Origin of the sequence: Actinokineospora sp. (genome assembly GCF_052390155.1) — a bacterium.
Classification (GTDB): Bacteria; Actinomycetota; Actinomycetes; order Mycobacteriales; family Pseudonocardiaceae; genus Actinokineospora.
Genome location: NZ_JBQTHF010000024.1, coordinates 1 through 55,917, shown reverse-complemented (window position 1 = coordinate 55,917; position 55,917 = coordinate 1). Strand labels below are relative to the sequence as shown.

Annotated in this window: 57 protein-coding genes and 1 pseudogene (1 of these 58 only partly in view); 24 read left to right on the top strand and 34 right to left on the bottom strand. The window is 72.9% G+C overall.

The window, feature by feature from the left end; all coding sequences use genetic code 11:
• A protein-coding gene (locus ACT4N7_RS08880; RefSeq protein WP_444828135.1) for an ATP-dependent helicase crosses the window boundary here: on the top strand, positions 1–4,208 show its 3' portion. The gene continues 364 nt to the left of window position 1, outside the view; the window shows 4,208 of its 4,572 coding nt (coding positions 365–4,572); the start codon falls outside the window, past its left edge; its stop codon occupies positions 4,206–4,208.
• Positions 4,209–4,262: 54 nt separating this feature from the next.
• Here ACT4N7_RS08880 and ACT4N7_RS08875 read toward each other — a convergent pair whose 3' ends face one another.
• The 4 genes from ACT4N7_RS08875 to ACT4N7_RS08860 form a co-directional block, all read right to left on the bottom strand.
• Entirely contained in the window at positions 4,263–4,991 is a 729-nt protein-coding gene (locus tag ACT4N7_RS08875; protein WP_444828134.1) for a VOC family protein, read from the bottom strand.
• A gap of 24 nt (positions 4,992–5,015) precedes the next feature.
• On the bottom strand, positions 5,016–5,747 hold the full coding sequence (locus ACT4N7_RS08870) for a VOC family protein (RefSeq protein ID WP_444828133.1): 732 nt from the start codon (positions 5,745–5,747) through the stop codon (positions 5,016–5,018).
• A 66-nt stretch (positions 5,748–5,813) separates the two neighbouring features.
• The gene (locus ACT4N7_RS08865) at positions 5,814–6,578 is read right to left on the bottom strand and encodes a maleylpyruvate isomerase N-terminal domain-containing protein (protein WP_444828132.1); all 765 of its coding nucleotides are present in this window, start codon (positions 6,576–6,578) and stop codon (positions 5,814–5,816) included.
• The gene (locus tag ACT4N7_RS08860) at positions 6,575–6,985 is read right to left on the bottom strand and encodes an SAV_6107 family HEPN domain-containing protein (RefSeq protein WP_444828131.1); all 411 of its coding nucleotides are present in this window, start codon (positions 6,983–6,985) and stop codon (positions 6,575–6,577) included. Before ACT4N7_RS08860 ends, ACT4N7_RS08865 begins: the two co-directional genes overlap by 4 nt.
• A gap of 289 nt (positions 6,986–7,274) precedes the next feature.
• Here ACT4N7_RS08860 and ACT4N7_RS08855 point away from each other — a divergent pair, with 289 nt between their 5' ends.
• Positions 7,275–7,796, top strand: coding sequence for a YbaK/EbsC family protein (locus tag ACT4N7_RS08855; RefSeq protein ID WP_444828130.1), 522 nt, complete (start codon positions 7,275–7,277; stop codon positions 7,794–7,796).
• Positions 7,793–8,374 (top strand): GNAT family N-acetyltransferase, encoded by a 582-nt coding sequence (locus ACT4N7_RS08850; protein WP_444828129.1) that lies wholly within the window; start codon positions 7,793–7,795, stop codon positions 8,372–8,374. The genes ACT4N7_RS08855 and ACT4N7_RS08850 overlap by 4 nt, the downstream gene beginning before the upstream one ends.
• Here the strand turns inward: ACT4N7_RS08850 and ACT4N7_RS08845 are convergent.
• Positions 8,360–10,045 (bottom strand): DUF885 domain-containing protein, encoded by a 1,686-nt coding sequence (locus tag ACT4N7_RS08845; RefSeq protein WP_444828128.1) that lies wholly within the window; start codon positions 10,043–10,045, stop codon positions 8,360–8,362. The genes ACT4N7_RS08850 and ACT4N7_RS08845 overlap by 15 nt on opposite strands.
• A 91-nt stretch (positions 10,046–10,136) precedes the next feature.
• On the opposite strand from ACT4N7_RS08845, the gene ACT4N7_RS08840 reads away from it, so the two are divergent.
• Positions 10,137–10,829, top strand: coding sequence for an LppM family (lipo)protein (locus ACT4N7_RS08840; protein WP_444828127.1), 693 nt, complete (start codon positions 10,137–10,139; stop codon positions 10,827–10,829).
• 17 nt (positions 10,830–10,846) lie between these two features.
• On the opposite strand, the gene metF is transcribed toward ACT4N7_RS08840, so the two are convergent.
• Entirely contained in the window at positions 10,847–11,731 is an 885-nt protein-coding gene (metF, locus tag ACT4N7_RS08835) for a methylenetetrahydrofolate reductase [NAD(P)H] (RefSeq protein WP_444828126.1), read from the bottom strand.
• A 104-nt stretch (positions 11,732–11,835) separates the two neighbouring features.
• Here metF and ACT4N7_RS08830 point away from each other — a divergent pair, with 104 nt between their 5' ends.
• The 4 genes from ACT4N7_RS08830 (at position 11,836) to ACT4N7_RS08815 (ending at position 16,972) form a co-directional block, all read left to right on the top strand.
• Positions 11,836–12,936: a polyprenyl synthetase family protein gene (locus ACT4N7_RS08830; RefSeq protein WP_444828125.1), complete on the top strand. Its 1,101-nt coding sequence runs from the start codon at positions 11,836–11,838 to the stop codon at positions 12,934–12,936.
• A 2-nt stretch (positions 12,937–12,938) separates the two neighbouring features.
• Positions 12,939–14,465, top strand: coding sequence for a phytoene desaturase family protein (crtI, locus tag ACT4N7_RS08825; RefSeq protein ID WP_444828124.1), 1,527 nt, complete (start codon positions 12,939–12,941; stop codon positions 14,463–14,465).
• A gap of 115 nt (positions 14,466–14,580) precedes the next feature.
• Positions 14,581–16,017: a hypothetical protein gene (locus ACT4N7_RS08820; RefSeq protein ID WP_444828123.1), complete on the top strand. Its 1,437-nt coding sequence runs from the start codon at positions 14,581–14,583 to the stop codon at positions 16,015–16,017.
• 31 nt (positions 16,018–16,048) lie between these two features.
• A complete protein-coding gene (locus tag ACT4N7_RS08815) occupies positions 16,049–16,972 on the top strand; it encodes a phytoene/squalene synthase family protein (protein ID WP_444828122.1) in 924 nt (307 codons plus the stop codon).
• Here the strand turns inward: ACT4N7_RS08815 and ACT4N7_RS08810 are convergent.
• A complete protein-coding gene (locus ACT4N7_RS08810; RefSeq protein ID WP_444828121.1) occupies positions 16,941–17,312 on the bottom strand; it encodes an Rv2175c family DNA-binding protein in 372 nt (123 codons plus the stop codon). The genes ACT4N7_RS08815 and ACT4N7_RS08810 overlap by 32 nt on opposite strands.
• 122 nt (positions 17,313–17,434) lie before the next feature.
• Here ACT4N7_RS08810 and ACT4N7_RS08805 point away from each other — a divergent pair, with 122 nt between their 5' ends.
• Complete coding sequence (locus tag ACT4N7_RS08805; RefSeq protein WP_444828120.1) at positions 17,435–19,594, top strand: protein kinase domain-containing protein; 2,160 nt, start codon at positions 17,435–17,437, stop codon at positions 19,592–19,594.
• Positions 19,595–19,730: 136 nt separating this feature from the next.
• The gene (locus ACT4N7_RS08800) at positions 19,731–20,993 is read left to right on the top strand and encodes a wax ester/triacylglycerol synthase domain-containing protein (protein ID WP_444828119.1); all 1,263 of its coding nucleotides are present in this window, start codon (positions 19,731–19,733) and stop codon (positions 20,991–20,993) included.
• Positions 20,994–21,014: 21 nt separating this feature from the next.
• Here the strand turns inward: ACT4N7_RS08800 and ACT4N7_RS08795 are convergent, their stop codons facing one another.
• Positions 21,015–22,403, bottom strand: coding sequence for a class II 3-deoxy-7-phosphoheptulonate synthase (locus ACT4N7_RS08795; RefSeq protein WP_444828118.1), 1,389 nt, complete (start codon positions 22,401–22,403; stop codon positions 21,015–21,017).
• A 118-nt stretch (positions 22,404–22,521) separates the two neighbouring features.
• On the opposite strand from ACT4N7_RS08795, the gene ACT4N7_RS08790 reads away from it, so the two are divergent.
• Complete coding sequence (locus ACT4N7_RS08790) at positions 22,522–23,538, top strand: DUF2891 domain-containing protein (protein WP_444828117.1); 1,017 nt, start codon at positions 22,522–22,524, stop codon at positions 23,536–23,538.
• Between the two features lies 1 nt (position 23,539).
• Here ACT4N7_RS08790 and ACT4N7_RS08785 read toward each other — a convergent pair whose 3' ends face one another.
• The 5 genes from ACT4N7_RS08785 to ACT4N7_RS08765 all read right to left on the bottom strand — a co-directional run bounded on the left by ACT4N7_RS08785 (position 23,540) and on the right by ACT4N7_RS08765 (position 27,380).
• Positions 23,540–24,913, bottom strand: coding sequence for an amidase (locus tag ACT4N7_RS08785; protein WP_444828116.1), 1,374 nt, complete (start codon positions 24,911–24,913; stop codon positions 23,540–23,542).
• Between the two features lie 147 nt (positions 24,914–25,060).
• Entirely contained in the window at positions 25,061–25,675 is a 615-nt protein-coding gene (locus ACT4N7_RS08780) for a DUF3558 domain-containing protein (RefSeq protein WP_444828216.1), read from the bottom strand.
• Between the two features lie 35 nt (positions 25,676–25,710).
• Positions 25,711–26,127, bottom strand: a complete 417-nt coding sequence (locus ACT4N7_RS08775) for a PE domain-containing protein (RefSeq protein ID WP_444828115.1) — start codon at positions 26,125–26,127, stop codon at positions 25,711–25,713.
• Between the two features lie 134 nt (positions 26,128–26,261).
• Entirely contained in the window at positions 26,262–26,522 is a 261-nt protein-coding gene (locus tag ACT4N7_RS08770; protein ID WP_444828114.1) for a DUF397 domain-containing protein, read from the bottom strand.
• A 12-nt stretch (positions 26,523–26,534) separates the two neighbouring features.
• Positions 26,535–27,380: a helix-turn-helix domain-containing protein gene (locus ACT4N7_RS08765; protein ID WP_444828113.1), complete on the bottom strand. Its 846-nt coding sequence runs from the start codon at positions 27,378–27,380 to the stop codon at positions 26,535–26,537.
• 112 nt (positions 27,381–27,492) lie between these two features.
• Between ACT4N7_RS08765 and ACT4N7_RS08760 the strand changes: the two genes are divergently transcribed.
• Positions 27,493–27,810 carry a hypothetical protein gene (locus ACT4N7_RS08760; protein WP_444828112.1) on the top strand — a complete coding sequence of 106 codons (318 nt, stop codon included), beginning with the start codon at positions 27,493–27,495 and terminating at the stop codon, positions 27,808–27,810.
• A 39-nt stretch (positions 27,811–27,849) separates the two neighbouring features.
• On the opposite strand, the gene ACT4N7_RS08755 is transcribed toward ACT4N7_RS08760, so the two are convergent.
• The 7 genes from ACT4N7_RS08755 to ACT4N7_RS08725 all read right to left on the bottom strand — a co-directional run bounded on the left by ACT4N7_RS08755 (position 27,850) and on the right by ACT4N7_RS08725 (position 33,419).
• Complete coding sequence (locus ACT4N7_RS08755) at positions 27,850–28,611, bottom strand: ESX secretion-associated protein EspG (RefSeq protein ID WP_444828111.1); 762 nt, start codon at positions 28,609–28,611, stop codon at positions 27,850–27,852.
• 3 nt (positions 28,612–28,614) lie between these two features.
• Positions 28,615–29,802 (bottom strand): hypothetical protein, encoded by a 1,188-nt coding sequence (locus ACT4N7_RS08750; RefSeq protein WP_444828110.1) that lies wholly within the window; start codon positions 29,800–29,802, stop codon positions 28,615–28,617.
• Positions 29,802–30,356 (bottom strand): DUF3558 domain-containing protein, encoded by a 555-nt coding sequence (locus ACT4N7_RS08745; RefSeq protein ID WP_444828215.1) that lies wholly within the window; start codon positions 30,354–30,356, stop codon positions 29,802–29,804. The genes ACT4N7_RS08750 and ACT4N7_RS08745 overlap by 1 nt, the downstream gene beginning before the upstream one ends.
• Positions 30,357–30,439: 83 nt before the next feature.
• The gene (locus ACT4N7_RS08740; RefSeq protein ID WP_444828109.1) at positions 30,440–30,862 is read right to left on the bottom strand and encodes a PE domain-containing protein; all 423 of its coding nucleotides are present in this window, start codon (positions 30,860–30,862) and stop codon (positions 30,440–30,442) included.
• Positions 30,863–30,980: 118 nt separating this feature from the next.
• Entirely contained in the window at positions 30,981–32,006 is a 1,026-nt protein-coding gene (locus ACT4N7_RS08735; RefSeq protein ID WP_444828108.1) for a 6-phosphofructokinase, read from the bottom strand.
• A gap of 122 nt (positions 32,007–32,128) precedes the next feature.
• The gene (locus ACT4N7_RS08730) at positions 32,129–32,638 is read right to left on the bottom strand and encodes a polyadenylate-specific 3'-exoribonuclease AS (RefSeq protein WP_444828107.1); all 510 of its coding nucleotides are present in this window, start codon (positions 32,636–32,638) and stop codon (positions 32,129–32,131) included.
• 13 nt (positions 32,639–32,651) lie between these two features.
• Positions 32,652–33,419 carry a lysophospholipid acyltransferase family protein gene (locus ACT4N7_RS08725; protein ID WP_444828106.1) on the bottom strand — a complete coding sequence of 256 codons (768 nt, stop codon included), beginning with the start codon at positions 33,417–33,419 and terminating at the stop codon, positions 32,652–32,654.
• A gap of 229 nt (positions 33,420–33,648) precedes the next feature.
• Here ACT4N7_RS08725 and ACT4N7_RS08720 point away from each other — a divergent pair, with 229 nt between their 5' ends.
• Entirely contained in the window at positions 33,649–34,419 is a 771-nt protein-coding gene (locus ACT4N7_RS08720; RefSeq protein WP_444828105.1) for an alpha/beta hydrolase, read from the top strand.
• Positions 34,416–34,883 carry a hypothetical protein gene (locus tag ACT4N7_RS08715; protein WP_444828104.1) on the top strand — a complete coding sequence of 156 codons (468 nt, stop codon included), beginning with the start codon at positions 34,416–34,418 and terminating at the stop codon, positions 34,881–34,883. The genes ACT4N7_RS08720 and ACT4N7_RS08715 overlap by 4 nt, the downstream gene beginning before the upstream one ends.
• 16 nt (positions 34,884–34,899) lie before the next feature.
• On the opposite strand, the gene ACT4N7_RS08710 is transcribed toward ACT4N7_RS08715, so the two are convergent.
• From ACT4N7_RS08710 to ACT4N7_RS08690, 5 genes and pseudogenes are all read right to left on the bottom strand, one after another.
• Positions 34,900–35,322, bottom strand: coding sequence for a hypothetical protein (locus tag ACT4N7_RS08710; RefSeq protein ID WP_444828103.1), 423 nt, complete (start codon positions 35,320–35,322; stop codon positions 34,900–34,902).
• Positions 35,319–35,621, bottom strand: a complete 303-nt coding sequence (locus tag ACT4N7_RS08705; RefSeq protein WP_444828102.1) for a YbaB/EbfC family nucleoid-associated protein — start codon at positions 35,619–35,621, stop codon at positions 35,319–35,321. The genes ACT4N7_RS08710 and ACT4N7_RS08705 overlap by 4 nt, the downstream gene beginning before the upstream one ends.
• A gap of 49 nt (positions 35,622–35,670) precedes the next feature.
• On the bottom strand, positions 35,671–36,744 hold the full coding sequence (locus ACT4N7_RS08700) for a CHAP domain-containing protein (RefSeq protein WP_444828101.1): 1,074 nt from the start codon (positions 36,742–36,744) through the stop codon (positions 35,671–35,673).
• A gap of 11 nt (positions 36,745–36,755) precedes the next feature.
• Positions 36,756–37,166: a type VII secretion target gene (locus tag ACT4N7_RS08695; RefSeq protein WP_444828100.1), complete on the bottom strand. Its 411-nt coding sequence runs from the start codon at positions 37,164–37,166 to the stop codon at positions 36,756–36,758.
• Positions 37,167–37,291: 125 nt separating this feature from the next.
• A pseudogene (locus ACT4N7_RS08690) lies at positions 37,292–38,626 on the bottom strand (AMP-dependent synthetase/ligase); the annotation flags it as partial.
• A 104-nt stretch (positions 38,627–38,730) separates the two neighbouring features.
• On the opposite strand from ACT4N7_RS08690, the gene ACT4N7_RS08685 reads away from it, so the two are divergent.
• From ACT4N7_RS08685 to ACT4N7_RS08655, 7 genes are read left to right on the top strand one after another with little or no spacing between them, the layout of a single operon-like run.
• On the top strand, positions 38,731–39,111 hold the full coding sequence (locus ACT4N7_RS08685) for a polyketide cyclase / dehydrase and lipid transport (RefSeq protein WP_444828099.1): 381 nt from the start codon (positions 38,731–38,733) through the stop codon (positions 39,109–39,111).
• A gap of 10 nt (positions 39,112–39,121) precedes the next feature.
• Complete coding sequence (locus tag ACT4N7_RS08680) at positions 39,122–39,910, top strand: metallophosphoesterase family protein (RefSeq protein WP_444828098.1); 789 nt, start codon at positions 39,122–39,124, stop codon at positions 39,908–39,910.
• An 18-nt stretch (positions 39,911–39,928) separates the two neighbouring features.
• On the top strand, positions 39,929–40,366 hold the full coding sequence (locus ACT4N7_RS08675) for an SRPBCC family protein (protein WP_444828097.1): 438 nt from the start codon (positions 39,929–39,931) through the stop codon (positions 40,364–40,366).
• Between the two features lie 7 nt (positions 40,367–40,373).
• A complete protein-coding gene (locus tag ACT4N7_RS08670) occupies positions 40,374–41,549 on the top strand; it encodes an ArsA family ATPase (protein ID WP_444828096.1) in 1,176 nt (391 codons plus the stop codon).
• Positions 41,546–41,935, top strand: a complete 390-nt coding sequence (locus tag ACT4N7_RS08665; RefSeq protein ID WP_444828095.1) for a hypothetical protein — start codon at positions 41,546–41,548, stop codon at positions 41,933–41,935. Before ACT4N7_RS08670 ends, ACT4N7_RS08665 begins: the two co-directional genes overlap by 4 nt.
• On the top strand, positions 41,932–42,879 hold the full coding sequence (locus tag ACT4N7_RS08660) for an ROK family protein (protein ID WP_444828094.1): 948 nt from the start codon (positions 41,932–41,934) through the stop codon (positions 42,877–42,879). The genes ACT4N7_RS08665 and ACT4N7_RS08660 overlap by 4 nt, the downstream gene beginning before the upstream one ends.
• Before the next feature lies 1 nt (position 42,880).
• Positions 42,881–43,021 carry a hypothetical protein gene (locus ACT4N7_RS08655; protein ID WP_444828093.1) on the top strand — a complete coding sequence of 47 codons (141 nt, stop codon included), beginning with the start codon at positions 42,881–42,883 and terminating at the stop codon, positions 43,019–43,021.
• Here the strand turns inward: ACT4N7_RS08655 and ACT4N7_RS08650 are convergent.
• From ACT4N7_RS08650 to ACT4N7_RS08625, 6 genes are all read right to left on the bottom strand, one after another.
• Positions 43,011–44,159 carry a glycosyltransferase family 4 protein gene (locus tag ACT4N7_RS08650; RefSeq protein WP_444828092.1) on the bottom strand — a complete coding sequence of 383 codons (1,149 nt, stop codon included), beginning with the start codon at positions 44,157–44,159 and terminating at the stop codon, positions 43,011–43,013. The genes ACT4N7_RS08655 and ACT4N7_RS08650 overlap by 11 nt on opposite strands.
• A gap of 19 nt (positions 44,160–44,178) precedes the next feature.
• Positions 44,179–45,537, bottom strand: a complete 1,359-nt coding sequence (locus ACT4N7_RS08645) for a basic secretory protein-like protein (RefSeq protein ID WP_444828091.1) — start codon at positions 45,535–45,537, stop codon at positions 44,179–44,181.
• Between the two features lie 86 nt (positions 45,538–45,623).
• Positions 45,624–46,622 carry an NlpC/P60 family protein gene (locus ACT4N7_RS08640; protein WP_444828090.1) on the bottom strand — a complete coding sequence of 333 codons (999 nt, stop codon included), beginning with the start codon at positions 46,620–46,622 and terminating at the stop codon, positions 45,624–45,626.
• Positions 46,623–47,118: 496 nt separating this feature from the next.
• Positions 47,119–47,304 (bottom strand): hypothetical protein, encoded by a 186-nt coding sequence (locus ACT4N7_RS08635; RefSeq protein ID WP_444828089.1) that lies wholly within the window; start codon positions 47,302–47,304, stop codon positions 47,119–47,121.
• Positions 47,305–47,407: 103 nt separating this feature from the next.
• Entirely contained in the window at positions 47,408–49,186 is a 1,779-nt protein-coding gene (locus ACT4N7_RS08630) for a D-alanyl-D-alanine carboxypeptidase family protein (RefSeq protein WP_444828088.1), read from the bottom strand.
• Between the two features lie 81 nt (positions 49,187–49,267).
• On the bottom strand, positions 49,268–50,671 hold the full coding sequence (locus tag ACT4N7_RS08625; protein ID WP_444828087.1) for an NYN domain-containing protein: 1,404 nt from the start codon (positions 50,669–50,671) through the stop codon (positions 49,268–49,270).
• A gap of 66 nt (positions 50,672–50,737) precedes the next feature.
• Here ACT4N7_RS08625 and ACT4N7_RS08620 point away from each other — a divergent pair, with 66 nt between their 5' ends.
• Positions 50,738–52,456, top strand: a complete 1,719-nt coding sequence (locus ACT4N7_RS08620) for a DEDD exonuclease domain-containing protein (protein WP_444828086.1) — start codon at positions 50,738–50,740, stop codon at positions 52,454–52,456.
• Positions 52,457–52,561: 105 nt separating this feature from the next.
• Here ACT4N7_RS08620 and ACT4N7_RS08615 read toward each other — a convergent pair whose 3' ends face one another.
• Positions 52,562–53,002: a YbaB/EbfC family nucleoid-associated protein gene (locus tag ACT4N7_RS08615; RefSeq protein WP_444828085.1), complete on the bottom strand. Its 441-nt coding sequence runs from the start codon at positions 53,000–53,002 to the stop codon at positions 52,562–52,564.
• Between the two features lie 92 nt (positions 53,003–53,094).
• On the opposite strand from ACT4N7_RS08615, the gene ACT4N7_RS08610 reads away from it, so the two are divergent.
• Entirely contained in the window at positions 53,095–53,379 is a 285-nt protein-coding gene (locus tag ACT4N7_RS08610; RefSeq protein WP_444828084.1) for an Lrp/AsnC family transcriptional regulator, read from the top strand.
• A gap of 7 nt (positions 53,380–53,386) precedes the next feature.
• Here ACT4N7_RS08610 and ACT4N7_RS08605 read toward each other — a convergent pair whose 3' ends face one another.
• Both ACT4N7_RS08605 and ACT4N7_RS08600 read right to left on the bottom strand, forming a co-directional pair.
• A complete protein-coding gene (locus ACT4N7_RS08605) occupies positions 53,387–54,289 on the bottom strand; it encodes an SMP-30/gluconolactonase/LRE family protein (RefSeq protein WP_444828083.1) in 903 nt (300 codons plus the stop codon).
• 58 nt (positions 54,290–54,347) lie between these two features.
• Positions 54,348–55,211, bottom strand: coding sequence for a tat pathway signal sequence (locus ACT4N7_RS08600; protein WP_444828082.1), 864 nt, complete (start codon positions 55,209–55,211; stop codon positions 54,348–54,350).
• A 219-nt stretch (positions 55,212–55,430) separates the two neighbouring features.
• Between ACT4N7_RS08600 and ACT4N7_RS08595 the strand changes: the two genes are divergently transcribed.
• A partial coding sequence (locus ACT4N7_RS08595; RefSeq protein ID WP_444828081.1) for a hypothetical protein occupies positions 55,431–55,917 on the top strand: 487 nt, incomplete at its 3' end.

Sequence of the window (55,917 nt, the reverse complement as noted above, 5' to 3'; positions counted from 1 at the left end):
CCGGCGACACCCCGGCCGACGAGCGCCGCTCGTTCGCCCGGACGCCGCCGGACGTGCTGGTCACCACGCCCGAGTCGCTGTTCCTGCTGCTCACCTCGGCGGCCCGGGAGTCGCTGCGCGGGGTGGCGACGGTGATCGTGGACGAGGTGCACGCGGTCGCGGGTGCCAAGCGCGGGTCGCACCTCGCGCTGTCGCTGGAGCGGTTGGACGCGCTGCTCGACCGGCCCGCCCAGCGCATCGGGCTGTCGGCGACCGTGCGACCGGTGGACGAGGTCAGCGGGTTCCTCGGCGGCGGACGGCCGGTCACGCTGGTGCAGCCCAAGATCGGCAAAACGGTGGAGATCCGGGTCGAGGTGCCGGTCGAGGACATGGCGAGCCTGGTGGAGCAGCCCGCGCACGGCGACGGCGGCGGCGAGCCGGTGCAGGCGTCGATCTGGCCGAAGGTGGAGCGCCGGGTGCTCGACCTGGTGCGTGCACACCGCTCGACGATCGTGTTCGCCAACTCGCGGCGGCTGGCCGAGCGGATGACGGCCCGGCTCAACGAGCTGGCCGACGAGGAGACCCAGCCGCTCGACCGGTTCCCGGCCGAGGCGATCGGCCAGTCCGGGCTGACCACGGGGGCGGCGCCGGTGGTCGCGCGGGCCCACCACGGGTCCATGTCGCGCGAGCAGCGCACGCTGGTGGAGGAGGACCTCAAGTCCGGCAGGCTGGCGTGCGTGGTGGCCACGTCGTCCCTGGAGCTGGGCATCGACATGGGCGCGGTCGACCTGGTGGTGCAGGTCGAGGCGCCGCCGACGGTGGCCTCCGGGCTACAGCGCGTCGGCCGCGCCGGGCACCAGGTGGGCGCGGTGTCGCGCGGGGTGATGTTCCCGAAGTTCCGGGGCGACCTGGTGTCCTGCGCGGTTGTCGCCGAGCGGATGGCGCTGGGCGCGATCGAGGCCGTTCGCTATCCGCGCAACCCGCTCGACGTGCTGGCCCAGCACATCGTGGCGATGGTGGCGTTGGAGCCGTGGACGGTCGAGGAACTGTCGACGCTGGTGCGGCGGGCCGCGCCGTTCGCGTCGCTGCCCGACTCGGCGCTGTACTCGGTGCTCGACATGCTGGCCGGGCGCTATCCGAGCGAGGAGTTCGGTGAGCTGCGGCCGCGCGTCACCTGGGACCGGGTGTCGGGCGAGCTGCGCGGGCGCCCGGGCGCCCAGCGGCTCGCGGTCACCTCCGGCGGCACGATCCCCGACCGGGGGCTGTTCACCGTGATGACCCCGCCGGACGAGCGCGGCGCCGGGTCGCGGGTGGGCGAGCTGGACGAGGAGATGGTCTACGAGTCGCGGGTCGGCGATACTTTCCTGCTCGGCACGTCGTCCTGGCGGGTGCAGGACATCACCAACGATCGGGTGATCGTCACGCCCGCTCCCGGCCAGCCCGCGCGGATGCCGTTCTGGAAGGGCGACGCGCCGGGGCGCCCGCTCGAACTCGGTCGGGCGCTGGGCGCGTTCCTGCGCGAACTGTCCGCTATGGACGGTCCGGCGGCGCGCGAGCGGGCGGGCCGCGCGGGCCTCAACGAGTGGGCGATAGACAACCTGTTGGCCTACCTGGCCGAGCAGCGCGAGGCGACCCGCCACGTGCCCGACGACCGGACGATCCTGGTCGAGCGGTTCCGCGACGAACTGGGCGACTGGCGGCTGGTCGTGCACTCCCCGTTCGGCGCGCAGGTCAACGCCCCGTGGGCGCTGGCCATCGGGGCCCGGCTGCGCGAGCGGCGCGGGGTGGAGGCGCAGATCGCGCACTCCGACGACGGCATCGTCGTGCGGCTGCCCGACGCGGTGGACGACTCGGGGCAGGAGGTCGTGGCGGGCGCCGAGGACGTGGTGCTCGACCCGGACGAGGTCGAGCAGATCGTGGTGGCGGAGGTGGGCGGCTCGGCGCTGTTCGCGGCCAGGTTCCGCGAGTGCGCGGCGCGGTCGCTGCTGCTGCCCCGGCGCGATCCCCGGCGGCGGACACCGCTGTGGCAGCAGCGGCAGCGGTCGGCGCAGTTGCTGTCGGTCGCGGCGAAGTACGAGCGGTTCCCGGTCGTGCTGGAGGCGATGCGGGAGTGCCTGCAGGACGTCTACGACGTGGCCGGGCTGCGCGAGCTGATGTCCGACGTGCGCGGTCGGCGGGTGCGGGTGGTCGAGGTCGAGACCCGGTCGGCGTCGCCGTTCGCGCGGAGCCTGCTGTTCGGCTATGTCGGCATGTTCCTCTACGGCGTCGACGTGCCGCTGGCCGAGCGGCGCGCGGCGGCGCTGTCGCTGGACAGCGCGCTGCTCGCCGAACTGCTGGGCTCGGAGGCCATCCGCGAGCTGCTCGATGTCGACGTGCTCGCCGAGGTCGAGCGGTCGCTGCAACGGCTCGCCCCGGACCGGCACGCCCGCCACCTCGAGGACGCCGCCGACCTGCTGCGCTTCCTGGGCGACCTGTCCGTCGAGGAGGCCGGGGCGCGCGGAGTGCGGCCGGAGTGGTTGGCCGAGCTGGAGTCGACCCGGCGGGCGATCCGGGTGCGCATCGCGGGCGACGAGCGCTACCTCGCGATCGAGGACGCGGGCCGGGTCCGCGACGCGCTGGGCACGGCGCTGCCGGTGGGCGTCCCGGAGGCGTTCACCGAGCCGGTGTCCGATCCGCTGGGAGACCTGCTCTCCCGGTTCGCCCGGACCCACGGACCGTTCCCGGCCGCCGAGGCCGCCGCGCGGTTCGGCCTGGGCACCTCGGTGGTCACCGGCGTGCTGGAACGGTTGGCGGGCACCGGAAGGCTGGTGCGCGGCGAGCTGCGGCCGGGCGGTACGCACACCGAGTACTGCGACGCCGAGGTGCTGCGCCGGTTGCGGCGCACGTCGCTGGCGCGGCTGAGGGCCGAGGTGGAGCCCGTCGAGCCTGCCGCGCTCGGGCGCTTTCTGCCGAGCTGGCACGGCATCGGCCGCAGACTGCGGTCGGCGCCCACCGCCGACGACGTGTTGTCTGTCGTGGAGCAGTTGGCCGGTGCCCCGCTGCCCGCGAGTGCCCTGGAATCGCTGATCCTGCCGTCGCGGCTGCCGGGCTACTCCCCCGCCCTGCTCGACGAGCTGACCACGGCCGGTGAGGTCACTTGGTGCGGCAGCGGTGCCCTGGCCGGTGGCGACGGCTGGATCGCGCTGGCCCCGACCGACGTGGCCGACCTGCTGCTGCCCGAGGTCGAGGAAGCGGTGCCGGACACACCGCTGCACGCGGCCGTACTGTCCGCTTTGGACGGTGGGGCGCTGTTCTTCCGGCAGGTGGCCGACCGCGCGGCCGCCGTCCTGCTCGACGGCGGCGCGGAGGCCCCGGGCGACCCGGACGTGATCGCCGCGCTGTGGGACCTGGTGTGGGGCGGGCTGGTCACCAACGACACCATCGCCCCGCTGCGCGCCCTGGTGTCCGGCAAGGGAGCCGCGCACAAACCGCGCCGGAGCGCGCCCCGCGGCCGGTACGCGCGGCTGCGGACGGCCCGCCCCGCGATGCCGAGCCGCACCGGGCCACCGACAGTCGGCGGCCGGTGGTCGCTGGCGCAGCCGCGCGAGCCGGACGCCACCCGCCGCGCGCACGCCCGCGCGGAGGCGTTCCTCGAACGGCACGGCGTGCTGACCCGCGGCGCACTCGACACGGAGCGGGTGACCGGCGGATTCAGCGGTGTCTACAAGGTGTTGCGGGCCATGGAGGAGTCCGGCCAGATCATCCGCGGCTATGTGGTGGAGGGCCTCGGCGCGTCCCAGTTCGCGGCCCGCGGCGCGGTCGACCGGTTGCGCGCACTGTCCCGTTCGGACGCGGGCGAACGAGCGTCCCCTGGCGAGGCTCCCCCCGCCATCGTGCTGGCCGCCGCCGACCCGGCCCAGCCCTACGGCGCCGCCCTCGACTGGCCGAACCCGATCGGCGACGGCAAACACCGCCCCGCGCGCAAGGCGGGCGCCCTGGCCGTCCTGGTCGACGGCGTCCCCGCGCTCTACGTCGAACGCGGCGGCCGGTCCCTGCTGTCCTTCACCGAGGAGGAGCCCGCACTCCGCGCCGCCGCCGAGGCCCTGTCCCGCGCCGTCCGCGAAGGCTGGCTGGGTCAGCTCTCCCTACAGAAGGCGGACGGCGAGACGGCCCTCACCTCCGCCCTGGCCACCCCCCTGCGCGACGCGGGCTTCCGCGCCACCCCGAAAGGACTCCGCCTACGCGCCTGACTCCACTATGGACAAATCAACACGTGGACGAGCAACGCCACAACGCCGAGGCAGTCAGCGGGACGTGAGGACGCAGAACTCGTTGCCCTCGGGGTCCGCGAGCACCACCCACTGGACGCCGACCTGGCCGATGTCGTTGGGACGCGCGCCGAGGGCACACAGGCGATCCACCTCGGCCTGCTGGTCTTCACCCGGGTAGGCGGCGACGTCGAGGTGAACGCGGTGCTTGACGACCTTCGGCTCGTCGAGGCGGAGAAACTCCAGCCAGGGCCCACGACCACCGGCGGCGCGCAGCGAGGCGAAGTCCGGCGTGTCGCGCACCACGCGCCACCCGGTCGCGGCCGCCCAGAACGTGGCAAGCGCACCGGGGGCCCGCGAGTCGACCACGATCGCGGCGATCGCACCGGAGTCGGCGTACTCCGGGCGGGGTTCGAGGACGCAGAACTCGTTGCCCTCCGGGTCGGCCAACACCACCCACGGCACCGCACCCTGCCCGATGTCCAGCCGCGTCGCGCCCAGCGACAGCGCGCGGGCCACAGTGGCGTCCTGAGCAGCCGCCGACCTGCTGGACAGATCGAGGTGCAGCCGGTTCTTCACCGTCTTCGGCACGGACACCGGCACGAACACCAGGTCCATGTCCCACCCGTCCACCTCAGGCGCCTGAACGTCGACCTCTTCGTCGTTCTCCAGACTGATCCGCCAGCCGAGCAGGTCTGCCCAGAACCGGGCGAGTGCGGCCGGTTCGGCGGCGTCCACGACGACATTGACCATGCGGGTGGGCATGGTCCGACGCTAAACCACCCTCGGTCAGGTGCGGACGTGGGCCGGGAGGACGCGGAACTCGTTGCCTTCCGGGTCGGTGAGGAGAGCGGCCGGGCCAGGACCGTCCGGTCGGCGGCGAGCCCCCATGGCGAGCAGCCAGTTCACCGCGTCGTCGCCGTCGCTGTCGATGGGGGCGATGTCGAAGCGGATCCGGTTCGTGCCGCGCTTGGGGTCGTCGACGCGCAGGAACTCGATCCACGGGCCGCTGGTCTCGGCGGTGCGCAGGGCGGCCGAGTGCTCGTCCACGTGCTGCTGCGGCCATCCGGTGGCGGCGCCCCAGAACGCCGCCATCCCCGCCGGATCGGCCGAGTCGACCACCAGCGCGGCGAGCGGGCCGGTGCGGTCGTAGAGATCGCGGGGTTCGAGGACGCAGAACTCGTTGCCCTCGGGGTCCTTGAACACCGTCCACGGCACGCCCGGCCCCTGGCCGACGTTGACCGGCCGCGCGCCCAGGTCGGCGGCGAGGGTGGTGAGCACCTGGTACTCGTGCGCGCTCTCGGTCGCCAGGTCGACGTGGATGCGGTTCTTGACGATCTTGGTGCCCTGCGCGGGCACGAAGACCAGATCGATGCCGCACCCACCGACCTCCGGCGCCACCAGCCGGTGCCCGCCGTCGCGCTCCGGGGCCGCGGTCCCGCCGAGCATGATGTACCAGAACCGGGCGGTGACAGCCGGGTCCGCTGCTTCGATCACGACGCTCGCCAGGCGGGTGGACATAGCGGACACGGTAGTCCCGTTCGAAACAAGGCTGCCGCAAACCTCCCCCACCTGCGGTTCTTCCGGTCAGCGGGTGGCGAGGCGGAGCAGGGCCCAGAGTTGGGCCACCGCGTCGTAGTCGCCGTCGCTGGTCACCGTCGAGTCGAAGACGGCTCGACGGCCCCAGAGCCAGAGGTAGAGGTCCGCGGGTTCGGCGGTGACCACGGCGTCGGCGGCGGCGACGTCGGACTCGGTGGCGTCGGCGGCGGAGGTGCGGTCGGTGCTGACGGTGGCGAGCCAGGTGCGGTCGGCGGTGCGGACGGCGACCGTGGCGTGCCGGGTGCCGGAGACGCCGAGGGCGGCCAGGCGGTGGGTGAACCACAGGTGCAGCGCCTCGTCCACGCCGTCCACGGCGACATCGGTCGGCACGGCGTCGACGATCGGGCCCGTCGCGCTCTGCACGTCGACACGGTGGACGGTGGTCTCGTGGGCCATGCGCCTGCGCCAGAAGCCGTACTCCCGCAGGTGCGGGTGCCAGGTGGGGCACGGCTCGGCCGGGTGGTGGGCGGCCAGCTCGCCGAGCAGCGACCGCAGGCCGTCGCGGAGGTAGTCCTCCACCGATTCGCCGTCGACGGGTTGGCGCTGCCAGCGGGTCGGGCGCTCGCCCGCGCGGATCCACGACAGCACCATCCGGTAGACGCTGCCGAGGTGGCGGACCGTCTCCCCCAGGGTGAGGCCGGGGCAGCCGGGGACCGGCCGGTCGTGGTCGCCCTCCTCGGCCGACGCCGCGAGCCGGGTGCCCTCGACCTCCAGGACGTCGAGCAGGCGGTCGGGATCGAGGGTGGCGGTCATCGGCGGACGCCGTGGACGGCTCGGTGGACCAGGTCGATGAACTCGGCGGTCTGGCGGACCAGGTCGTCGGCCTGGCGCGGGCCGACCCGGCCGGTGATGCCCGCGACGACGGCGGCCCGAGTGGCCGAGCACGACGCGAAGAACGCCGCCCACTCGCGCATCTCCGGCGCGACGGACGACAGCAGCGTCCACACGCTGGTCGGCTTGGCCCGGCCGCGGTGCGGGCGGCCACGGGTGGCCAACAGCGCCGCCGCCGCGCGCAGGGCACACAGGTACGCGTCGGCGAAGCGGTGGGCGGGATCGGGTTCGTGACAGGCGGCCGAGAGCCCGTGTTCGGCCTGAGCGAGCAGGCCCAACGCGGACGCCGGGACAGCCGGGGTGACTGGGAAGTCCAGGGTGCTGGTCATCGTGGCCTCCTCGCTGGGGTGGGCCGCCACGGATGGTGGCGGCTACGCCGAGGGGAAGCCGGCGGCGCCCGGTGGTGAGGCGCTTCCCCCGCCCCACCACCGGACATGCTCGAACATGTGTTCGAACAAGGTCAGCGTAACCCGCGAGCAGGCGAGCTTCAAGCGGCCTTGGGGGTGAGCTGTGGAGCGCAGGTCAGGGGTGGTGTGATGGAGCAGTGAGCGAGCTTGCGAGCGAACCATCGACACAGGGCGTCCGCGAGCGGCGCCCCGGAGCCTGCGAGGGGGCGTCGTGAGCACACTCGACCATCCAGCGGTGAGCAAGCTGGCCGTGATGCTGCGGGAAGCCGGGATGCACCAGTCCGCCGACGGGATCCGCATCCTGGCCGACGACGTGCGCACCGCCGCCCTGGCCGCGGCCGCGCTCGGCGTCGACGTCGGCGCGATAGCCAACAGCCTGGTGTTCAAGGCCCGCCACGGCACCGAGGACCGCCCGCTGCTCGCGCTGACCTCGGGCGCGCACCGGGCCGACACCGGGGTGCTGGCCGCGCTGGTCGGCGCCGACGAGGTGGGCCGCGCCGATCCGGCGTTCGTGCGCGCGCACACCGGGCAGTCCATCGGCGGCGTCGCCCCGGTCGGTCACCCGGCGCCCCTGCGCACCCTGGTCGACCGGCACCTCGCGCGCTATGACGTGGTGTGGGCGGCGGCGGGTCACCCGAAGTCGGTGTTCCCGATCGCCTACGCCGATCTGGTGACCCTGACCGGGGGCATGGCTGCGAATGTGTCCGGTGAAGAGGATGATCCCTCCTCGTGACCGCCGCTCCCTCCCCCCGTGTGCACCGGTTCGCCGACCTCACCGCCGACGAACTGCGGCCCCGGCTGCGCGAGGCGCTGGAGCTCTACGTCACGGCGATGCGCTACCCGAAGGGCACCGCCGAGCAGCGCGCCCCGATGTGGCTCGCGCACATGCTGCGTTCGGGCTGGCGCTGTGTGGCCGCGACGGACGACGACAACCGCATGGTCGGCGTCGCCTACGGCTATCACGGCGCGCCGGGCCAGTGGTGGCACGAACAGGTCCGTCGCGGCGTCACCGAGCTCAACGGCCCCGCGTCGGCCGAGGCGTGGCTGGGCGACTACTTCGAGCTGACCGAGCTGCATGTGCACCCGGACAGCCAGGGCCGCGGCACCGGCGAGGAGCTGGTGCGCAGGCTCGTCTCGGGCACCGACAGCCCGCGTGTGCTGCTGTCGACCCCGGAGGGGCCGTCGCGGGCGTGGCGGCTCTACCGCAGGCTCGAATTCGCCGACGTGCTGCGGCACTACCAGTTCGCGGGCGACCCGCGGCCCTTCGGAGTGTTGGGCCGCGAGCTGCCGCTGGCCTCAGAACGCGGCTAGCCGCTCCCGCAGGGTGTCCAGGCCCATGCAGCCCATCTCCAGCGCCCGCTGGTGGAACGTCTTGAGTTCGAACGCGTCGCCCTGGCGGGCGCGGGTCTCGTCGCGGGCCTGCAGCCACAGTCGCTCACCGAGCTTGTACGTGGGCGCCTGGCCGGGCCAGCCCAGGTAGCGGTCGACCTCGTCCCGCACGAGCGCGGGGTCGGTGATGGTGCGGGTGAACAGGAACTCCAGCGCCAGCTCCGGGGTCCAGCGCTCGCCCTCGTGGAAACCGGTGCCCTTGGGGATCTCCAGCTTCAGGTGCATGCCGATGTCGATGATCACCCGCGCGGCCCGGAAGATGTGCGCGTCGAGCATGCCGAGCAGGTCGCCGTCGTCGTCGAGGTAGCCGAACTCGCGCATCAGCCGCTCGGCGTAGAGGGCCCAGCCCTCGCCGTAGGCGGGCACCCAGGCGAGCAGGCGCTGGAACTTGTTCAGGCTCGCCGCCTGGTACACGGCGGTCGCGATCTGCAGGTGGTGGCCGGGTACACCCTCGTGGTAGACGGTGGAGACCTCGCGCCAGGTGGAGAAGTCCTCGCGGTCGGCGGGCACCGACCACCACATGCGCCCCGGCCTGGTCCAGTCCTCGTTGGGGCCGGTGTAGTAGGCGCCGACGCTGCCGCCGGGCGGGGCGATCCGGCACTCCAGCCGCATCAGCTCGTCGGGGATGTCGAAGTGCTTGCCACGCAGGTCGGACAGGGCGCGGTCGGACAGGCCCTGCATCCACTCTTCCAGGGCGCGCTGACCCTGCAGGCGGTAGCGCGGGTCGTTGTCGAGGGCGGCGGCGGCCTCGGCGGGGGTGGCCCCGGGCGAGATCCGACCCGCGACCCGCACCAGCTCCGCGTCCAGGCGGGCGAACTCCGCCCAGCCCCACTCGTAGGCCTCGTGCAGGTCGAGTCGGGCGCCGGTGAACTCGCGCGACCAGAGCCGGTAGCGCTCCTCGCCTACCGCGTCCTCGACAGGCGCGTGGGCGGCCAACTCGCCGGTGAGGAAGTCGGCGAGGCCCGCGTACGCCTCGGCGGCGGCGGTGGCGCCCGCGTCGAGGTCGGCGCGCAGGGCGCCCTCGACCTTGGCGAACTCGGTGAAGGTGGCGAAGAACGACGGCCCGCCCTGGCGACCCGACCAGGTCTCGCACTGCTCGGCGACCCGGGTGACCTGGCGCAGCGCCGCCACGTGACCGCGTCCGGCGGCCGCGCGCAGCGACTCCTGGTAGCCCGCGAGCGCGGCAGGCACAGCGGCAAGCCGGGCCGCGACGACCGACCAGTCGTCAACCGTGTCGGTGGGCATGAGGTCGAACACCTGGCGGACGTCCTGCGGCGCGCTCGCGATCACGTTGAGCGGGCAGTCCTGCTCACCGGCCGCGTACAGCTCGGTCTGCAGGCCGATGCGCTCGATGAAGACGGCCTTGGCGTTGGCCTCGGACCGGTCGGCGGGTTCGGCGGTGCTCATCGCGGCCAGCGCGGCGGACGCGAGCGCGCCGCGCTGCGCCACGCCTGCCGGGGAGAGGTCCGGGAGCCGGTGGTCGTGGCCCGCGATCCCGACGTAGGTGGCGATGATCGGGTCCGCTGTCGCGAGGTCGTCGACGTAGGAGTCGCTGATCTTGTGCACGCCGCGGTGCTGCTGTGGGGCCGCCATGGGCCAGCACGTTACCGTTCGATCACCGTGGGTCGGCAAGTGATTTGCCGCCGCCGCCGGGCGGCGTGGACACGGCTGGCAGGATGACCCGGTGCACCAGGGCTTACGTGATGGACGTCACCGTTTCCGCAGGTGGACGGCGCTCGCCGGGTTGGCGCTGCTCACCGCGCTCAGCCTGGCCGGGTGCGTGCGGGTCCAGGCGGCGCTGGCGGTGTCGGAGAACGACCTGGTCTCCGGCCAGCTCGTCATCGCCTCGGTCGCCATCAAGCAGGAGGACACCGGGCCCGCGCTGAAGGTGCCGCCGGAACTCGCGGGCAAGGTGAAGACCGAGATCTACACGGCCGACGGCTACGTCGGGCAGACCGTGCGGTTCCAGGATCTGACCTTCCCCGAGGTCACCCTCCTTGGCGACGCGATCACCGTGGCCAAGCAGTACCGGCTCAGCTTCCGGCGCGCGGGCGACCTGGTGACGATGTCCGGCTCGGTCGACCTGAGCGAGCTGCCAGCCGACCGCGCGGACGTGCAGATCAAGATCGCCTTCCCGGGCACGGTGACCCGCACCAACGGCATCGATGACAACGGCACGGTGAGCTGGAAGCCCAAGCCGGGCGCCGTCACGGAGTTCAACGCGACCGTGCAGTACACGGACTCGTCGGGGGTGTCGTGGACGAAGTGGGTGACGATCGTGGGCGCGTCGGCGGTGGGCGTGGCGCTGATCGTGGTCATGCTCGCCCTGATCGCCCACCGCAGAAACCTCCGCCCGACCAACCCCGGCGGTTACTGACCACCCGACTGCCGAGATCAGGCGCGGGAGGGGACCAGGCCGAGGCGGCTCACCACCTCGCGGGTGGCCTTGGAGCGGTTGAACGTATAGAAGTGCAGGCCGGTCACGCCTTCGGCCATCAGCCGCTCACAGGTCTCCGTGACCAGGTCGATCCCCTCCGCGCGGAAGGCGGCGGGGTCGGCGGCGAGGTGGTCGAGGCGGGCGGCGATGCGGGCGGGTACGGGGGCGCCGGACAGCTCGACCGTCTTGCTCAGCACCCGGGGCGTGGTGAGCGGCATGACGCCGGGCAGCAGGACGGCGTCGCAGCCGCGGGCGGCCACGCGGTCGCGCAGGCGGAGGAAGTCGTCCGGTTCGAAGAAGAGCTGGGCGATGGCGAAGTCGGCGCCCGCGCGGAGTTTGCGCACCAGGTTGTCGGTGTCGAAGTCCAGGTCGGGCGAGCGCGGGTGACCGTAGGGGAACGCGGCGACGCCGACGCAGAAGTCGCCGAGTTCGCGGACGAGGCGGACCAGTTCGTCGGCGTAGTTGAGGCCCTGGGGGTGCGGCACCCAGTCGCCCATCGGGTCGCCGGGGGGGTCGCCGCGCAGGGCGAGGATGTTGCGGATGCCGAGCGCGGCGTACCAGCCGATGACGTTGCGCAGTTCGGCGACGGAGTGGTCGACGGCCGTCAGGTGGGCCATCGAGACGAGCGTCGTCTCGCGGGCTACGCGGCCGGTGGTGCGGATGGTGCGGTCGCGGCTGGACCCGCCCGCGCCGTAGGTGACCGACACGAAAGCCGGGTCGAGGCCCTCCAGCTCACGGATGGCGTTCCACAACCGCTGCTCGTCCTCGTGGTCCCGGGGCGGCATGAACTCGACCGAGAACACGGGCCTGCCGGTACGGATGCGCTGCACAACCGTCGTCATTGACCCAGGCTAGCGGGACGTCCGCGCGCTGAGAATGTGGTCCCAGCCTGCGGACGACGGCCCCGGCGCGGCGCGGGCGCGCCGGACAGCGCACGATAGGCGACGTGCAGCAGGTGATCGACCCGTCCATCGACAGCGCGCTGCCCGCGCACGTCGAACGAGTTCTCGCGGGCTACCTCGACGAACGCCACGCGGGCATGGCCGACATGGCGCCGTCGTTCGGCTCCGCGGTCGAGTCGCTGGCGCGGTTCGTGCTCGACGGCGGCAAGCGGCTGCGGCCGACGTTCGCCTGGTGGGCCTGGCGCGGCGCGGGTGGTGCGGCCGAAGGTCACCAGGCCGGTGCTGTCCTGCGCGCGGTGAGCGCGTTGGAGCTGATCCAGGCGTGCGCGCTGGTCCACGACGACCTGATGGACGCCTCCGCGATGCGCCGCGGCAAGCCGACGGTGCACGTCTCGTTCGCCGCGCGGCACCGCGAGCGGGGCTGGCTGGGCGAGCCGGAGCGGTTCGGCGCGGCGGCGGCGATCCTGCTCGGCGACCTGGCGCTGGCCTGGGCGGACGACATGTTCGTCAGCTCCGGGCTGGACCCGCACCGGCAGGCGGCGGCGCTGGTGCCGTGGCGGGCGATGCGGGCGGAGATGCTGGCCGGGCAGTACCTGGACGTCCTCACGCAGGCGACCGGCGACGAGTCCGCCGAGGCCGCGCTGAGCGTGGCGCGGATGAAGACCGCCGCGTACACCGTCGAGCGGCCGCTGCACATGGGTGCGGCGCTGGCGGGCGCGCCCGAGGCGACCGTGCGCGCGCTGCGCGCGTTCGGTGCCGACATCGGGGTGGCCTTCCAGCTCCGCGACGACCTGCTCGGCATGTTCGGCGACACCGACGTGACCGGCAAGCCCGCGGGTGACGACCTGCGGGAGGGCAAGCGGACGCTGCTGATGTCGGTCGGCCTGGCCCGGGCGGACGCGGCGGGCCGGACGGCGGACGCGGCCGTGCTGCGCGGCGCGCTGGGTGCCGACGACCTCGACGCCGCGACCGTCGAGCGGGCGCGGGAGCTGCTGACCGACCTGGGCGCGGTGGTCGACGTGGAGCGGCGCATCGGCGAGCTGACCACGACGGCGCTCGACGCGCTGGGCTCGGCCGAGCTGACCGACCCGGCCGTCCGAGTGCTGGTCGAGCTGGCGGACGCGGCGACCAGGAGGACCAGCTAACCATGCGCACGCTGCCTGGTCGGACCGACCACGTGGTGGTCGTCGGCGCTGGGCTGTCCGGCTTGTCGGCCGCGCTGCACCTGGCGGGAGCGGGCCGCGAGGTCACCGTGCTGGAGGCGGCGGCGCGACCCGGCGGTAGGGCGGGCCGCGACATGATGGCGGGTTACGGCATCGACACCGGGGCGAGCGTGCTCACCATGCCGGAGCTGATCGATGAGGCGCTGGCCGCGGTCGGCACGTCGCTGGCGCGTGAGGTGGAGCTCGTCGACCTGCACCCGGCCTACCGGGCGCACTTCGCCGACGGCAGCAGCATCTCCGTGCACACCGACGCGGGCGCGATGGAGGCCGAGGTGCGCCGGGTCGCGGGTCCGCGCGAGGCCGACGGCTACCGCAGGCTGCGGGCCTGGCTGACCGACCTCTACCAGGTGCAGCGCGACCGGTTCATCGGCGCCAACTTCGACTCCCCGCTCGACCTGGTCGGCCCGCGGCTCGCCCGGCTGGCGGCGCTCGGCGGGTTCGGCAGGCTCGGGCCCGGCGTGGCCCGGTTCCTCACTGACGACCGGCTGCGCAGGCTGTTCTCCTTCCAGTCCCTCTACGCGGGGGTGTCGCCGAGTCGCGCGCTCGGGGCCTACGCGGTGATCGCCTACATGGACACCGTGGCCGGGGTGTACTTCCCGCGCGGCGGCGTCGGCGCGGTGGCCGAGGCGATGGCCGCGGCGGGCACCCGGGCCGGGGTGCGCCTGCGGTACTCGACGGGCGCGGCGTGGCTGGAGCGGGTCGGCTCGCGGGTTCGGGCGGTGCGCACCTCGACCGGGGAGCGGATCGCGTGCGACGCGGTGGTGCTGACCGCCGACCTGGCCGCGAGCTACCGGCTGCTCGGCGTGGCCCCGCGCAGGCTGTTGCCGCTGCGCTACTCCCCCTCGGCTGTCGTGCTGCACACAGGCGTGACCAGGACGTGGCCGGAGTTGGGCCACCACACGATCTTCTTCGGCGCCGCCTGGGAGCGGACCTTCGACGAGATCATCCGCCAGGGCACGCTGATGCGGGACCCGTCGCTGCTGGTCACCCGGCCGACGGCGACCGATCCCGGGTTGGCGCCGCCCGACCGGCACCAGGTGTCGGTGCTGGCGCCGTGCCCGAACCTGCGCACCGGCCCGATCGACTGGCGGCGGGTCGGCCCGGCGTACCGGGACGAGCTGGTCGGTGTGCTCGAAGCGCGCGGCCTGACCGGGTTCGGCTCGTCGATCGAGGTGCAGCGGCTGGTCACGCCTGCCGACTGGGCGGCGGCCGGGCTCGCCGAGGGCACACCGTTCTCGCTGGCACACACCTTCGCCCAGACCGGCCCGTTCCGCCCGCGCAACCTGGTCGACGGCGTCGACAACGTGGCGTTGGCGGGCAGCGGCACGACCCCCGGGGTGGGCATCCCGCCGGTGGTGATCTCCGGGCGGCTGGCGGCGCAGCGCGTCGTCGGGCGGCTCTCGACCGACGGGCGAGCCCGCGGGTCGGGCGAATCCGTGAGCGGACTGTGAACAAACGCTCGGTACCTTCCGGTTCCCAGCCGGGATAATCTGCCCCGGTGGGGTCAGGGGCCATCTCGCCGTGCCCTGGCACCGAATTCTCAGTGGGCGACGGCAGGGAGCGGCAATGCGAGGGGCTCGACGGCGGGGACAGTGGTGTGGCCGGACACTGCCCGTGCTCGCGCTGCTGCTGACCGCCGCGTGCAGCACCGCCGCGTGCAGCAACGAGGTCGTCGGCAGCGCGGTGGGCGCCGACATCGCGCCGCCGACGGCGACCGAGACCGTCGCCCAGTCGCTGGTCGACTTCGGCGAGACGGGCGTGGTCCGCTACCAGGGCACGATGGTCTCGGCCGCGGACGACAAGGTCGTGTTCGACGTCGCCGCCGCGGCCACCGGCGAGGTCTTCGGCTCGCTCAGCCTCGACGGCAAGGCCGCCACGGTGCTGGTGGTCGACAAGACGATCTACCTCAAGGCCGCCGCCGACTTCTGGGCCGCGCTGTCGGGCGTCTCCGCGGGTGGGGGCCGGGGCACGGCGGTCGCCGACCGCTGGGTGAAGGTGCCCGGCGGGCTGATCGGAATCGAGGTCGGCGACGTGTTCGCGCCGGACGTCCTCAGCCGCGACCTCGCGCGCGGGCTGGAGAAGGCGGGCACGCGGCCACTGGCCGACGGTAAGCGGATGATGGTCGGGCAGACCTCGACAGTGCAGGTCAGCACCGAGGGCGGCACGGTGTTCCTCAACGAGCAGGCGCCCTACGGGGTGGTGCGGGTCGACCTCGACCGGGTCGGCTCGTCCGACGCGACCAGCGTCAGCCAGTTCGTCGCGCAGGTCAGCGACGGCTCGACCGAGATCGCGAAGTTCTACCAGGACGTGGCCGCGCAGGCGGGCCAGCTCACCGCGCCGGTCGACGTGCTCACCACGGTGCAGGAGGGCGGGCATGACTTCGCCGACTGCGGCGCCGCGAGCTGCGCGATCGTCGTGCAGTTCACCAACACCAGCAAGGTCGCGGTCACCGTGTCGGTGCGCGGCAACTGGCTGGGCGACAGCGCGCCGCTGGGCGCGTGCGAGGCGAAGGCCGGGCCGGTCGCGCCGGGACAGCCGGGCAGCGCCACCTGCGTGTTGGCCACCCCGCAGTGGGTCGAGTTCTTCCGGCGGGCCAACTCGGTGCCCGGCAACCACCCGTACAGCGTCGAGTGGTCCACCGTGGTGCTCGCCGACGCGCCCGACCTGACCAGGCTCACCGCGCGCGCCGCCGCCGCGCCCGCGGACCCGAAGGACCGCAAGACCGAGGGCAGCCACTACCTCTACGCGCTGGGCTACACCGACAACGACCGCAAGCAGCGGGTGTGGAAGTACGGCGTGGTCGCGGGCAAGTTCTGGCAGGACCACGCCGGGCAGCAGCTCCGCACCTGCCTGGCCACCACCGGGTCGGTGTGCCGGGTCGAGCTGGTGACCGCGACCGGCGACGCCGCCCCCGCGCACGGCCTGCTGCGCGCCATGGTGGAGACCTACCGCGGCGGCTCCGGGCAGTGTCCGTCCGGGCAGTGGGTGAGCTGTAAGCGCTGACACATCCCGCGAGGCCGGGGTGCGTGCGACGATGGCGCGCGCCATGCACGAGAACCCCGAGCTGCGCGCCGCCTACGCGGCGTGCCTGCGGATCAATGCCCGCCACGGGCGCACCTACTTCCTGGCGACCCGGCTGCTGCCGCCCGCGCGCAGGCCCGCCGTGCACGCGCTGTACGGCTTCGCGCGGCTGGCCGACGAGATCGTGGACAACCCCGGGCCGGACCCGGAGAGCGCGCTGGACGAGCTGGAGTTGGCGCTCAAGGACGCGCTCCGCGGCGGACCGGCCGCGCACCCCGTGCTCGCCGCGCTGGCCGACACGGTCGACCGGTACGCCATCGGGGCGGAGCTGTTCGACGCGTTCCTGCGGTCGATGCGGATGGACCTCACCGTCGCCGACTACGCCACCTTCGCCGACCTGGGCGAGTACACGCACGGCTCGGCCGGGGTGATCGGGCTGATGATGCTGCCGGTGCTCGGCACCGTCGGCCCGCGGGCGGGCGCCGAACCGTACGCGCGGGCGCTGGGCGAGGCGTTCCAGTTGACGAACTTCCTGCGCGACGTGGGCGAGGACCTCGACCGGGGCCGGGTGTACCTGCCCGTCGACCAGCTCGCCGCGTTCGGCGTCGATCGCGCGCGGCTCACCCACGCCCGCGCGACGGGCGCGCCGGATCCGGCCGTGCGGCGGGCCGTGGCGCACCTGGTCGCGCACGCGCGGTCGGTCTACCGCGCGGCCGAGCCCGGCATCGCGCTGCTCGACCCGGTGGCGCGGCCGTGCGTGGCCGCGGCGGCCACCCTCTACGGCGGCATCCTGGACGAGATCGCCGCCGCGGACTATTCCGTGCTGACCCGCCGGGCGGTGGTGTCCGGCGGGCGCAGGCTCGCGGTGGCCGTGCCGGGTGCGGCGCGGTGCCTGGTGGCGCGGCTCAGAGCGCGAGGGCCTGCGCGCGCCGCTTGACCTCGCGGCCCCGGTTGCCGCGCAGCGCGTCGATCGGCGTGCCGGGCAGCGAGTCGTCGGCGGTGAACAGCCAGCGGATCATCTCCTCCGGGCTGAAGCCGGAGTCGTTGAGCACGGTGATCGTGCCGGGCAGGCCCTTGACCACGGCGCCGGTCTCCTCGTCGAGGAAGTCGGCCGGGACCATGAGCACGCCCTTGCGGCGGACCGCGAGCAGGTGGTGGTCCCGCAGGGCCTGGTGGACGCGGGTGATGGGCTGGTGGAGGCGCTCCGCGACGTCGGGCAGCGGGAGCACCCGCACCGAGGGGTCGAGAACGTCGGCAGCGGCTGGGATGGAACTCACGGGGCACAACGATGCCACACGCGCACGACAACGGCAGCCGACTTCGCCGCGGCTCGGGCCTTTGGTCACAGAATCGCGGGCCCGGCCACAAGCAGGCGTGACGCTCCGTACGATCGACCATTGTGGAGGACAAGGGCCCGAGCCTGGTCGGTGCGCTGCTGGAACAGCGCTACCGCGTCGAAGCGCTGCTCGCGCGCGGCGGCATGTCGGCGGTGTACCGCGGGCTCGACACCCGGCTCGACCGCCCGGTCGCGATCAAGGTGATGGATTCCCGGTTCGCCGACGACCGCAGCTTCGTGGAGCGCTTCGAGCGCGAGGCCCGGTCCGCGGCGAAGATCCACCACCCGAACGTCGTCGCCGTGCACGACCAGGGCCTCGACGGCGAGCACGTGTACCTGGTCATGGAACTGGTCGCCGGCGGCACGCTGCGCGACCTGCTGACCCAGCGCGGCGCGCTGCCCGCGCCGCTGGCGCTGTCGATCATGGAGCCGGTGCTCGCGGCGCTGGCGGCCGCGCACGAGGCCGGGCTGATCCACCGCGACGTGAAGCCGGAGAACGTGCTGATCGGCCCGGGTGGCGTGGTCAAGGTGGCCGATTTCGGCCTGGTGCGGGCGTTGTCGAGCGTGGGCACGACCAAGAGCAGCATCATCCTGGGCACCGTCTCCTACCTCTCCCCCGAGCAGGTCACCACGGGCGCGGCCTCTACCCGCGGCGACGTCTACTCGGCGGGCATCGTGTTCTACGAGGCGCTGACCGGCGCCCCGCCATACCGCGGCGACAACGCGCTGTCGGTGGCGTATCGGCACGTCAACGACGATGTCCCGCCGCCGAGCGCGGCCGTGCCGGGCATCGCGCCGCTGCTGGACGACCTCGTCGTGCGCGCCACCCGGCGCGACCCGGCCGGCCGGCCGGTGGACGGCGCGGCGCTGCTGGCGGAGCTGCGCCAGGTGCGCACCGCGCTGTCGCTGCCCCGGATGCGGGTGCCGGTGCCCGAGGCCGCTGTGCTCGAAGCCGTGCCCGATGAGACGGTGCCCGACGAGACCGTGCCGGAGGACAGCGCGGACGAGCCGACCGAGACCTCGGTCGAGCCGGTGTCCGCCGAGGACGACCCGGAGGCGACCGTCAAGGTCCGCGTGGCCGACCTGCCCGCCCCGGCGCTCACCGCGGCGCCGCACTCGGCGACCATCGTGCGCCACGTGCCCGCCGGGTTCAGCGCGGTCGGTCCGCAGGGCACCCGGGCGATGCTGCGCTCCGACCTGGACCGGGTCGCCGACTCGGCCGCCATGCGGCAGCCGCCCACCGGGCCGCACCCGATCCAGCGGTACCCGTCGGGGCCGGTTCCGCCCCGCTACCCGCAGACCGGCCCGCAGCCCGAGCTGCCGCAGCGGCCGCCGCCGAACCGCAACCGCCGGATCGTGCTGTGGAGCCTGGTCGGGGTGCTGGTGGCGGCCCTGATCGGCACCACGACGTGGTGGTTCACCAGCGGGCGCTACACCGAGGTGCCCGGCGTGCAGGGCAAGGACGCGGCGAGCGCCGAGCAGGCGCTGCGGGCGGCGAACCTGAACCCCCGGGTCACCACGGTCCGGGACAACGACATCTCCGCGGGCGTGGTCATCCGCACCGAGCCCGCGCCGGGTGCCGAGGCGCTGCGCGGCGACGAGGTGCGGCTGATCGTGTCGGCGGGCAGGCCGGTGGTGCCGGACGTGCGCGCCGGGTCCACCGTCGCGCAGGCCGAGCAGGCGATCCGGGCTGCCGAGCTGCAACCGCAGCGCGACGACGGCAAGAACGTGTTCGACGAGAAGGTGGCCAAGGACCAGGTGGTCCGGCTGGAGCCCGCCGCGGGCACCGAGCTCGACATCGGCCAGCGGGTGATCGTCGTGCTGAGCAAGGGCCCCGCGCCCAAACCGATCCCCGACGTGCGCGGCAAGACCCGCGACGAGGCGTTCCAGACGCTGCAGCAGGCCGGGTTCGAGCCGTTCGACGGGCAGCCCGAGTTCGCGGGCGACATCGACGGCGGCAAGGTGATCCGCACCGACCCCGGCGCCAACACCAAGATCGACGCGGGCGGGCGCAAGCGCGTCTCGGTCGTGGTGTCCACCGCGGTCACCGTGCCGGACCTCAGCCGCAAGACGGTCCCGGAGGCGCAGGCGGAGCTGGCCCAGCTCGGCCTGCAGTTGGAGCTGCAGCCGTTCTCCAACCCGGGCGGGCGGATCTTCACCCAGGGGCCTGGGCCGGGCAGCCGGGTGGAGAAGAACTCCAAGGTGATCGTGTTCTCGTTCTGACCGTGTTCTCGTTCTGACCGTGTTCTCGTGCTGACTGTGTTCTCGTGCTGACTGTGACGAACTCGATCGGGTGATGTGGACCGCGCCGACCCAGTCGGGTAACTCCGCTGTCACGTCGGCGTGGTGTCGTAGAGCGATGTCCCACCGCACCCGTCTGAGCGGGCTCGACGTCGCCTTCCTCTGCCTGGACCGGGCCGCAACGCCGATGCACCTCGGCGCGGTCGCCCTGTTCCGACCGACCACGCCGGTCGACCCGGACGCCGTGGCCGCGCTGCTGGCCGAGCGGATCGCCGCCCAACCCCGGCTGCGCGCCCGGGCCCGGGCGACGCTGCTGCCGCCCGGCGGCGCCGAGTGGGTCGACACCCCCGATTTCGACCCGGCCGACCACATCCGCACCTACCGCCTGCCCGACGACGCCCTGCTGACGACCTACGCGTCGTCGTGGCTCGCACAGCCGCTCGACCTCGACCGGCCGCTGTGGGGCCTGCACGTGGTGGCGCTGCCGAGCGGCGACTTCGCGCTGCTGTTCAAACTGCACCACGCGCTCGCCGACGGCACCGGCGCGGTGGCGCTGGCGGCGGGCCTGTTCGACGGACTCGGCGCGCCCGCCGCGCCCCGGCCGGTGGCCCGGCCCGGCCTGCTCGACCAGCTCAGGCAGGGTGTCGAGGTGGCGGGCGCGGTGCTGCGGTCGGTCCGGCCGCCGTGGGCGGTGCCGCTGCCCACGACAACGTCCGCGCGCAGGCGGTTCGGCATGGTCCGGCTCGACGCGGACGACATCCGGCAGATCCGGCGCCGCCACGGCGGCACGATCAACGACGTGGTGCTGGCCGTGCTCGCGGGCGGCCTGCGCGACTGGATGACCTCAGTCGGACAGCAGCCCGACGACGGTGTGGCGATGCGGGCGCTGATCCCGGTGAGCGTGCGCGGCAGGCAGGCGGTCGGCGGCGGCAACCAGCTCTCCGGCTACCTCTGCGACCTGCCCGTCGGCGAGGTCGACCCGGTCGCCCGGCTGCGCCGGGTGCGGGCCGCAATGGACGCGAACAAGGAGGCGGGGCCGACCAGCGGGGCGGGCGCGCTGCCGCTGCTGGCCGACCGGGTGCCGCACCTGGCGCACCGGCTGGGCCTGCCGCTGCTGGCGTCGGGCGCGCCGCTGCTGTTCGACACCGTAGTCACCACCGTGCCGTTCCCGCGGGTGCCGCTGACCCTGGGCGGGGCGGCGCTGCGCGAGGTGTACCCGATCGTGCCGCTGGCGCCCGGGCACTGCGTCGCGGTGGCCGTCTCGCCCTACCTCGACAGTGTCCACATCGGACTCAACGCGGACGCCGACGCGCTGGATGTGCGGCGGCTGGCCGACGCGATGGTGAAGTCGGCCGCCACCCTGCACGAACTCTGCGCCTGACCCGTTCGGTCAGGAGCCCGGTCAGGAGCGGAGCATCTCCGCGACCAGGAACGCCAGCTCCAGCGACTGCTGGGTGTTCAGCCGCGGGTCGCACGCGGTCTCGTAGCGGCCGACGAGGTCGGCGTCGGAGATCTCCTGCGCGCCGCCGAGGCACTCGGTGACGTCCTCGCCGGTCAGCTCGACGTGGATGCCGCCCGGGTACGTGCCGAGCCTGCGGTGCACCTCGAAGAAGCCCTGCACCTCGTCCACGATGCGGTCGAAGTGCCGGGTCTTGTAGCCGTTGGACGACTCGTGGGTGTTGCCGTGCATCGGGTCGCACTGCCAGATGACCTGGTGGCCCGACGCGGTGACCTTCTCCACGATGGCGGGCAGCACGTCGCGCACCTTGCCGTTGCCCATCCGGCTGATCAGCGTCAGCCTGCCCGCCTCGCGCCGCGGGTCGAGCCGCTCGACGTACTCGACGGCCTGCTCGGGCGTGGTCGTCGGGCCGATCTTGAGCCCGATCGGGTTCGACAGCAGCTCGGCGAAGGCGATGTGCGCGCCGTCGAGCTGGCGGGTGCGCTCGCCGATCCACAGGAAGTGCGCGGACAGGTCGTAGAGCTTGGGCTCTTCGCCGGTCACGTCCATCCGCAGCATGGCGCGCTCGTAGTCGAGCAGCAGCGCCTCGTGGCTCGCGAACACCTCGACGGTGTGCAGCGAGCTGTCCTCGACGCCGCACGCCTGCATGAACCGCAGGCCCCGGTCGATCTCGGTGGCCAGCGCCTCGTAGCGCTCGCCCGCCCGCGAGGTCTTGACGAAGTCGCGGTTCCAGTCGTGGACCTTGGTCAGGTCGGCCATGCCCGCGCCGGTCAGCGCGCGCAGCAGGTTCATCGCCGCGCCCGCGTTGGCGTACGCGCGGATCATCCGCGACGGGTCGGGCACCCGGGCCTCTGGCGTGGCGATCAGCGAGTTGACGATGTCGCCCCGGTAGACCGGCAGGCCGAGCGCGTCGGTCTTGTTCGACCGCGGCTTGGCGTACTGGCCCGCGATGCGGCCGACCTTGACCACCGGCAGGCTGGCGCCGTAGGTGAGCACGATGGCCATCTGCAGCAGGGTGCGGATGTTGCCGCGGATGTGCGGTTCGGTGTTGTCAACGAAGGTCTCGGCGCAGTCGCCGCCCTGCAGCATGAACGCCTCGCCGCGGGCCACCTCGGCGAGCCGTCGGCTGAGCCGGTCGATCTCGGCGGGCACGGTGATCGGCGGCACGCTCTCCAGCAGCGTGCGCACCTGGCGCACCTGGTCGGCGTCGGGCCACTCGGGTTGCTGCGCGGCGGGTCGGGTGAGGGCGTCGTCGAGGCGGGCGCGCAACGCCGGGGGCAGCGGGGGAAGCTCGGGAAGCGTGTCCACCGGCACGTCCACGGTCCAGTTCACGGGTCAAGGGTAGGAGGTCGGGATTTCCGGGCGGACGCCGGGACGGCCGTCCCGGTTCGTGGACACCGGCGTGATCGAAGCCTGTCCTCATGTCGGTTGCGGAAGGCAAGATGCGCCCGTGACCCCGGGACTGGACGCCGAAACCGCCGACCGACTGCTGGCGACCGCCGTCGCCAACATCCAGCGCGACTACCCGGTGCACTGGATTCACCTGATCGAGTCGGCGGCGGACCTGGTGCCGCAGCGCGCGCGGCATCCCGTGTTCGCCGGATCGTTCGACTGGCACTCGTGCGTGCACCAGACCTGGCTTGCCGTGCGGCTGCTGCGGCTGTTCCCCGGCCTGCCGGGCGCGGACGCCGCGCGGGGAGTGCTGGACACGCTGGTCACGCGGGAGAACGCCGAGGTCGAGGCCACGTTCTTCGCCGGTCCGAACGGCGCGTTCTGGGAGCGGCCCTACGGCTGGGCGTGGCTGCTGCTGCTCGACGCCGAACTGCGCACGTGGCCCGATGGCGCCGCGTGGGCCACCGCACTGCGGCCCCTGGTCGACGCGGTGCGCGCGCACTGGCTGACGTGGCTCGCCGCCGCCCGCCTGCCGGTGCGCGTCGGCACGCACTCGAACACGGCGTTCGCCCTCGGCCTGGTGCTGGACGCGGCCCGCGCGGTCGGCGACACCGACCTGGCGGCGTCGTGCGAGTCGGCGGCCCGCCGGTTCTACCTGGCCGACGAGGGCTACGGCGGTTTCGAGCCCGACGCCGCCGACTTCCTCTCCCCCGCCCTGGTCGAGGCCGACCTCGTCCGCCGCGTGCTGCCCGCACCCGAGTTCGCCGCGTGGCTGGACGGCTTCCTCCCCGACCTGACGGCGCCTCGCTGGCACGTCCTGCGCACCCCGGTCCCGGTCGACGACCCGGCCGACCCGCACGGGTCGCACCTGGCGGGACTGGCGCTGGCGCGCACGTGGTGCTGGCGCGCGGTCGCGGACGCGCTGCCGCCCGGGCACCGGTATCGGGATCTCGCGCGGACGGCCGAGCGGGCCCACCACGAGGCGGGATGGCGCTACGTGTTCGGGTTCGGGTACGCGGCCGAGCACTGGCTGGGCACCTTCGCCGCGTATCTCGACGTCGGCGCCCTCACGTGAGTCAGATCGAGGGCCGGAGGTCCGCCCACGGGTGCGCGCGCTCGTACTGTCCCGACAGCGACAGCAGCAGCCGCTCGGAGTACGCCGGGCCGACGAGCTGGACGCCGATCGGCATGCCCACGTCGTCGTGGCCGACCGGGAGGGCGGCGACGGGGAGGCCGAGCACATTCCAGGTCGGGAAGTACGCGATGCTGCTGCCTAGACCCAGGTTGGTCGTCACCAGGCCGCGGCCGTGGTACCGCCCGATCCGGCTCGGCGTGCGGGTCCAGGTGGGCTGCAACAGCACGTCGTAGTCGGTGAAGAAGGTGGCCATGCGCTCCTGGAGCCCGGCCTCCGCGGCCCGCGCCCAGCGCAGCGCACTGTCGGGGACCCGGCGGCCCAGGGCGGCGATCTTGCGGGTGCGCGGCTCCAGCCACTCCGGGTGCGGCAGCGCCTTGACGTCGTCGGCGACGCCGCGCAGGTAGCGGAGCACGAACTGCGGGGTCGGCCGGGCCCCGAGCGCGGGGTCGGCCTCGGTGACCCGGTGGCCCAGGTCGCGCAACTTCTCGGCGGTGGCCGCGACCGCGCGCCGCCAGGTCGCGGCCCTCGACGGCCTGCCCGTCGGTGCGAGCCAGCCGAGCGCGATCCGCAGCGGCCCCGGGTCCGCGTCGACGGCAGCGCGATAGCTGCCGCCGTCCTCGGCGAGCACGTCGAGCATCGCCGCCGCGTCGGCAACGCGTCTGCCGAGCGGGCCGATGCCGGACAGCCCGTACCATTCCTCGGCGTACGGGGCGAGCGACACCAGGTCGCGGGTCGTCTTGAGGCCGAAGATCCCCGACGCGGCGGCGGGCATGCGCACCGACCCACCGCCGTCGGATCCCGTGGCCGCCCCGACGATGCCCGCCGCCACGGCCGCCGCCGACCCGCCGGACGAGCCCGCGGGCGTGTGGTCGAGGTGCCACGGGTTGCGGGTCACGCCGTAGGTCAGGCTTTCGGTGAACGGCCAGAGGCACCGCTCCGGGGTCAGCGTGTGGCCGACGAGCACCGCGCCCGCCGCGCGCAGCCGGGCGACGGCGGCGCAGTCGCGCTCGGCGGGCGGGAGCTGCGGCCTGCCGCCCTGGGCGGTGACGTCGCCCGCGACGTCCATGTCGTCCTTGATCGCGACCGGCACCCCGAGCAGCGGCGTGCGCTCCCCCGCGTCGAGCCTGCGCTGCGCGTCCTTCGCGGCCTCGCGCGCGGCGTCGGTGTAGAGGATGCGGAAGACGTTCAGCTTGGGGTTGAGCGCTTCCGCGCGCCGCAACACGGCGTCGAGCAGGTCGGGCGCGGTGACCTGACCATCGCGCAGCGCGCGCGCCTGGGCGTCCGCGCCTGCCCAGAGGAGTTCGTCAACTTCCATCGCGCGCGCACCGTGGCAGCTCAACCATGATGCCGACGCCGAACGTCAGCCGGACCACCCGGGTTCTCTGGGGCACACGACTGGTTGACGATTCGGCCACGCACCCACGACACCGGCAACCGCGACGCAACCGCCGACGCGCCGCCATCACCTGCCACCAGTCATCGTCTCCATCGCCAACTCAACCGCGCGTCGCGCCACCGGACACGGATCCGACCTCGTCGGATGATCCGAACCGAGAGTCACCACCACCGAGTAGTTCAACTGATCCGTCAACCCCACTGCCACCGCACATGAGCCGATCTCGCGCTGATCCACCCCACTGAAGATCACCGCAGGATGCCCGGCGATCTCGGGCAACGGCTCGAACAAGCCGATCTGACCGTCCCTGTCCTGCGAGTAGAGAGAATCAAGACCTTCAGTGTTTGGCAGTGCAAATGCGCCACCCAGGCCGATTTCCGTAATGTTGTCCTGCCAGTCACAGGTCGGACCCACCGGACCATTCAATCGTGCCTTTCCCGGCACACCGACCGACATCGACGCTAACTGCGGCTGACTCAACACCGAACATGGCGCGGCCTGAAACTTGGCACTGTCCAGCGGTTTCTTCACCCGAGGAGCGCCACCCGGCAGACGATCCCCACCGGACGACACCGACGTGCTCGGCCCCCCGGGTCCACCTCCAGCCTGACTCGTGGCCAACGCACCAGGCACCGGATGAGCCGATCCAGCGGTTGACGAACACGCCGCAAGTACAGCCACCACCACACTGGTGACCAGGACGCACCACGCACGCGTCACTCCAACTCTCCCTGCCTACGGCGAAACACTTCGGCGCGGTCCCCATCCGTCTGCTCGTACTGGGCGATCGTACGGTCGAGGCCCTTGCCAAACTTATCGACATATGCCTGTATGCCAGCCAAGCTGACCAGGTAGCGATGGCCGGATTCGTTTGCCGCACGCGCCTGCCCCTTGCTCGCAACTTCCGCGCCAGGGCCCTTCACCTGGGTCATCTGCGTGGCGTCCCGTCTCATCACTTCGATATCGTCGAAGATCGCTTGCCATTCGGCGCGGGTGGAGCGCAGTTCGTCGGGGGACATCTCGAACCGGCCGGTGCCGAGGCCACGTGCCATCTCGGTGGCTGCGGTGACCGCCTCGGACACACCCAGCTTGTCCCAGAAAGACTCCGGCCGGTCACCCTCTGGAACGCTCACTATCGTCTCCTCCCCACACCACCCGTCGCGGACTGCGCACCCACAGCCACGATCAGGCTATCGGCGAGAGGGGAACCAGTTCGCCGAACCTGCGACGTTCACCCGTTCGGCCGAGCAACCACCTGACGAGTCGACTACCGCCCCGCGCACACCGTCCACAGCAGCGCATCAAGTGCGCCACCACCGAACGTCAGCACCGGCCCACCGAAGTTCTTGGAGTCCCGCACCCCCACCAGCCCCGGCACCAAGGCAACCTCGACACAGTTGGCGTTGTCGCCGCTGCGGACGGACTTGCGCCAGGAATCCTCGGGGAACCCGATCTCCACACAGTTGGCGTTGTTGCCGCTGCGGCTGGCCTTGCGCCACACCATCGCGGGCAGATCGGCGGCCGTCACGGGCACCTCCGGCTAGGTCGTCTCGGTGATCACCTGCTTGATCAGCGCCACCGAGTCGTCCTCGTCGAGTACGTCCGCCCGGACGCTGTCGACCATGAGGCTATACCCGCGCACCTCGTTGCGGTCGTGCACGTACTCCGCCCCGTACAAGGACTCCACATAGACGAGTTGTCTGCCGCTGGCCAGCTCGATCAGGTTGAAATCACCAAAGGTCGCCGCCCGAATTCCCTTCGCTGTCGGCAAAATCTGGATCGTGACGTTGGACAGCTCGCTCAACTCGATGAGCCGCTCCAACTGCTCACGCATGAGTTCTCCGTCGCCAGCAACCCGGCGCAGAGCTGACTCCTCGATCACCGACTGCACTTTGAGCGGAACTGGCTCAGTGAGCCTGCGCTGCCGCTCCATACGCAATTCCACGACAAGCTCCTGCCGATCCAGCGGAACCCTGTGACTCAGACCGGTCAATGCCATGGCGTATGCCTCTGTTTGAAACAGCGCTGAGACCAGCAGCGGGTCGTAGGTGAACTCCCGCTCGGCCAAGCCTTCCAGGCCGAGGAAGATCGCGAAGTCCTCGGACACCACTTTGGACCATGGTTCCCACCAGGACGGCCCGTCGTCGGTCGCGGCGAGCGCCACCACGCGGTCCACTTCGGACTGTGGAGCGCGGTAGGCTTCCAACAACTCCTTGACCTCGTCGGCCTTCTGCCGGTAGCGGCCCGTCTCCATGTGCACGATCTTGCTGTGGTTCGTGCCGATCAGCGTCGCTGCCGCCGCCGTGGTCTTGCGGGCACGAAGCCTTCGGTCGCGCAGTTCGATGCCGACAAGCCAGCGCAGGGCGGCGGGATCTCCTCTGGTCATGCCGCAACTCTCTCGCGTCGACCACACGCACAGCAAGTAGTTCACCCGATCGAGGGCTGACGGCGTCGGCAATGAGACGCTAACTTGTTAGCCATCGACGTTTGGAGGACTTGTGGACAACATCATGGTCAGTGCGCCGAACATCCCGGCTCCGCCGTGGAGCGAGAGCGATCTGGCGGCCGTGCTCGAAGACATGAGCACCGCGTACGCGCCGCGCCTGTTCACCGTGTTCGAGATTGCGGCCGACCGCGAGGACGCGCGGATCCACGCCTGGGGCATGGACTTCGGCCCGGACGAGTCCTGCTGGTTCCACACCGCTGACGGCGGCGCGTCCGGCTCCATCTCCTCGCCGGAACGGCTGCTGCGCGCCCTGCGCAACCTCGGCGACTTCCGCCTGGTCCGCCACGACGCGGCCCGAGCCGATGAGTAGCCGAGCGCACGCCGGGGGTTGGGCGATCGACCGATGACCTCAGCCCAGCGAGCGGCCCACCGTGCGCACGCGCCCGGCCATCGCCTGGACACCCGCCGGTGCCGCCACGATCCACCGGTCGGCGGGTCCGCGAGTGTCCACATAGGTCATCCAGCGGCCGGACTCGGTGTCCAGATAGGTCAGTGCCAGTGCCCGGCATCGACGGGAACCAGCCTCGCGGCCCGCCGCGTACACCTGCCCGCCGCCGTATCGCGGTTGCTCCACCAGCCTGCGCAACTCCTTGGCGGGGATGGCCGACTTCGGTTGACGAAACGTGCCGAACCCGTCTTTCGGAGTGGGTGGCCGCAGCCGGAACTCGGACTCCGGCGCTGTGATCGAGTGCCCCCGGGCGGGCGGAAACTCGGGCAGCCGGGCGATGAGCGCCTCGGGCAGCGCATCAGCGTGGGCCGGGGCGATGAGCACATCGCGGTCCTCGTGCACCAACAGCACGCCGGCACGACCGGTGGACGCGGCAAGCAAAGCGAAGTTCGAGTCCGCGCGCGCGACCCAGCCGTAGAACTCGACCTTGGGTCGGGCCACCACGGCGAGCGCGTCGTGGAAGTCCGACGCCAGGCGACCGTCCCGGTCCAGCGCGCCGATCCGCGACAGCTCCGCCCGGGCGCGGCGGTCCGCCGCGTGCTCGTCGGCCTCGTCCAGCCACACCTGCGCACCGCTCAGTACAGGATGCGGCTCGCCCAGATTCTCCCGCCGGATGACGCGGACCAGCGCGTCCCGGGACAGCCGGAACTCCCTGCGCAACACCTGTTACAGCCCGATGACCGGCGGCGCGGTGATCTCGTCCGTGCCGAACAACTCGTCCGGGTCGTGCTCCCGAAGGTACGTTGCCCGCTCGTACTCGGAGTCCTCGCCACCTCGGGCTCCAGTACCGCCACCCATGCCGCCCATGCCGGCGGCCCCACCAGAGCGACCCGCCGCGCCGCTCGCGCCCCGCTGCCCGGCGGGCTCCCCGGACACCGGACCCGCACCAGACCGGGGACCCGCATGGGCGTCCGCACCGCCACCCCCGGCGACCCCACCCGGCACGCCACGACCAACCCCGGCGCCCGGCCCACCAGCCCCGCCGTGCCCACCACCGAATCGACCGCCCTGGGCACCCGATCCGCCTGCACCCGGCGCGAGAACCGCGCCGACGCCACCCGAAAACCCGCCGCTACCACCAGAACCAGCGGACGCACCTGCAAGTCCCGACCCGACCGGAACCGGACTCCCACCGGTCGGCGGCTGAAACCCGGACGCCTCCGTCGACTGACCCGGCGGCACCAGCGCGCCACCGCCCGCACCCGTGGACGGGCCACCGGGCTGCCCTGGTGCCTGCACGAACTGAGCGGGCGTCGGACCGCCACCACCGCCGTCGGAGGTGCCGGGCTGCGACGGCCCGCCCCGGCCGCCGTCGCCATCGGACGGCTCGGGCACCTTGATCGCGACCTCGCCGAACGCGGGCGGAACCTCGCCGTACTCGCGCGGCATCCCGACCGCGTTCGCGTTGCTGTCGCCCGCATAGGCGGTATACACCCGAAAGTTGTGCTCAGCGGCGGAGTTGTACTGGTTGACCGCGTCCTCGGTGTCGGTGTCCCACGGCGTGACCACGTCCATGAACCCGGTCACCGGCGGCGCCTCCGCGACCGGCACGACCGCCCGCTTCACCGTGTCGAACGAATCGCTCTGGTTGAACAGCACATTCTGCGCCCGGTCCAACTCGGCGCCACTGCGGTCGAACGCCGTCACCAGCGGACCAGCCGCCTGATGGGCGGCGGCGGACGCATCGCCCACCCACGCCGCCTCCATCCGCTGCCGCAACGCCTCAACCCGCACCGCGAGCGCCTTGTGGTTGGCCGCCAACGTCAACGCCACGTCATGGGCACCCGCCAACGACGACGTGCCCGGACCACTGTGCACCCTGTCGTAGATGTCCTTCGCCGACATCCCCGCCATCACGCACCCCCCGTCATGGTCGCCATCGCCAACTCGGCCGCCCTGCGCGCCACCGGACACGGATCCGACCTCGTCGGATGCTGAAAGCCGAGCGTCACCGCCACCGAATACGTCAACTCATCCGTCAGCCCCACCGCAACCGAGCAAGTACCTCCTCCACGACCGTCCCGCAGACCGTAGACCACCGCAGGGTGCCCCTCGATCTCCGGCAACGGCTCGAACAACTGAAGAAAGCCTTTCCCCTCCTGCGCGTACAGCGTGTCCAGCCCCTGCGGATTCTTGATCACGAACGCACCCCCCACACCGATGTGAGTGGTGTTGTCATCCCAGTCGCAGACCGGCCCGGACGGCCCCCTCGACCGCGCCTTCCCCGGCCCCCCCACCGACATCGACGCCAACTGCGCCGGAGTCAACACCGAACACGGCTCGGCCTGAAACGGCGCACTGTCCAACGGCTTTCGCACCCGAGGCGCACCACCCGGCAACCGATCTCCCGCGGACGCCGACGTGCTCAACCCACCACTCGCCGTGGTCGACCCGCCCCCACCCGGCACCGGAACCGCGGTCCCCGGCGTAGCCGAACACCCCGCAAGCGCCAGCAAAACCACCGCACTGGTCAGAACCCAACTCACACCCCTCACCCCAACTCTCCGTGCCTGCGACCGAACACCTCGGCTCGCCCCGCATCCGTCCGCTCATACTCCGCAATCACCCGATCCAAGCCCGCAACATACGACCCGACGTAGTTCTGCATCGCCTCCAGGTCGGCCTGATAACGCAAACCGGACTGATTCGCCGCCGCCGCCTGCCCCTCGCTCGCCGCCTCCGCGCCCGGCCCCTGCACCTGGCTCAACGGTTCGGCGTCGCGTTTCATCACGTCGAGGTCCTCGGCGACGGCCTGCCAGTCGGCGCGGACGGAGCGGAGTTCGTCCGGGGACATCTCGAACCGGCCAGTGCCCAGACCTCGCGCCGCATCGGTGGCACTCGCGATCGCCTCGGACACGCCCAGCATGTCCCACAACGACCTCGACCCACCCTGCCCACCCGCAGGAACGCTCATCGTGTTCTCCCCATGCACGCCAAACAGTCGCGGACCGCACCCACACGGTCACCACGAGGCTATCGGCGAGGGCGAAGCCAGATCAGCGAACCCACCGCATTCACCCGTTCAGACGAGGCTATCCAAAGAAGATCTCCGCCTCGGCGTAGCGCTCCAGCGGCACCGTCTTCAACTCGGCGGTCGCCTCGGCGAGTTTCACCCGAACAATGTCGGTGCCGCGCAGCGCGACCATGACGCCGAAGTCGCCGTCGGCCACCGCGTCCACCGCGTGCAGACCGAACCGGGTGGCCAGGACTCGGTCATACGCCGTCGGGGTGCCGCCGCGCTGGGTGTGGCCGAGGACGACCGCGCGGGACTCCTCGCCGGTCTTGGTCGCGATCTCCTCGGCGAGCCAGGTGCCCACCCCGCCGAGCCGAACGTGCCCGAAGGCGTCCTTCTCGCCGCTGGCCAGCAACTCCGCGCCGCCCTCGGGCAACGCGCCCTCGGCGACGACGATGATCGGCGCGTACTGCCGCTCGAACCGGCGCCGCACCCACTCGATGACCTTGTCGACGCTGAACGGGCGCTCGGGCACCAGGATCACGTTCGCGCCGCCCGCGAGGCCCGCGTGCAGCGCGATCCACCCCGCGTGCCTGCCCATGACCTCGACGACGAGCGCGCGGTGGTGCGACTCGGCGGTGGTGCGCAGGCGGTCGATCGACTCGGTGGCGATGTGCACGGCGGTGTCGAAGCCGAAGGTGTAGTCGGTGGCGTTGAGGTCGTTGTCGATCGTCTTCGGCACGCCCACGACGCCCACACCATCGTCGGTGAGGCGCTTGGCGACGCCGAGGGTGTCCTCGCCGCCGATCGCGATCAACGCGTCGACGCCGTGCTCGGCCAGCACGGACTTGATCTTCTCCAGGCCGCCCTCGACCTGGTACGGGTTGGTGCGGGACGAGCCGAGGATGGTGCCGCCGCGGGTGAGGATGTCCTCGACGTCGTCTAGGCCGATCGGTTTGACCTTGCCTTCGAGCGGGCCCTGCCAGCCGTTGCGGAAGCCGAGGACGTCCCAGCCGTGTCCCTCGACGCCCTTGCGGACCACGGCCCGGATGACCGCGTTCAGACCTGGACAGTCACCACCGCCGGTGAGTACGCCGACCCGCATGAGAACCGACCCTCCAACACGTAGCGACAGTGATCGGCATCACCGTCTGCCGGTGTCAGCCTGCCGGCAGCTGAATCGGTATAGCAAGGCGGGTCGCCGCGAATTCACCTCGCCGCCTGCGGTCAGGCGGGTCGACTGAGCCGCCTGCGCCATTCCGCGTCGATGACCCGCCAGCGGAGCAGGTTGTGTCGGGCGTCGGCGAGGGCGTCGTGGGCGTCGTCCGGCGGGGCGGGCAGGGCGGGTTTGCCCGCGTCCTCCCAGCGCTGCCGCAGCTCCCGGGTGAACCGCGGGATCTCCCTGGGCAGCGCGGGCATCGACCCCCAGAGCTGGCCGAGCGCCACGTGGTCGTAGGCGGCGAACCAGGCCCACAACTCGATCTTGTCCTTGGGCCGCGGCTGCACCAGGAAATCCAGCAGCCGCCTACGCATCTCGGCGCGGTCGCACCACGACTTGTCGGCGGGCGGCGGGAGCTTGTCGAGGACGTGGTCGCGCACCCACGGGCCCGCCTTGGCCGGGTCGAACTCGGTGGACACCGCGTAGAACTCGCGGCCGTTCTCGTCGACGACACCGATCGACACCAGGTCGATGGTGAGCCCGTCCTCGATGAACTCGGTGTCGTAGAAGAAACGCACCGAGCAAGCCTAGTCAGCCCGCCTCGGTCTCCGGGATGCGGTCGACCTCGCGCGCGGTGCGCTGCTGCTGCTCGGGCAGCGTCGCGGGCCTGCCCGCCTCCTCCGCGGCCTGCAACTCCTTGGCCTTCGCCGCGTAGATGTCGACGTACTCCTGGCCCGTCAGCTCCATGAGCGCGTACATGACCTCGTCGGTGATCGACCGCTCGACGAACCGGTCGCCCTGCAGGCCCCGGTAGCGGGAGAAGTCCAGCGGCTTGCCGACCTTGATCCGAATCGGGTACGGCTTCCACATCTTCGACCCGATCGGGTTGGCCTTGTCGGTGCCGAACATGGCGATCGGGATCACCGGCACCCCCGCCTCCAGCGCGATCCGCGCGATGCCGGTCTTGCCCTTGTAGAGCCGACCGTCCGGCGAGCGGGTGCCCTCGGGGTAGATGCCCATCAGGTTGCCCTCGCGCAGCAGCCGCACGCCCGTGTCGAGGGCGGCCTGCGCGGACGAGCCGCCGGAGCGGTCGATCGGGATCTGGCCGACCCCGGTGAAGAACCACTTCTTGAGCTTGCCCTTGATCCCCGGGGCGGTGAAGTACTCGATCTTCGCCGGGAAGGTGACCCGGCGGTCGACCTTCAGCGGCAGGAAGAACGAGTCGGACACCGCGAGGTGGTTGCTCGCGAGCAGCGCGCCGCCCTCGTCGGGAATGTTCTCGGCGCCCTCGATCCGCGGCCGGAAGAACAGGTGCAGCAGCGGCCCGAGCAAGACCCGCTTCATCAACCAGTACAACACTCGACCAGCGCTCCCGTTCTCTGCATCGGCCCCGCCTGAGCCTACGAACCCCGGTGGCCTGGCACAACGCCGCGGGGAACACGTAACGCGACCAGGCCCTGTCGAGATGTCGAGGACATTCGGGTACACAACGACGAAACACGGGACAAAGATCCGGCCACCTCGACGCCAGTTCGTGCGACGATGGCCACATCCCATGCTCGTCGGTGCTGATCATAGGAGGGGCGGGGTGCCCGCTATCGCAGGTGCGGAGTCCTACGCGCACGACGGGTCCACCGAGGTCGGTGTGCTGGTCAGCCACGGCTTCACCGGCTCGCCGTTCAGCATGCGCCCCTGGGCCGACCGGCTCGTCGCCGAGGGTTTCAGCGTGCGGCTTCCGCTGCTGCCCGGGCACGGCACGACCTGGCAGGAGATGAACCGCACCGGCTGGACCGACTGGTATGGCACGGTCGACACCGCGCTGCGCGAGCTGCTCGAACGGTGCGAGACGGTGTTCGTGTTCGGCCTGTCGATGGGCGGCACGCTGTGTCTGCGGCTCGCCGAGGAACACGGGTCGGCCATCGCGGGCGTGGTGCTGGTCAACCCGTCGGTGATGACGCTGCGCAAAGAGATCAAGGTCGTCTCGGTGCTGTCGAAGGTCGTGCCGTCGATCGCCCCGATCAGCGACGACATCGCCAAGCCCGGCGTCACCGAGCACGCCTACGCGCGCACGCCGCTGCGCGCCATGGCGAGCCTGGTCAAGCTGTGGGCGACGGTGCGCCGCGACCTGTCGAAGGTCACCCAGCCGGTGCTGGTGCTGCACTCGGCGGGAGACCACGTCGTCGAGCCGGAGAACTCGCGGATCGTGCTGAGCGAGGTCGGCAGCGCCGATGTCACCGAGGTCGTGCTGGAGAACAGCTACCACGTGGCCACCCTCGACCACGACGCGCCGCTGATCTTCGACCACAGCGTCGAGTTCGTCCGGCGGGTGCTGGCCGAGCGGGCGGGTGACCGGGTGTGAAGGGCGACGGTCCCGAGGACATCGACGCCGCGTTCGCCCGGATCGTGGCCGACCTCGAACGCGAGGGCATCGGCCGCGACGTGCCGTCCGAGGCCGAGGTGAAGAGCGAACACGCCGAAGCCACCCGACAAGCCGAGCCCGATCCCCCCGACCCACCCCCCACCCTCGGCGGCTGGCGAGGCCACGAAACCGAGTACGACTGGGCGGGCGACAACGACGACGAGCACTACGAGCCCCCCGAGCCACCCCCCCTGCCCCGTCTGCGCCCGGCCACCCTGGTCGCCATCGGCCTGCTGATCACGGGCGTCGTCCTGCTGATCCTGCCGGGCGTCATCGGCATGGACGCCCGCATCGCCACCCCGATCGCCCTGGTGGCCCTGGCCTCGGGTATCGGCCTGCTGCTACTCCGAGTCCGTCGCAACCCGCACGAATACCCCGACGGCGACAACGGCGCCCAAGTCTGACCTGTCCTAGGTCGAGCTAGTCGCGCAGTTCCCACGTCTGCTCGGAGAAGTCCTCTTCCGGCGGGGCCGGGCGGGGCCGCGGGGCGGGTGACGGCGACCCGGTCAGGCCTGTGAGCTGGGCGAGTTCGGCGGTCAACGCCGGTCCAGCGAACGGTTCCAGCAGCGCCAGTCCGTCGGTCAGCGCGGTCACCGAAGCCTCCTGGACCAGTCGCTCGATCTCGGCCGACAGTGCGGCCGCCGCGAGTGTCCGCGGCGATTCGCCCAGCTCCAGGCCGACCAGCATGCCCTCCAGGTTCACCGTCACCTCGATGCCGTGCGCGCCCCGCGCCCGCGCCGTGATCGCGCCGAGGCGGGCCAACAGGCCATCGGCGCGGTCGTCGAGGTAGGTGCTCGCGGCGATCAGTTCGTCGGTGGTCATCGCGGACAGGTCCGTGGTCACGACTGCCTCCAGGTGTCCGGCGTGGTGGCCTCGACGCGCTCGGTGAGGGTCGCGTCCTGGTCCAGGCCGAGCAGCGCCGGGTCGAGCCCGGCGAGTGCGGTGTCCAGGGCGTGCCGGGTGCGCTGGTTGGCCAGCGCCGCCGCCTCGCGGACCGCGCCGAGCACAGCGTCGGAGAGGCCGCGCGAACCCAGGCGCAGCGCCGCGTCCCGCAGTTCCAGTGTGGACAGTGCGCCGCCGGGGAACACCTCGACCCGGATGGCGCCGCCGTGCGCCTGCGCGGAGCCGGTGATCTCGCTCATGCCACCCCCTCACGGACGCCCTGTGACACTGATTCGCTCGCAGGCTCGCTCATGTCGGATGCACCCCGCCGTAGAAGGTGGACGACGACAAGGTGTGCGTACGGCGCACCACCTGGTCGGTGTTCGGGCCCGAGTTGCCCTCGATGAGGGTCACCTGGTTGCCGTTGACCTTCTCCACGATCCCGATGTGCTTGCTGGTGGACGTGTTCTCCGGGCCGGACCCGAACAGCAGCACGTCGCCCGGCCGCACTCGGCCGAGCTGGTGGCGGTTGTACGCCGTGCCGTTGCGCTGGCCCCAGCGGTAGACGTCGCCGGTGAACGGCAGGATCGGGATGTTCACCCCCGCCTTGCGCCACACCCAGGTGGCGAACGACGAACACCAGGCCGCCTTCGGGCCGAACTTGTTCGCGTTGCCCGGGCCCTCGTGGTAGCCGATCTGGGCGCTCGCGGCGTGCGTGATCTCCTTGACCTTGCTGCTGCTCGGCCGGGTCGTGGACGGACGGTCCGGCTTGGGGTCCGGCGACTTCTTCTTGTCCGGCGTCGGCTTGCGCACGGCCTTCGGGTCGGCGAACCCGTCGTGCTCGACGGCGCGTTCCAAGGCCCGCAACTGCTTGGCGGCCTCGGTCATCTGCGCCCGCACCGACACCACCTGCTTGGCCGACTCACGCGTGTGGTGGCGCACCAGTTCCGCGACGAACCCGACGGCCTGGATCAGGGCCGCGCGCTGCCCAGCGCCGCGCACCGCGAGACCCGCGTCGAGCACCTTCGACGCGGTGCCGGTGTACTCGTCGATCAGCCGCACGACGGCGCCGTGGCCGCCGTCGAGGGCCTGCGCGGTCGACGCGACGATGGTCGCGCCTTTGCCCGCGGCGGTCCCCGTGGCCTCCAGCGACGCCGTGACCCGCTTGGCGCGCCGCTCGAAGCCCTCGGCGCTGCGGCCCGTCCACTCGCCCCGCGCGGCCTCGGCGGAGCCGCGGTGCTCGGTGTGGTGTTCGAGGATCTTGGTGCTCGCGCTCTCCAGCGACCGCTGGGCCCGGTGCGCGTCCTCGGCCTTGCCCGCCAGCCGGTTGCGGTGCTCGATCATGTCGGCCGCGAACATCCGGGCGATCTTCTGCGTGTCCATGTCCGCCGCCCCTATGCCATCAGCTTCTTGAAGTCCGCCGCGACGTCGTTGTCCTCGCGGCGGTAAGCGGCTTCGGTGCGGGCGATGACCCGGCCGAGCTTGTCGGCGTTGCCCGCGACCCCGGTCACCTGGTGTCCCAGCGCGTCGGCGAACCGGGTGAGCGCGGCGGCGAAGCCGGAGTCCTTGCCGATCCGGCCGAAGCTGTCGTCGGCGATGCCCGCGACGGCGGCGATCCCCTTGCGCCGGATGCGGCGCAGTTCCTCGGCGAGCGCGTCGGTGTCGCGGGCGTAGCGGCGCAGCGCGGCGGTGTCGACGGAGAACGACTCGGGGCGCGCGGGCGCGGGCGTGGGCGCCGGGGCGGGCCGCGGGCCCCGGCCGCTCAACTCCCGCTTGATCAGGTCGACCAGCTCCTGCTCGTCCATGCCGCGCCTCCGCTCCCCGGCCCCGCGGGGGCCACGGGGGAAACAATCGGTCGGACGGCACCCGCGCGGCCACCGATGCTGCACGCGCGGTCACATCCGCTGCACAGCCGGACTAGCGCCTAGCGCCGCTTGCGGCCGGTGACCCGCAGGTAGCCCGCGGCGTCGAGCGCGCCGAGGTCGCCGGTGCGCAGCCAGCCGTCGTCCAGGGCGGCGGCGGTGGCCCCGGGGTCGCGCCAGTAGCCGCGGCACACCCGCTCGCCGCGCACCTGGATCTCGCCGTCGACGGCGATGCGCACCGCGACGCCCGCGAGCGGCCTGCCCACCGTGCCGACCCGGGCCGCGGCCGCGGTGTTGACGCAGATCGCCGCGGAGGTCTCGGTCAGCCCGTACCCCTCGTACACCGGGATACCCACGCCGCGGAAGAAGTGCGCCAGGTGCTCGCCCAGTGGCGCGCCGCCGGACACCGCGGCGACGCAGCGGCCGCCGAGCATCGTGCGCAGCCGCGCGTAGACGAGCCTGCTCGCGACCGCGTGCCGCACCCGCAGTGCCGCCGACGGGCCCGGCCCGGCCAGCGCGGTGCCGAACTCCACGGCCAGCGCCTCGGCCCGGTCGAACATCCGGCCGCGGCCCTCGGCGTGCGCGGCGCGCTTCGCGGCGGCGTGCACCCGCTCGAACACCCGCGGCACCGCCACCAGGAACGTCGGCCGGAACGTCGCGAGGTCCGACACCAGGTTCCGCGCGTCCGGCAGGTGGCCCAGGGTGGTGCGGGAGTAGACGCAGGCCAGCGCGATGGCGCGGGCGGACATCTGCGCCAGCGGCCGGAACAGCAGCATCGAGTTGCCCGGCCGCAGCAGTTGTGGGAATGCCGCGATGTCCGCGCGAATCCCGGCGAGCAGGTTGCGGTGGGTCAGCTCGACGCCCTTGGGGCGCCCGGTGGTGCCCGCGGTGTAGACCACGGTGGCGGTGTCCGACGAGCGGACCGCGAGCCTGCGGTCGTGCGCGTCCCGATCGTCCACAGTGGACCCAAGGGCGGCCAGTTCGTCGATCGCGGTGTCGAACCGCCAGACCTTGACCGCCCCGGTGAACCGGTCCGCGTCCCCCTCGACCAGCGCGAACCTCGCGCCGGTTTCGGCGAGCAGGCACGCGACCCGCTCGGCCGACGACGTCTCGGGCACCGCCACCGTCACCCCGCCCGCGGCCCAGACGGCGAAGTCGGCCAGCGTCCACTCGTAGCGGGTGCCCGACAGCAACGCGACCCGGTCGCCGGGCAGGAGCCCGCTCGCGATCAGCCCCTTGGCGGCGGCGAGCACCCGCGCGGCGAACTCCTTGGTGGTGACGTCGATCCAGGAGCCGTCGACCCGGCGGCGGAACGCGATCGCGTCGGCGAACCGCTCCGCGTTGGCCCACACCAGGTCGGTGAGGCTCTCCTGCTCGGTCACCGACGCGCTCGACTCCCGCACACGGACCTCCGGGCCGTAGTTCCCCCCACTGCTCACCCACGAAAACTAGACCTGCGCCGACCCGGGTCGCGGCCTGCCCCGCGCCACCGTGGGATGCTGCCTCCATGACGCAGGTCGACGTCATCGACGAGACGTTCATCGTGGTGGCGCCCAAGGTGGTCGCCGCCGCCTTCGCCGACCCGGCCGCCTGGCGCGCCTACTGGCCCGACCTGGTGCTCGACCTCTACGCCGACCGCGGCGACGAGGGCCTGCGCTGGACGGTGCGCGGCGGCCTCGTCGGCACCATGGAGGTCTGGCTGGAGCCGGTGCTCGACGGCACCCTGCTGCACTACTTCCTGCGTGCCGACCCGCCGGAGGGCTTGCGCGCCAAGGACATCCGCCGCGAGACCACCCGCCGCCAGCTCGCGGCGAAGGCGGTCGCGCTGAAACTCAAGACCGTCCTAGAGGATGGGCGGGCCCCCGGCTGCGCCCCCGCCCACGCGTAACGTGGGTTCGGTGCGGGTTCATGTCGTGTCCGACGTGCATGGCAACGCCGAGGCACTGGCCCGTGCGGGCGACGGGGCCGACGCCCTGGTGGTCCTCGGCGACCTGATCGACTTCGTGGACTACCACGACCACTCCGCGGGCATCCTGGGCACGGTGTTCGGCGCCGACAAGGTGTCGGTGTTCGCCCGGCTGCGCCGCGACCGGCTGCACGGCGCGGCGGGCGCGTACGCCAGGGAGCTGTGGGCGAGCCTGCCGGACGCGGCCGCCGTGGTCGAGGACGCGGTGCGCGGGCAGTACGCGAAGCTCTTCGCCGCGATGGCCGCGCCGACCTACGCGACACCGGGCAACGTGGACATGCCCGCGCTGTGGCCGGAGTTCGCCCGCGACGGCGTGCGGGTGCTCGACGGCGAGGTGGCCGAGATCGGCGGGCTGCGGTTCGGGTTCGTCGGCGGCGCGGTGCTGCCCGCGGGCGTCGAGCCGCGCCGCAACGGCGCCTTCCGGCCCTACCTGCGCACCCAGGACGACTACGCCGCGTCCACCGCCGCGCTCACCGGGGTCGACGTGCTGTGCAGCCACATCCCGCCGGACGTGCCCGAGCTGACCTACGACGTGATGGCCCGCCGCGCCGAGCTCGGCTCGGCCGCGCTGCTCGGTGTCATCCGCGCGCAGGCGCCGCGCTGGGCGCTGTTCGGGCACGTGCACCAGCCGCTGGCGGCGCGGATGCGGGTGGGCCGGACCGAGTGCGCGAACGTCGGACACTTCCAGCGGACCCGGTGGCCGTACGTGCTGCGCTGGTGACCGGGTAACCTGCCGTCCATGGCCGACGAGTCCACCCAGTCCATTGCCGTCGACGCGCCCGCCGAGAAGATCATGGCGGTCATCGCGGACTTCGCGGCATACCCGGAGTGGGCGGGCGCGGTCAAGCAGGCCGAGGTGCTCTCCCGCGACGGCGACGGCCGTGCGGAGCAGGTGACCTTCACCCTCGACGCGGGTCCGTTCAAGGACGTCTACACCCTGGCCTACGTGTGGGCGGACGACGGCCACACCGTCGACTGGTCGCTGGTCAAGGGGCAGATGCAGCGCTCGCAGAAGGGCCGCTACGCGCTCAAGGCCGACGGCGGCGGCACGACGGTCACCTACACCCTGTCCGTGCAGCTCGCCGTGCCGATGATCGGCCTGTTCCGGCGCAAGGCAGAGAAGATGATCATGGACACCGCGCTCAAGGAGCTCAAGCGCCGCGTCGAGCGAGGCTAGGCCGCGAGTGCGGATCCTGCTGTTCACCGGTAAGGGCGGGGTAGGCAAGACCACCCTGGCCGCGGCGACGGCCGCCCGGCTCGCCGCGACCGGCCGCAAGGTCCTGGTGGTCTCCACCGACCCGGCGCACTCGCTCGCCGACGCGTTCGGCGTGCCGCTGACCGCCGAACCGTCCGAAGTGGACGCACTGCTGTCCGCCGCGCACGTCGACGCCCGCGCGCTGGCCGACCGGTCCTGGCCGGACCTGCGCGAGCGGCTGCGCGGAGTGTTCGCGGGCGCGGGCCTCGACGCGCTCGACGCCGAGGAACTGACCGTGCTGCCCGGTGTGGACGAACTGCTCGCACTGTCCGAAGTGGCCAGACTCGCCGAGACCGGGCCGTGGGAAGTCGTGATCGTCGACTGTGGACCCACCGCCGAGACGCTGCGGCTGCTCGCGCTGCCCGAGGCGATCGCGGGCTACCTCGACCGGATGTTCGGCCCGCAGCGCCGGGGCCTCGGCGGCCTGCTCGCCGGAGCGGGCTGGCGCGACGCGGCCGATTCCGTGGCCACCCTGGCCGCTCACCTCGCCGGACTCCGGTCGCTGCTCACCGACTCGGCCACGACCAGCGTGCGCCTCGTGCTCACCCCCGAGCGGCTCGTGGTCGCCGAGACCCGGCGCACCCTGGCCGCGCTCGCGCTGCGCGGCGTGCACGTGGATGCGTTGGTGGCCAACAGGTTGGTGCCCAAGGCGCGGCGGTGGCGGGGGCAGGCGGCGGCCTGGCTGCGCACCCGCCGGTCCGAACAGGACAGTGTGCTGTCCGAATTGGACGCTTCGACGCCGCTATCGGTGCGCGTGGTGGAGCACCGCGCCGCCGAGCCGGTCGGCACGCCCGCCCTGCTCGCCCTCGCCGACGAGCTGTACGCGGGCATCGACCCGCTCGACGGCCTGCGCGCGCCCGGCGTGCCGCTGCTGTCGGTCGCCGCCGATGGCGACGACTACGTGCTCACCATCGCCCTGCCACTGACCGACGGCACGGATCTCGACCTCGTCCGCGTCGGCGACGACCTGGCGGTCACCGTCGACGGGGTGCGCAGGCTCGTCGCGCTGCCGCTTATGCTGCGGCGCTACACCGTCACCGACGCCGAGGCCGACGGCGGCGGGCTGGTGCTGCGCTTCGCGCTCGGCCAAGAGGAGCGCCCGTGACCGAACAGGACCCCGGGTCGCGCCTCGCCGACGAGCTGAAGCTGCTGATGGCCGCTGTCGCCGAGCGCGCAGGCCCGTGGCTCGACCGGGTCTCGGCCGGCACCCACGACGAGCACGACGAACCGTCGCAGGACGCGTGCCAGTGGTGCCCGGTGTGCGCGCTGATCGCGCTGGTGCGCGGCGAGCCGTCCGAACTCGCCACCCGCGGCCTCGACCGACTCGCCGACATCGTCGCCCTGCTGCGCGCCGTGCTCGCCGACCGCTGGCAACCTGGCGAGCAGCCGCACATGCCCGGGTTCCGGCCCGCGCCGCCGCCACCCGAACCGTCGTCGCGGGTGCAGCGCATTCCCGTGCGCCGCAAGGGAACTCCGGTGACACCGGAGTGACCGCGATCGGTGTCGACGTGGGCGGCACCAGCGTTCGGGCGGGAGTGGTCGACGCGCACGGCGCCGTCCTGGACACCGCCCGCGGCTCCACCCCGTCGGGGGAGAGCGAGTTGGAGGACGTCATCTGCTCGGTGGTGGGCGCGCTGGCCGAGCGGCACAAGGTGAGCGCTGTCGGGCTCGCGGTGGCCGGGTTCATCGCCAACGACCGCCGCTCGGTGATGTTCGCCCCGCACCTGGCGTGGCGCGCCGCCCCCGTCGCCGACCGCATCGCCGACCGGCTCGGCCTGCCCGTCGTGCTCGAACACGACGCCAACGCCGCCGCCCTCGCCGAGTACCGCTTCGGTGCGCTGCGCGGCGCCCGGGTGGGCCTGCTGGTCGCGATCGGCACCGGCATCGGCGGCGCCCTGTTGCTTGATGGTGAGCTGTTCCGCGGTGCGCACGGCGTCGCCCCCGAACTCGGCCACCTGCGGCTCGTGCCCGGCGGACGGCCGTGTGGGTGCGGCAAGACGGGCTGCTGGGAGCGCTATTGTAGCGGCACCGCACTCAGCGCGACCGCCCTCGACCTGCTCGCGCGGCATCCCGGCCGCTCCTCGGTGCTCGCCCGCGAGGCCGCCGCCGATCCCGGCGGTGTGACCGGCCGGAAGGTCGCCGCCGCCGCCCGCGACGGCGACCCGGTGGCGCTGTTGGCCATGGCGGAACTGGCCAAGTGGCTCGGCGAGGGCCTGGCGATGGTCGCCGACGTCTACGACCCGGAACTGGTCGTCATCGCGGGCGGCGTCTCCGAATCCGGCCCGCTGTTCCTCGATGATGCCCGTGAGCACTACAAGACCGCGGTCACCGGGGCGGGCCACCGCCCCCTGGCCCGCATCCGAATAGCCCACCGCGGCGACGACGCGGGCCTCGTCGGCGCCGCGACCCTGGCCGCCGAACTGCGTGGATGGTGAAGTGGCACACCTGGTGATGATCACCACGACAGACAGCGCCGCGGCGACGTCGGCACGGGTACACGCCGCGCACCGCCGCGTCCGGCTGCTCGACGCGGTCCTCGACCGTGCGCTCGACGGACATCTCCTCGCTACGTGCTGAACCGGTAGACCGTCTCACCGTCGAGCAGGGTGGCCAGGCGGTTCGCACGGTCGGCCCACCCCCACTTCCGCTCCATCCACCGGCGCCCGGCCGCACCCATCGCGGCGGCGCGGGCCGGGTCGGCCAGGAGGCTACCGACCCGGTCCGACAACGCCGCGACATCGCGGCCGTCGACCACCTGGCCGGTCTCCCCGTCGAGCACCGTTTCCGGCGCGCCGCCCGATCGGCCGACGACGACGGGCAGGCCCGTGGCCGCCGCCTCCAGGAACACGATGCCCAGGGCCTCCACGTCCAGGCCGCGGCCGTGCGTGCGGCACGGCATGGCGAACACGTCGCCCGCCGCGTAGTGGGCGGGCAGTTCTTCCCACGGCACCGAGCCGGTGAACACGACGTGCTCGGCCACCCCGGTCTGCCGGGCCAGCGCTGCCAGCCGCGACCGGTAGGGCCCGCCGCCGACCAGCAGCAGGCCCGCGTCCGGTACCCGGGCGCGGATTCCGGGCAGCGCCCGGATCAGCATGTCCTGGCCCTTGCGGGGCATCAGCCGGGACACACACACCGCGATCGGCCGCTCCCCCAGGCCGTGCCGCGCGCGGATCGCCGCCCGCGCCGCCGGGTCGGGCCGGTAGCGGTCGGTGTCGACGCCCGACGGCAGCAGTTCCAGCGCGGCGCGGGCGCCGAACGCGGCGGCGAACCGGGCGCGGGTGTAGCGGCTGACGTAGGTGACCACGTCGGTGGTCGAGCCGATGCGCCGGATCGCCTGGCGCGCGGCGGGCAGCATCGACCAGCCGACCTCGTGGCCGTGCGTGCTGGCCACCACCCGGCGGGCGCCCGCGCGGCGCAGCGTGGGGCCGAGCAGGGCCAGCGGCGCCGCCGCGCCGAACCACACCGCGTCGCACTCCTCGGCGCGCAGAATCTCCCGCGCGCGGCGGGCGACATCGGGGGTGGGGAGCATGAGCGAAGAGGGGTGGCGGACCACGGTGAACGGCTGCTTGGCGTCGAAGCCGCGGTGCCCGTCCCACGCGGGCGCGTAGACCACCAGATCGTGGCCGGGGAGCCGGGTCGCGAAGTTGTGCAGATAGGTCTGGATGCCGCCCGGCCGGGGCGGGAAGTCGTTGGTCACCAGCAGCGTCCTGCGCACCGGACCAACCTATCGGTGGCTACCGCAACGCCCCGCGCAGGTGCGCCTGCCACTCGCGCAGCACCCCGGCCCGGTCCAGGCCGACGGACCGGCGCAGCAGGTCGTCGGTCTCGCCTGCCGACACCGGCCCTGCCCCGGCCAGCGCCCGGTAGGTCTCGACCAGCTTGGCCTCGCCGAACCGCTCGGCGAGGAACCGGGCGATCGACCACGCCTGCTGGTAGGCCAGGTCGAGTTCGCGGTCCTTGCCGCGGAACGAGCGGTCCTCGGGCAGCGCGCCGGGCGGCCCCGACTCGCGGACCATGCGGGCCAGGTCGGGCGCTCCCTGGGCGAGGCCGATGCCGCTGTCGCGGTACCCGACGTAGTCGGCGAAGCCCTCCAGCAGCCACATCGGCGAGCCGTCGACGGTGGCCACGCGCGCGGCGACGTGGGTGATCTCGTGCCGCAGCACGACCCGCAGCGAGGCCACGGACAGCGCGCGCGACCCCATCGGGCTCAGCACCACGCGCTGGCCGGTCGCGGTGCCCGCCGCGGTGTCCACGCGGTCGGCGATGGCCACCGCCACCACCGACTCGACCGGGAAGTCCGGGCCGACCATGGCGCGCATCTCGGTCGGGCTGTCGGGCAGGAACAGCGCCACCCGCTGGGGCCACTCGGCGCCCCAGACCTGGGTGACCGACCGCACGGACGAATCGAGTTCGCGGACCAGCCGGTCGACCATGGGCTGGCTGCCCGGGTGGGCGAGCACGAGGCCGTGTGCGGTCGTGGTCACCTGGCAGGGACCGAAGTCCCACGGCCCGCGCCAGGTGCGCCTGCCGAGGTCGCCGAGCGCGGTGTCCGACCGCAGGAACCACTGCTCGCCGCGGCGGACGAACAGGTAGCCCATGGCGCGGGTGGTGGGGGTGCGGTCGATGCCGCGCAGCGCGTACCGCAGCTCGACGCCGGGGGCCCACAGCTCGGCCGCGGTCAGGTCGGCCGCGGGGTCGGGCAGCGTGCTCAGGTCGAGGGTGTCGTCGGGATGCACCAGGTACGACCAGGCGTCCAGCGGCACCGTCGCCAGATTGGCGTACAGCTCGCGCTGGGTCTCCAGGAACGTGGGGTCGGCCTGCGGGTCGAGCGTGCCGACGAAGGCCGCCTCGTCCCGGTTGACCATGGCGTCGGCGCGGCGGGCCAGCAGCGCGGTGATCGCGTCGGCCCGCTCGGCGTCCGCGGGCCCGACCGGCGGCGGCTCGGGGGCCGCGGCACCCAGTGGCTGTCCCTGGCCCGACTGCCCGGGCGGCGGGGGGACCGGGGCGGGCGCGGAGACGAGCGCGACCCCGCCGAGCGCGGCGACGGCCACCGCCGCGCACAACCACGCCCGCACCCGCGCCCTCCTGGCCATGTTCGGATCGTAGGGGAGAACACCGCCGGGACCGGAGCCCGAAGGCGCCGGTCCCGGCGGAACTACCCGCTCGTGATCGAAAGGAACTACCCGACGATGCGCCTGGCACCGAGGTAGTCGCGTCCGCCGCCGTCGACGGTGTCGGTCTTCACCGGCACGCCGAAGGTGGAGGCGTGCACGAGCCTGCCACCGCCGATGTACATGGCGACGTGGTGGATCGTGGCGGGGCTGCTGCCGTAGAACAACAGGTCGCCGGGCTGCAACTCACTGCGCGAAACCGCCTTGCCGACGCCGTACTGCGACCGGCTGGTGCGGGGAAGCGAGACGCCCGCGGCCTTGTAGGCGTAGGAGGTGAGTCCCGAGCAGTCGTAGCTGCCGGGACCCGAGGCACCCCACACGTAGGGCTTGCCGCGCTGCGCCAAGGCGACGTCCATGGCCTTGCCCGCGGCGCCGGGCGGAGCGAGGTAGACACCGTCGTCCCGGGGACCCGCCAGGTCTGACTTGTCCTGGGCGGAGAGCCGGTCCTTGGCGGCCTCGACCTGCTTGATCTGCGCCTTCAGGTCGTCGCGCTTCTTGGTGATGTCGATGGTGAGCTGTTCGGCGGTGGCCTTGGCCTCACCGGCACGCCCCTGCGCGTCCCCGGCCTGCTTGCGGGCCAGCGCCGCGGTGTCCACGGCGCTGGTGTACTTCTCCAGCGCGTCCTGGTTGTCCGTGGCGAGCACGTTGAGCGCCGAGGCCCGCTCCAGGAAGTCGTCCGCGGACGACCCGGTGAGCAGCGCGGAGATCTTGTTGAACCGCGCGCCCTGGAACGAGGCGTTGGCCAGCAGGTCGACCTGGCCGCGGAACTCCTCCTCCAGCGCGGCGGCCTGCTTCTCCAGGTCGGTCGCGGCGGCGAGGTCGGCGGTGGCCTTGTCGAACTCCGCTCGCTTGATCTGTAGGTTCTCCTCCGCCACGAGCAGTTCTTCGTTGACCGTCGCGGCCTGCTCGCTGAGGTCTTTGAACTGCTTGACGGCGTCGGAAACGTTCGTCGGCGGGGGCAGGGGGGCGGGGGGCTGGGCGATCGCCGGTGAGGGGGAGAAGCTCACCACGACGACGACAGCAGTGACACTCAGGGCTCCGCGCATTGCACGCTTGAGTCGATGCGACGCCACGTCGCGCGTACTCCTTACTCCGTCAAACCGCCAACGGGGCACCCTCTGCGGACCGGCGCTCCAGGAGCGCCGCGACCGGTCCGGTGCGCGAGCGGGTTCACCACTCGACACCAGATCAAGGACCACCCCACCGTGGGGGATTCCGGTTCAGCCCCCCGACAAGGCTGATTCGGCGGCGACCTCGCGTAGCCACCTCGGGGTGGGCGGCTGTTCGGCCGCGAGATCTCGGACAGGTTACGAAACGTGAGCCCACCCGTCCACTGGGGCAGGCGAAATAGGGGTCCCAAACGCCGATAAACCCCAACGGAGCAGTCCCGACTCCGCAGTGTGATAGCCGCAACACCACAGTTCACCCGGGTGGTGAGACCACTCGGCGACGCGAACCGACCACTTGGCGAGTGGCCGACTTCACCCGGGCGTGTCAGGTGCCTCAGGCGGTCTTCTCGACCGGAACCATCCGTAACCGCGGCACCAGACCGGCACTCGCCAGCGCGTCGATCGCCGACCGCTCGGAGGCGTCGAGGTCGAGACTGGGCGGCGCGCCCAGCAGGACGCTGACCACGCAGTCCCGGCACGCGTCGCCGCGAACCTCGCAGCTATCGCAGTCGATGATCATTTACCGGCTCCTCTCCGTACGGTCCGATCGCTTGATCGAAACCCTAGGAGAGGCCACCGACAATTTCGCTCACGCGTTCGACAACAGGGCGCTCACCTGCGGCTCAGGCACCCACGAATTCCCAGTGCCACGGCTCCTCGCGGCCCCGGCCGGGTTGTGCCCACGGCGGATTCGACCAGCCGAAGAAGGCCGCGTTCGCGGCCATCCAGGCGTATTCGGCGCTGCCGAAGGACTGCACCCCGCCGCACATGTCCACCGCGAGGCCCCAGCCGTGGTTGCTGGTGCCGGGCACGGCGGCCAGCGCGGGCTTGACCCCGTAGAGCCGCACCTGGGCGGCGAACGTGCGGTAGGAGTCGGTCAGGCACAGCGGCCTGCCGGACACCGAGGCGAACGCGGCCGACATCGCCCGGAAGGACTCGGCGGCGTCGCAGCGCAGCGCGTGCGCGGCGATCCCGACCGGACACAGCGCGGCCAGCGGGATCAGCCCGTTGGGATAGCCGCCCCACGCCCCCGCCGCCTCGCCGACACCGCGCGGCGGCAGTTGCACTCCCCCACACCGCCAGACCAGGCCGCCGTCGGTCGCCGTCGGCACCGGCTGCGCCGCCCGCGGCACCAGCGACGGCCGGGCGACGCCGAGCACGGTGTCGCCCGCCGGAAGGTCGGTGACCACCACACCGGCCAGCCGGGCGTCGGCGGTGAGCATGGTGCGCGCGTCGAGCACGAGCCCCACGCCCTGCGCGCCGAGCCGGGCCGGACCGAGGAACACGACGTCGCCGGGCTGCGCGTCGGCCGTGGGTACGGGCGCGAGCACCGCCATCTGCTCCGTCAGAGCCCCAGGCACGGTCAGACCACCCGCGGTGTACGCGGCGCGCACGAGGCCGTCACAGGAGTAAGCGGTAGGCCCTTCGCCGCCCTTGCCTGGCACGAACGGCCGCCCCAGGGCGCCCACGGCCGCGTCGACCGCGCCGAGGACCTCCGCGGGCAGCACCAGCACGCGCTCGCCGGTGGGCAGTGTGGCCTGGGCGGCACCGGGCTGGGCCGCGCCGCTCGACCCGGGCAGCGGCTGCAGCGCGACGGGCAGCCGGGCCGGGTCGCGCAGGTCGGCGGCCTTCGGCGCGACGATGCCCGCGGCGGTCAGCTTGTCCCGGTAGGCGCGCCAGTTCGCCGCCGTCGTCTCGTTGCGCTGCCGCTGGGAGGTCTGCTGGGCCACGACGGCGGCGTTCGTGTCGTCGACCTTGCCGCGCAGCTCCGAGGACACCGCGGCGGCCCGGTTGGTCGCGTCGCCGTTGCGCCGGTCGAGGTCTCCCTTGCGCTCCGCCGCGGATCGCTCGGCGCCCACGGCGGCGTTCTCGGCGTCGACGGCCGCGCGCTGCCTGCGCACGGCGTCGGTGAGCCTGCTGTCCTGGTCGACGCGCAACCGGTCGATAAGCCCGCTGCCCTGCAGGAAGTCCTCCGGGCTGGTCGCGGTGAGCAGCACCTGCACCTCGCTGGGCTGGGCCAGCGCGGAGAACAGGGCGGCCGAGTAGGCGTCGACCTCGTCCTGCTGGGCGGCCACGACCCGGTCGGCGGCCTCGCGATCGGTCCGCGCGCGACCCGCCTCGCCCGTCGCGGACCGCAGCTCGTCCTCCGCGACGCGGATCAGGCCGGACAGGTCGGACAGCTCGCGCTGCACGTCGGTCGCGGTGCGCTGCAGCTCGGCCACCTTCGGGTCGGCGAACGCCTCACCCGGGCGCGGGTCCGGGACCGGAGCGCCGGGCCCGACCCCGGCCTCGATCTGCGGCGGGTCGGCGGGCTGCGCGCCCGCGACGGGCTGCCAGAGCAGCGCGGTCACCAGGACCAGCGCCGATCCGCCCGCTATCCGCACCCGTCCCCACCCGCGCACCGACCACTCCCCTTGTTGTTGGCTTCCACCCGGTTCAACGCCGCCGGAACAGTCACGTGACGCCCGCGTACCCGATCGGGATCAGATTCTGCCCAAGCGGGCCAACAGGACGGCCGAGGGCACCGGGTGCGCGCCGCGCCTGCGCACCGCGTCGGCGACAGCGCGGTCGGAGGTGACCACGACGACCGGGCGCCCCTCGGGCTCCGCGGTGACCAGCGCCTTGATCACGTCGTCGGCGAGCACGCCGGGGTCGCTGAACAGCACCCGCACGCCCCTGGGCGCGGCCACCGGCACGGCGACGACCCCGGCGCCGTCGAACACCAGGGTGACCTCGGCGGCGGTCCGGGCGGCCAGTGCCGCGAGCTGGCGGACCAGCCGGTCGCGCTGGTCGGCCAGCGACAGGTCCGGGTAGCCCGTCTTGGTGACGTTGTACCCGTCGACCACCAGGTGCACGGACGGGAGCGCGAGCAGCCGGTCGAGCGCGGCGGGGTCCTCCACGCGGCCGACGACGCCCTGGGCGGCGGTGGCGCCGCGGACCAGGTCGGCCGGCCGCGGGCCGCCGCCGCCGAGCACGAGTTCGCGGCGCAGGCCGGTGACCGCGCCGTCGATGGTGTCGACGAGCAGCGCGAGGCGCACCTCGTCGGCCTGCCGGGCCTCGCGCGCGGACTGCCGGGCGATCTCGGCGTCGCCCTCGGCACGCTCGGCGCGGGCCCGCTCGGTCTCGGCGCGCTCGCGCTCACGGTCGCGCTGCTCGGTGATCGCGGCCACCTCGGCGGCGACCTCGGCGCGGAGCCGGTCGGCGGTGGCCTGCGCGGCCTCGGCGGTGTCCTTGGCCTCGCGCAGCCGCACGCCCTGCTCGCGCAGCCGCTTGCGCAGCCGCTCCAGTTCGGTCTCGCTCTCGCCGCGGACCCGGTCGGCGACGCCCGCGGACTCGTCGAGCAGTGTCTGCACCCGGGCCAGCTCGGCCTCGACCCGGCTCAGCCGGGTGACCGCGGTGTCGCGGGCGATGCGCAGCGAGGAGTCCGACGCGCGCCGCGTCACCAGTTCCACGTAGTGCACCGCGGAGTCCTCGCCGAGCAGCACGGCCGCCGCGGCCACCGCCACCGGGTCGTCGCCGCCGAGGTCGAGCGCGGCCGGGCGGTGCTCGCGGCACCACTGCACCACGGCCGTGCGGAACCCCACGACGTCGCGCAGCGCCGCGATGATCGGCCCGCCGCCCAGCCGGGCCCGCTTGGCCGGGGCGAACCGGGCGACCGCGCGCAACTGCTGGGGGACGTCGACCTTGGGCAGGGCGCCGACCGCCTCGGCGGCCAGCTCGGCGAGCCGGGCGCGGATCGGGTCGGGCAGCGCGGACCAGTCCACTGCGGAGTCCACAGTGGAGTCCACTGTGGACTCTGCGGGCACGTCCGGCGCACCGTCCACGGTGGACGGCTCGGGGAGCGGGCCGGCCGGGTCGGGTCCGACCGGCTGCGACGACGGTGCCATCCCATCAGGCTAGTCGCGAACCGCCGCACCGCGGATTGTCGGTGGGGTGATCTAACTTCGGCCCCGATGAGCACCGCACCCGACCCCCGCCGCCAGCTCGCCTTCGACGAGCTGGGCACACCGCTGCGCGACACCACCTTCGTCGTGTTCGACCTGGAGACCACCGGCGGCAGCGCGGCGGCCGACGCGATCACCGAGTTCGGCGCGGTCAAGATCCGCGGCGGCGAGGTGGTGGCCGAGTTCGCCACCCTGGTCGATCCCGGCCGCGGCATCCCGCCCGAGGTCGTCGCGATCACCGGGATCACCGATTCGATGGTCTACGCTGCGCCGCCGCTGGCCGCGGTGCTGCCCGCGTTCCTGGAGTTCGCGGCCGGATCGGTGCTGGTGGCGCACAACGCCGGGTTCGACGTCGGATTCGTCAGGACCGCATGCGCCACCCTGGGCTACCCGTGGCCGAAACCCGCGGTCGTGTGCACCGTGCGGCTCGCCCGCCGGGTGCTCAGCCGCGAGGAGGCGCCGAGCTGCAGGCTGTCCGCGCTGGCGACGCTGTTCCGCGCGTCGACCATGCCGATCCACCGCGCCCTGGCCGACGCGCGGGCCACCGTCGACGTGCTGCACGCGCTGCTGGAGCGGGTCGGGTCGCTGGGCGTGCACTCGCTCGAAGAGCTGCTGGATTACATCCCCGAGGTCACCGCGGCGCAGCGGCGCAAACGCACCCTCGCCGAAGACCTGCCGAACGAGCCCGGGGTGTACCTGTTCCGCGGCCCGGGCGAGGAGGTGCTCTACGTCGGCACCGCGTCCGACCTGCGGCGCCGGGTGCGCCAGTACTTCACCGCGGGCGAGACGCGGCGCAGGCTGCGGGAGATGGTGAGCCTCGCGGTCCGGGTCGACACGGTCACCTGCGCGCATCCGATGGAGGCCGAGGTGCGCGAGCTGCGGCTGCTCGCCGCGCACAAGCCCGCCTACAACCGCCGCTCGAAGAACCCTCGGCACGGTTGGTGGGTCACCCTCACCGACGAGCCGTTCCCCCGGCTGTCGCTGGTCCGCCGCCCGCGCGAGGGCGCGCTGGGCCCGTTCCGCAGCCGGGGCCGCGCCGAGGAGGCCATGTTCGCCCTGCAGGAGGCCACGGGCGTGCGGCCGTGCACGGTCCGTATCCCCGCCCAGGCCGCGGCCGCGCGCCCGTGCGCCCTGGCCGAGATCGACCGCTGCGGCGCGCCGTGCGCGGGCAGGCAGACCGCCGCCGAGTACGCGCCCGCCGTGCGCGCGGTCGGCTCGCTGGTGGCGGGCCACCAGGTCGATCCGCTGCGCCGCCTGGAACGCAGGCTCGCCGACCTGTCCGCCGCCCGGCGCTTCGAGCAGGCCCGGTCCGACCGCGACCGGATGTGCACGCTGATTCGCGCGCTCGACCGCGGCCAGCGATTGGCGGCGCTGGCGGTCGTCGCCGAGCTGGTGGCCGCCCGCCCGGACGGCGCGGGCGGCTGGGAGTTCGCCGTCGTGCGCCACGGCAAGCTGGCGTCGGCGGGAGTGGCCCGGCGCGGGGTGCCGCCGATGCCGGTGGTGGAGAGCCTGATCGCGTCGGCGGAGACGGTGATCCGCGGCGAGGGTCCGCTGCGGGGCTCGCCCGCGGAGGAGGTCGGCGTGGTGCTGCGCTGGCTCGACCGGCCGGGCACCCGGATGGTCCGCTGCTCGCAGCCCTGGGCCGAACCGGCGCGGTCCGCCGCGAGCTGGCGCACGTGGCTCGACCGCGCCGACCACGCGCGCACCGCCCTGATCACCCGCGACTGACGAGCCGCTGTGCTGACACGGGGGTGGGGACGCGGCAGGCGGGTAGGTGGCCGCCGCCCGACCACGCCTGGCCGATCGCGCTCTCGGATCGGGCGGCCGGGTCGGTCACCATTTGCTCTCGTCCTCGTAGAGCACGACGGTCTCGAACTCTTCTTCTTCGTCCACAGTGGACTCCGCGCGCCGCGGCGGGGCGGCGGGTGGCTGCTCTTCGTCAGCCTCCGCACCGGGAATGTGCTGCACGACGTCGCGGTCGCCGCCGAGGGGGACGAACGCCTCGGCGACACCGGCCGCGGCGGCCTGCCGGGCTCTGCGGCTCAGGGCGAGGATCTCGGCGGCGAGGTCGGCGGCCGTCTTGCCCATCGCGGCGTCCGCGAGGTGCAGGCCGGTCAGGGAACCGTTGGGCGCCACGGTGACCGTGACGGCGCCGTCGGCCGAGCTTTCCGTGGTGCCCGCGGCCTCCACGGTGGTCTTGAACTCGGTGGCCTTCTGCTGCAGGTCGGCGACCTTCGCCTCGAAATCCGCCAGCCACTCGTCCGGTGTCTGCACCGCTGTCCCCCTCGCCGGTCGCGCCGCCACGAGGGTAACGCGATGCTGCTCTAGGCTGGCGCGAACGACGAAGTCCACCCGAGAGGAGCCCGATGATCACGGCTCTCGTGCTCATCCGCGCCGCGACGGACCGCATTCCCGAGGCGGCGGAGGCCATCGCGGACATCGACGGCGTCGCCGAGGTCTACTCCTGCGCGGGCGATGTCGACCTGATCGCGGTGGTGCGCGTGACCGAACACGAGGAACTCGCCTCACTGATCCCCGGCCGGATCAGCAAGGTCGACGGCGTGCTCGACACCGACACGCACATCGCGTTCCGGTCCTACTCCCGCCGCGACACCGACGCAGCGTTCGACATCGGCGTCGACGACGCCTGAGCGCGGGTCACCGCCGGATGGCGACCACGTCGTAGGTCGTGGTCGGGGTCGTCGGCGTGCCTAACCGGGCGTTCGGCAGGTAGAGCCGGTTGCCGAAGGCGGCCACGGTGCTCGGCACGTCGAACCGCGGGTCGGTGCGTCGGCCGACCAGCCTGCCGCCGGTGCCCGCCCGGTCGAGCCGGAACTCGGCGACCAGGTTGAGCCGGTTCTGCACGACGATCAGCGTCCGGCCGTCGACCAGCAGGCCGTCCCCGTTGGGCACCGTCTCGCCGCCGAGGTCGACGGCGCGCGACAGCCCGGTCCGCGGGTCCACCCGGAACAGCTTGCCGGTGGGCGACTGCACCACGAGCAGCGCGCGGCCGTCCGGGGTGCGGGCGATCCCGTTGAGGTTGAACCCTGGCTGCTGCACCAGGTCCCCGGTGATCGGCAGCGTGATCACGTCGGCCCGCCCGCGCGGCAGCCCGTAGAGGACGGGGTTGAGCGAATCGGTGAACCAGGCGACGTCCGGGGTGAGCACGACGTCGTTGACGAACGTCGGCGCGGACGCGAACTGGTGGGTCGCGAGCACCTCCCCGGTGCGGGTGTCGATCACCCGGGCGTTGCCCGCCGCGCCGCCCGCGGCGAACAGCGTGCCGTGCCGGTCGGTCTTGAGCCCCACCGCGGGCGTGCCGGAGCCCTGGCTGACCACCCGGCCGCGGCCGGTGCGCAACTCGGCCCGGTAGATCGAGCCGTCGCGCAGGGAGCCGACGTAGGCGACCGGTCCTGGCCCGATGGCGATGCCCTCGGGCTGGAATCCGGCGGGCAGCGGGAATCCCGGGGGGAACATGGTCCCGGTCGCGGCGGCCGGTGTGGCGGCGGCGACCACGGGCAGGGTCACGGCCGCGGCGAGGAAGGTACGACGGTGGAGCATGACACCTCCGAGGAGGTGTCGTTGATCCTACAAGTACCCGAGCGGGCCCGCCGGGTGGTCAGAAGCGGCCCACGAACAGCAGCCGGGCGACCTCGGTGTCGGTCTCGCGGCCGTCGTCGTAGCCGCCCGCGCCGCGCAGGTTGTTCATGATCGCGAGGGTGTAGCGCTCGTCCGGGCCGACGAAGCCGACGCTGTTCATCACCCAGCCGCCGTCCTCGTCCGACCAGCCCGCCTTGAGCCCCGGCCGCGCGGCCGGGCCCGCCCCCCACACGCCCCACTGCTGGTTGGGCGCGACCGCGCGCATCCGCTCGACGAGATAGGCGCGGTCCTCGGCGGCCAACTCGGTCAGCACGAACGACAGCAGCCGGTCGAGGTCGTCGGCCGTGCACTTCTGGAATCCCCAGTACGGGTAGACCTCGCTGTAGCCACGCTCCGGTTGCAGGGAGGTCAGGCCGTAGCGGGGGAAGTCGCGGTTGAACGTGCGGTGGTCGGCGCCGCCGTACCTGGTCCACAGCGCGGACGCGGCCTCGTCGTCGGAGCTGCGCAGCATCCGGTCGAGCAGCTCGCGATCGCGCGCGGCCAGCCGGATCGCGCCCGCGCGGTGGCGCAGCAGCAGATCGACGGCCATCGCGAGCTTGATGGTGGACGCGGTCCAGGTGAGGTCACCCGCGTGCTCGTTGCGCCACACCGCGCCGGTCTGACGGTCGCGCACGACGATGCCGACCGTGCCCGGCCGCGTCGCCAGGTAGGTCTGGACGGCCACGAACCGGCGCTGGAAGTCGCAGTCGAAACCGGAGTCGGGCCGCGGACACTCCGCGCTGCGCACCACCGGCCCGGGCGCCGTGGCGCCTTCGTGGGTCGCGGGCGCCCCGCATGCGGCGACGGCAAGGACGAGTCCGCCTGCCAGCACGCGCCCGATCACCCGGGCAGGCTACCGCGCGAGCCCACGCTCGGGTCCGGCACGACCGAAACCGGCCGCGCGACGGCCGCGGGGGGGGCCCCCCACCGGGGGGGCCCCCCCGCCGCCGCCGCTCATTTCCCTCCGGGTCCACCCCCCGGGCGGCCCACGCTGGCGGGGGGCCGGCCCGTCGTTTGCGTGCTCGCCAGGTACGAGCCCTGACCCCGAAACACGGAGGTGAGCATGCACGCACGAATCGTTGCCGGCCTCGTGGCGCTCGCGCTCCTCGGCGGCTGCCGCAGCGCGGAGATCCAGACGGGCGAGCCCCGGCCGACCGTCCAGCCGGCCCCGCCGCCGCTGACCGCGGACGCGCTGCCGGCCGGCAGCATGCTCGAGGTGGAGCTGACGCAGACGCTGAGCACGGAGACCAGCACGGTGGGCGAGCACTTCAGCGCGCGCGTGAAGCAGGCGCTCGTGGCTCGCAACAACGAGGTCGTGGTCCCCATGGGCGCGACCGTGCACGGCACCATCACCGGTCTGGACGACTCGGATCACCCGGGCGACCAGGCGGCGATCCGTCTGGACTTCGACCGGCTCGAGATCGGCAGTCGGAGCTACGCATTCGAGGCGAATGTCGTCGATGCGGACGTCGAGTTCGAGAGCGAGGAGGACGTGGAGGACGTCGCCGAGAAGGCCGGCATCGCCGCGGCCGCCGGCGCCGTGCTCGGCA

Excerpts from the sequence above, each read along its gene's own strand:
- ACT4N7_RS08875 (WP_444828134.1), bottom strand. The coding sequence starts at position 4,991 with ATGCCCACCCGCATGGTCAATGTCGTCGTGGACGCCGCCGAACCGGCC.
- ACT4N7_RS08870 (WP_444828133.1), bottom strand. The coding sequence starts at position 5,747 with ATGTCCACCCGCCTGGCGAGCGTCGTGATCGAAGCAGCGGACCCGGCT.
- ACT4N7_RS08865 (WP_444828132.1), bottom strand. The coding sequence starts at position 6,578 with ATGACCGCCACCCTCGATCCCGACCGCCTGCTCGACGTCCTGGAGGTC.
- ACT4N7_RS08860 (WP_444828131.1), bottom strand. The coding sequence starts at position 6,985 with ATGACCAGCACCCTGGACTTCCCAGTCACCCCGGCTGTCCCGGCGTCC.
- ACT4N7_RS08845 (WP_444828128.1), bottom strand. The coding sequence starts at position 10,045 with ATGGCGGCCCCACAGCAGCACCGCGGCGTGCACAAGATCAGCGACTCC.
- metF (WP_444828126.1), bottom strand. The coding sequence starts at position 11,731 with ATGACGACGGTTGTGCAGCGCATCCGTACCGGCAGGCCCGTGTTCTCG.
- crtI (WP_444828124.1), top strand. The coding sequence starts at position 12,939 with ATGCGCACGCTGCCTGGTCGGACCGACCACGTGGTGGTCGTCGGCGCT.
- ACT4N7_RS08820 (WP_444828123.1), top strand. The coding sequence starts at position 14,581 with ATGCGAGGGGCTCGACGGCGGGGACAGTGGTGTGGCCGGACACTGCCC.
- ACT4N7_RS08815 (WP_444828122.1), top strand. The coding sequence starts at position 16,049 with ATGGCGCGCGCCATGCACGAGAACCCCGAGCTGCGCGCCGCCTACGCG.
- ACT4N7_RS08800 (WP_444828119.1), top strand. The coding sequence starts at position 19,731 with ATGTCCCACCGCACCCGTCTGAGCGGGCTCGACGTCGCCTTCCTCTGC.
- ACT4N7_RS08785 (WP_444828116.1), bottom strand. The coding sequence starts at position 24,913 with ATGGAAGTTGACGAACTCCTCTGGGCAGGCGCGGACGCCCAGGCGCGC.
- ACT4N7_RS08765 (WP_444828113.1), bottom strand. The coding sequence starts at position 27,380 with ATGACCAGAGGAGATCCCGCCGCCCTGCGCTGGCTTGTCGGCATCGAA.
- ACT4N7_RS08750 (WP_444828110.1), bottom strand. The coding sequence starts at position 29,802 with ATGGCGGGGATGTCGGCGAAGGACATCTACGACAGGGTGCACAGTGGT.
- ACT4N7_RS08740 (WP_444828109.1), bottom strand. The coding sequence starts at position 30,862 with ATGAGCGTTCCTGCGGGTGGGCAGGGTGGGTCGAGGTCGTTGTGGGAC.
- ACT4N7_RS08735 (WP_444828108.1), bottom strand. The coding sequence starts at position 32,006 with ATGCGGGTCGGCGTACTCACCGGCGGTGGTGACTGTCCAGGTCTGAAC.
- ACT4N7_RS08705 (WP_444828102.1), bottom strand. The coding sequence starts at position 35,621 with ATGAGCGAGATCACCGGCTCCGCGCAGGCGCACGGCGGCGCCATCCGG.
- ACT4N7_RS08700 (WP_444828101.1), bottom strand. The coding sequence starts at position 36,744 with ATGGACACGCAGAAGATCGCCCGGATGTTCGCGGCCGACATGATCGAG.
- ACT4N7_RS08695 (WP_444828100.1), bottom strand. The coding sequence starts at position 37,166 with ATGGACGAGCAGGAGCTGGTCGACCTGATCAAGCGGGAGTTGAGCGGC.
- ACT4N7_RS08685 (WP_444828099.1), top strand. The coding sequence starts at position 38,731 with ATGACGCAGGTCGACGTCATCGACGAGACGTTCATCGTGGTGGCGCCC.
- ACT4N7_RS08675 (WP_444828097.1), top strand. The coding sequence starts at position 39,929 with ATGGCCGACGAGTCCACCCAGTCCATTGCCGTCGACGCGCCCGCCGAG.
- ACT4N7_RS08645 (WP_444828091.1), bottom strand. The coding sequence starts at position 45,537 with ATGGCCAGGAGGGCGCGGGTGCGGGCGTGGTTGTGCGCGGCGGTGGCC.
- ACT4N7_RS08635 (WP_444828089.1), bottom strand. The coding sequence starts at position 47,304 with ATGATCATCGACTGCGATAGCTGCGAGGTTCGCGGCGACGCGTGCCGG.
- ACT4N7_RS08625 (WP_444828087.1), bottom strand. The coding sequence starts at position 50,671 with ATGGCACCGTCGTCGCAGCCGGTCGGACCCGACCCGGCCGGCCCGCTC.
- ACT4N7_RS08620 (WP_444828086.1), top strand. The coding sequence starts at position 50,738 with ATGAGCACCGCACCCGACCCCCGCCGCCAGCTCGCCTTCGACGAGCTG.
- ACT4N7_RS08610 (WP_444828084.1), top strand. The coding sequence starts at position 53,095 with ATGATCACGGCTCTCGTGCTCATCCGCGCCGCGACGGACCGCATTCCC.
- ACT4N7_RS08605 (WP_444828083.1), bottom strand. The coding sequence starts at position 54,289 with ATGCTCCACCGTCGTACCTTCCTCGCCGCGGCCGTGACCCTGCCCGTG.